The organism is Phyllobacterium sp. YR531 (genome assembly GCF_000282595.1).
Lineage (GTDB): Bacteria > Pseudomonadota > Alphaproteobacteria > Rhizobiales > Rhizobiaceae > Phyllobacterium.
Window position 1 is genome coordinate 1 of record NZ_AKIZ01000035.1, and the last position, 56,107, is coordinate 56,107.

At 53.7% G+C, this 56,107-nt stretch carries 58 protein-coding genes (1 of these 58 cut by a window edge); 28 read left to right on the forward strand and 30 right to left on the reverse strand.

The annotated features are described in order from the left end of the window. The 4 genes from PMI41_RS17815 to queF all read left to right on the forward strand — a co-directional run. Positions 1-364: 7-cyano-7-deazaguanine synthase (locus tag PMI41_RS17815; protein WP_008127175.1), on the forward strand; the 364-nt coding region annotated here is incomplete at its 5' end. Further along, on the forward strand, positions 361-1,014 hold the full coding sequence (queE, locus tag PMI41_RS17820; protein ID WP_008127176.1) for a 7-carboxy-7-deazaguanine synthase: 654 nt from the start codon (positions 361-363) through the stop codon (positions 1,012-1,014). The genes PMI41_RS17815 and queE, both read left to right, overlap by 4 nt. A gap of 69 nt (positions 1,015-1,083) precedes the next feature. Further along, positions 1,084-1,470: a 6-carboxytetrahydropterin synthase gene (locus tag PMI41_RS17825; protein WP_008127177.1), complete on the forward strand. Its 387-nt coding sequence runs from the start codon at positions 1,084-1,086 to the stop codon at positions 1,468-1,470. After that, the gene (gene queF, locus PMI41_RS17830) at positions 1,467-1,925 is read left to right on the forward strand and encodes a preQ(1) synthase (protein ID WP_008127178.1); all 459 of its coding nucleotides are present in this window, start codon (positions 1,467-1,469) and stop codon (positions 1,923-1,925) included. The genes PMI41_RS17825 and queF overlap by 4 nt, the downstream gene beginning before the upstream one ends. Before the next feature lie 217 nt (positions 1,926-2,142). Here the strand turns inward: queF and leuC are convergent, their stop codons facing one another. From leuC to rimM, 6 genes are all read right to left on the reverse strand, one after another. Beyond that, positions 2,143-3,552, reverse strand: coding sequence for a 3-isopropylmalate dehydratase large subunit (gene leuC, locus PMI41_RS17835; RefSeq protein WP_008127181.1), 1,410 nt, complete (start codon positions 3,550-3,552; stop codon positions 2,143-2,145). Between the two features lie 143 nt (positions 3,553-3,695). Continuing rightward, complete coding sequence (locus PMI41_RS17840; RefSeq protein WP_008127184.1) at positions 3,696-4,517, reverse strand: amino acid ABC transporter permease; 822 nt, start codon at positions 4,515-4,517, stop codon at positions 3,696-3,698. A gap of 14 nt (positions 4,518-4,531) precedes the next feature. Continuing rightward, positions 4,532-5,326 carry a transporter substrate-binding domain-containing protein gene (locus PMI41_RS17845; RefSeq protein WP_008127186.1) on the reverse strand — a complete coding sequence of 265 codons (795 nt, stop codon included), beginning with the start codon at positions 5,324-5,326 and terminating at the stop codon, positions 4,532-4,534. A gap of 171 nt (positions 5,327-5,497) precedes the next feature. Beyond that, the gene (gene rplS, locus PMI41_RS17850) at positions 5,498-5,950 is read right to left on the reverse strand and encodes a 50S ribosomal protein L19 (RefSeq protein WP_008127187.1); all 453 of its coding nucleotides are present in this window, start codon (positions 5,948-5,950) and stop codon (positions 5,498-5,500) included. A gap of 177 nt (positions 5,951-6,127) precedes the next feature. After that, positions 6,128-6,811, reverse strand: coding sequence for a tRNA (guanosine(37)-N1)-methyltransferase TrmD (gene trmD / locus PMI41_RS17855; RefSeq protein WP_008127188.1), 684 nt, complete (start codon positions 6,809-6,811; stop codon positions 6,128-6,130). After that, positions 6,811-7,386, reverse strand: a complete 576-nt coding sequence (gene rimM, locus PMI41_RS17860) for a ribosome maturation factor RimM (protein WP_008127189.1) — start codon at positions 7,384-7,386, stop codon at positions 6,811-6,813. Before rimM ends, trmD begins: the two co-directional genes overlap by 1 nt. Positions 7,387-7,509: 123 nt before the next feature. On the opposite strand from rimM, the gene PMI41_RS17865 reads away from it, so the two are divergent. The 3 genes from PMI41_RS17865 to PMI41_RS25290 all read left to right on the forward strand — a co-directional run bounded on the left by PMI41_RS17865 (position 7,510) and on the right by PMI41_RS25290 (position 9,986). Continuing rightward, positions 7,510-8,466 (forward strand): tyrosine recombinase XerC, encoded by a 957-nt coding sequence (locus PMI41_RS17865; protein WP_008127191.1) that lies wholly within the window; start codon positions 7,510-7,512, stop codon positions 8,464-8,466. A 21-nt stretch (positions 8,467-8,487) separates the two neighbouring features. Then, positions 8,488-9,546 (forward strand): TraB/GumN family protein, encoded by a 1,059-nt coding sequence (locus tag PMI41_RS17870; protein ID WP_008127194.1) that lies wholly within the window; start codon positions 8,488-8,490, stop codon positions 9,544-9,546. A gap of 92 nt (positions 9,547-9,638) precedes the next feature. Next, positions 9,639-9,986 carry a hypothetical protein gene (locus tag PMI41_RS25290; protein ID WP_008127195.1) on the forward strand — a complete coding sequence of 116 codons (348 nt, stop codon included), beginning with the start codon at positions 9,639-9,641 and terminating at the stop codon, positions 9,984-9,986. A gap of 68 nt (positions 9,987-10,054) precedes the next feature. On the opposite strand, the gene lpdA is transcribed toward PMI41_RS25290, so the two are convergent. From lpdA to mdh, 8 genes are all read right to left on the reverse strand, one after another. Next, the gene (lpdA, locus tag PMI41_RS17880) at positions 10,055-11,461 is read right to left on the reverse strand and encodes a dihydrolipoyl dehydrogenase (protein ID WP_008127197.1); all 1,407 of its coding nucleotides are present in this window, start codon (positions 11,459-11,461) and stop codon (positions 10,055-10,057) included. 30 nt (positions 11,462-11,491) lie between these two features. Next, complete coding sequence (locus tag PMI41_RS17885; protein ID WP_008127198.1) at positions 11,492-12,016, reverse strand: hypothetical protein; 525 nt, start codon at positions 12,014-12,016, stop codon at positions 11,492-11,494. 7 nt (positions 12,017-12,023) lie between these two features. Beyond that, on the reverse strand, positions 12,024-12,662 hold the full coding sequence (locus PMI41_RS17890) for a LysE family transporter (RefSeq protein WP_008127199.1): 639 nt from the start codon (positions 12,660-12,662) through the stop codon (positions 12,024-12,026). Between the two features lie 72 nt (positions 12,663-12,734). Next, positions 12,735-14,045: a 2-oxoglutarate dehydrogenase complex dihydrolipoyllysine-residue succinyltransferase gene (odhB, locus tag PMI41_RS17895; RefSeq protein ID WP_008127201.1), complete on the reverse strand. Its 1,311-nt coding sequence runs from the start codon at positions 14,043-14,045 to the stop codon at positions 12,735-12,737. Between the two features lie 112 nt (positions 14,046-14,157). Further along, a complete protein-coding gene (locus PMI41_RS17900) occupies positions 14,158-17,172 on the reverse strand; it encodes a 2-oxoglutarate dehydrogenase E1 component (RefSeq protein ID WP_008127202.1) in 3,015 nt (1,004 codons plus the stop codon). Positions 17,173-17,335: 163 nt separating this feature from the next. Beyond that, the gene (gene sucD / locus PMI41_RS17905; protein ID WP_008127203.1) at positions 17,336-18,250 is read right to left on the reverse strand and encodes a succinate--CoA ligase subunit alpha; all 915 of its coding nucleotides are present in this window, start codon (positions 18,248-18,250) and stop codon (positions 17,336-17,338) included. Between the two features lie 3 nt (positions 18,251-18,253). Continuing rightward, positions 18,254-19,450, reverse strand: coding sequence for an ADP-forming succinate--CoA ligase subunit beta (gene sucC, locus PMI41_RS17910; protein WP_008127204.1), 1,197 nt, complete (start codon positions 19,448-19,450; stop codon positions 18,254-18,256). A gap of 70 nt (positions 19,451-19,520) precedes the next feature. Then, on the reverse strand, positions 19,521-20,483 hold the full coding sequence (gene mdh, locus PMI41_RS17915; RefSeq protein WP_008127205.1) for a malate dehydrogenase: 963 nt from the start codon (positions 20,481-20,483) through the stop codon (positions 19,521-19,523). Between the two features lie 420 nt (positions 20,484-20,903). On the opposite strand from mdh, the gene PMI41_RS17920 reads away from it, so the two are divergent. Continuing rightward, positions 20,904-21,512, forward strand: coding sequence for a hypothetical protein (locus PMI41_RS17920; protein WP_008127206.1), 609 nt, complete (start codon positions 20,904-20,906; stop codon positions 21,510-21,512). A 225-nt stretch (positions 21,513-21,737) separates the two neighbouring features. Next, positions 21,738-23,015, forward strand: a complete 1,278-nt coding sequence (locus tag PMI41_RS17925) for a DUF3422 family protein (RefSeq protein ID WP_008127207.1) — start codon at positions 21,738-21,740, stop codon at positions 23,013-23,015. 1 nt (position 23,016) lies between these two features. On the opposite strand, the gene zapE is transcribed toward PMI41_RS17925, so the two are convergent. After that, positions 23,017-24,189: a cell division protein ZapE gene (gene zapE, locus PMI41_RS17930; protein ID WP_008127208.1), complete on the reverse strand. Its 1,173-nt coding sequence runs from the start codon at positions 24,187-24,189 to the stop codon at positions 23,017-23,019. A 38-nt stretch (positions 24,190-24,227) separates the two neighbouring features. Continuing rightward, complete coding sequence (locus tag PMI41_RS17935; protein ID WP_008127209.1) at positions 24,228-24,767, reverse strand: protease inhibitor Inh/omp19 family protein; 540 nt, start codon at positions 24,765-24,767, stop codon at positions 24,228-24,230. Positions 24,768-25,104: 337 nt separating this feature from the next. Between PMI41_RS17935 and PMI41_RS17940 the strand changes: the two genes are divergently transcribed. From PMI41_RS17940 to PMI41_RS17970, 7 genes are all read left to right on the forward strand, one after another. Then, complete coding sequence (locus PMI41_RS17940) at positions 25,105-25,911, forward strand: siderophore-interacting protein (protein WP_008127211.1); 807 nt, start codon at positions 25,105-25,107, stop codon at positions 25,909-25,911. 331 nt (positions 25,912-26,242) lie between these two features. Next, positions 26,243-27,259 (forward strand): NADP-dependent oxidoreductase, encoded by a 1,017-nt coding sequence (locus PMI41_RS17945; protein ID WP_008127213.1) that lies wholly within the window; start codon positions 26,243-26,245, stop codon positions 27,257-27,259. Between the two features lie 105 nt (positions 27,260-27,364). Then, on the forward strand, positions 27,365-28,252 hold the full coding sequence (gene dapF / locus PMI41_RS17950) for a diaminopimelate epimerase (RefSeq protein WP_008127214.1): 888 nt from the start codon (positions 27,365-27,367) through the stop codon (positions 28,250-28,252). Continuing rightward, entirely contained in the window at positions 28,252-29,547 is a 1,296-nt protein-coding gene (gene mtaB / locus PMI41_RS17955; RefSeq protein WP_008127215.1) for a tRNA (N(6)-L-threonylcarbamoyladenosine(37)-C(2))-methylthiotransferase MtaB, read from the forward strand. The genes dapF and mtaB overlap by 1 nt, the downstream gene beginning before the upstream one ends. Before the next feature lie 17 nt (positions 29,548-29,564). Then, on the forward strand, positions 29,565-31,043 hold the full coding sequence (gene ftsY, locus PMI41_RS17960) for a signal recognition particle-docking protein FtsY (protein WP_008127216.1): 1,479 nt from the start codon (positions 29,565-29,567) through the stop codon (positions 31,041-31,043). Then, a complete protein-coding gene (locus tag PMI41_RS17965) occupies positions 31,043-31,711 on the forward strand; it encodes a septation protein A (RefSeq protein WP_008127217.1) in 669 nt (222 codons plus the stop codon). Before ftsY ends, PMI41_RS17965 begins: the two co-directional genes overlap by 1 nt. Before the next feature lie 102 nt (positions 31,712-31,813). Then, the gene (locus tag PMI41_RS17970; protein WP_008127218.1) at positions 31,814-32,230 is read left to right on the forward strand and encodes a hypothetical protein; all 417 of its coding nucleotides are present in this window, start codon (positions 31,814-31,816) and stop codon (positions 32,228-32,230) included. Here PMI41_RS17970 and PMI41_RS17975 read toward each other — a convergent pair. Genes PMI41_RS17975 through ccmA form a run of 5 tightly spaced genes read right to left on the reverse strand, consistent with a single transcriptional unit; the run spans position 32,227 to position 35,073 of the window. After that, on the reverse strand, positions 32,227-32,826 hold the full coding sequence (locus PMI41_RS17975; protein WP_008127220.1) for a DsbE family thiol:disulfide interchange protein: 600 nt from the start codon (positions 32,824-32,826) through the stop codon (positions 32,227-32,229). The genes PMI41_RS17970 and PMI41_RS17975 overlap by 4 nt on opposite strands. Then, positions 32,823-32,990: a heme exporter protein CcmD gene (gene ccmD / locus PMI41_RS17980; RefSeq protein ID WP_008127222.1), complete on the reverse strand. Its 168-nt coding sequence runs from the start codon at positions 32,988-32,990 to the stop codon at positions 32,823-32,825. The genes PMI41_RS17975 and ccmD overlap by 4 nt, the downstream gene beginning before the upstream one ends. Beyond that, entirely contained in the window at positions 32,987-33,754 is a 768-nt protein-coding gene (locus PMI41_RS17985) for a heme ABC transporter permease (RefSeq protein ID WP_008127224.1), read from the reverse strand. The genes ccmD and PMI41_RS17985 overlap by 4 nt, the downstream gene beginning before the upstream one ends. 45 nt (positions 33,755-33,799) lie before the next feature. Beyond that, positions 33,800-34,465 carry a heme exporter protein CcmB gene (ccmB, locus tag PMI41_RS17990; RefSeq protein WP_008127226.1) on the reverse strand — a complete coding sequence of 222 codons (666 nt, stop codon included), beginning with the start codon at positions 34,463-34,465 and terminating at the stop codon, positions 33,800-33,802. Next, entirely contained in the window at positions 34,465-35,073 is a 609-nt protein-coding gene (ccmA, locus tag PMI41_RS17995) for a heme ABC exporter ATP-binding protein CcmA (protein ID WP_008127228.1), read from the reverse strand. Before ccmA ends, ccmB begins: the two co-directional genes overlap by 1 nt. Positions 35,074-35,361: 288 nt before the next feature. On the opposite strand from ccmA, the gene acnA reads away from it, so the two are divergent. The 3 genes from acnA (at position 35,362) to PMI41_RS18010 (ending at position 39,764) form a co-directional block, all read left to right on the forward strand. Continuing rightward, positions 35,362-38,049 carry an aconitate hydratase AcnA gene (acnA, locus tag PMI41_RS18000; RefSeq protein WP_008127230.1) on the forward strand — a complete coding sequence of 896 codons (2,688 nt, stop codon included), beginning with the start codon at positions 35,362-35,364 and terminating at the stop codon, positions 38,047-38,049. A 104-nt stretch (positions 38,050-38,153) separates the two neighbouring features. Next, the gene (locus PMI41_RS18005; protein ID WP_008127234.1) at positions 38,154-39,008 is read left to right on the forward strand and encodes a DUF1223 domain-containing protein; all 855 of its coding nucleotides are present in this window, start codon (positions 38,154-38,156) and stop codon (positions 39,006-39,008) included. Between the two features lie 384 nt (positions 39,009-39,392). Further along, on the forward strand, positions 39,393-39,764 hold the full coding sequence (locus PMI41_RS18010; protein ID WP_008127236.1) for a DUF2794 domain-containing protein: 372 nt from the start codon (positions 39,393-39,395) through the stop codon (positions 39,762-39,764). On the opposite strand, the gene PMI41_RS18015 is transcribed toward PMI41_RS18010, so the two are convergent. From PMI41_RS18015 to PMI41_RS18030, 4 genes are all read right to left on the reverse strand, one after another. Further along, on the reverse strand, positions 39,765-40,310 hold the full coding sequence (locus PMI41_RS18015; RefSeq protein WP_008127238.1) for a GNAT family N-acetyltransferase: 546 nt from the start codon (positions 40,308-40,310) through the stop codon (positions 39,765-39,767). It lies immediately after the preceding gene. 157 nt (positions 40,311-40,467) lie between these two features. Then, positions 40,468-41,244 (reverse strand): Bax inhibitor-1/YccA family protein, encoded by a 777-nt coding sequence (locus PMI41_RS18020; RefSeq protein WP_008127239.1) that lies wholly within the window; start codon positions 41,242-41,244, stop codon positions 40,468-40,470. Between the two features lie 191 nt (positions 41,245-41,435). Further along, positions 41,436-44,000, reverse strand: a complete 2,565-nt coding sequence (locus PMI41_RS18025) for an ABC transporter permease (RefSeq protein WP_008127240.1) — start codon at positions 43,998-44,000, stop codon at positions 41,436-41,438. Further along, on the reverse strand, positions 43,997-44,701 hold the full coding sequence (locus tag PMI41_RS18030) for an ABC transporter ATP-binding protein (protein WP_008127241.1): 705 nt from the start codon (positions 44,699-44,701) through the stop codon (positions 43,997-43,999). Before PMI41_RS18030 ends, PMI41_RS18025 begins: the two co-directional genes overlap by 4 nt. Before the next feature lie 69 nt (positions 44,702-44,770). Here PMI41_RS18030 and PMI41_RS18035 point away from each other — a divergent pair, with 69 nt between their 5' ends. Both PMI41_RS18035 and thpR read left to right on the forward strand, forming a co-directional pair. Then, a complete protein-coding gene (locus PMI41_RS18035; protein WP_008127242.1) occupies positions 44,771-45,448 on the forward strand; it encodes an arylesterase in 678 nt (225 codons plus the stop codon). A 135-nt stretch (positions 45,449-45,583) separates the two neighbouring features. After that, complete coding sequence (gene thpR, locus PMI41_RS18040; RefSeq protein WP_008127243.1) at positions 45,584-46,180, forward strand: RNA 2',3'-cyclic phosphodiesterase; 597 nt, start codon at positions 45,584-45,586, stop codon at positions 46,178-46,180. Here thpR and PMI41_RS18045 read toward each other — a convergent pair. Then, a complete protein-coding gene (locus PMI41_RS18045) occupies positions 46,132-46,602 on the reverse strand; it encodes a low molecular weight protein-tyrosine-phosphatase (protein ID WP_040855776.1) in 471 nt (156 codons plus the stop codon). The two genes, thpR and PMI41_RS18045, sit on opposite strands and share 49 nt — an antisense overlap. A gap of 132 nt (positions 46,603-46,734) precedes the next feature. On the opposite strand from PMI41_RS18045, the gene PMI41_RS18050 reads away from it, so the two are divergent. The 4 genes from PMI41_RS18050 (at position 46,735) to PMI41_RS18065 (ending at position 49,669) form a co-directional block, all read left to right on the forward strand. Further along, positions 46,735-47,121, forward strand: a complete 387-nt coding sequence (locus PMI41_RS18050) for a YkvA family protein (protein WP_008127245.1) — start codon at positions 46,735-46,737, stop codon at positions 47,119-47,121. A gap of 258 nt (positions 47,122-47,379) precedes the next feature. Then, entirely contained in the window at positions 47,380-47,883 is a 504-nt protein-coding gene (locus tag PMI41_RS18055) for an invasion associated locus B family protein (protein WP_008127246.1), read from the forward strand. Between the two features lie 122 nt (positions 47,884-48,005). Next, entirely contained in the window at positions 48,006-49,244 is a 1,239-nt protein-coding gene (gene rlmN, locus PMI41_RS18060) for a 23S rRNA (adenine(2503)-C(2))-methyltransferase RlmN (RefSeq protein ID WP_008127247.1), read from the forward strand. 5 nt (positions 49,245-49,249) lie between these two features. Then, positions 49,250-49,669: a hypothetical protein gene (locus PMI41_RS18065; RefSeq protein WP_008127248.1), complete on the forward strand. Its 420-nt coding sequence runs from the start codon at positions 49,250-49,252 to the stop codon at positions 49,667-49,669. A gap of 2 nt (positions 49,670-49,671) precedes the next feature. Here PMI41_RS18065 and PMI41_RS18070 read toward each other — a convergent pair whose 3' ends face one another. After that, the gene (locus PMI41_RS18070; RefSeq protein ID WP_008127249.1) at positions 49,672-50,313 is read right to left on the reverse strand and encodes a LysE family translocator; all 642 of its coding nucleotides are present in this window, start codon (positions 50,311-50,313) and stop codon (positions 49,672-49,674) included. Between the two features lie 170 nt (positions 50,314-50,483). On the opposite strand from PMI41_RS18070, the gene PMI41_RS18075 reads away from it, so the two are divergent. Both PMI41_RS18075 and PMI41_RS18080 read left to right on the forward strand, forming a co-directional pair. Then, positions 50,484-51,707, forward strand: coding sequence for an argininosuccinate synthase (locus tag PMI41_RS18075; protein ID WP_008127251.1), 1,224 nt, complete (start codon positions 50,484-50,486; stop codon positions 51,705-51,707). A 104-nt stretch (positions 51,708-51,811) separates the two neighbouring features. Continuing rightward, positions 51,812-53,860 (forward strand): M3 family metallopeptidase, encoded by a 2,049-nt coding sequence (locus PMI41_RS18080; RefSeq protein WP_008127253.1) that lies wholly within the window; start codon positions 51,812-51,814, stop codon positions 53,858-53,860. Positions 53,861-53,871: 11 nt separating this feature from the next. On the opposite strand, the gene PMI41_RS18085 is transcribed toward PMI41_RS18080, so the two are convergent. Together PMI41_RS18085 and PMI41_RS18090 are read right to left on the reverse strand one after the other, a co-directional pair. Beyond that, positions 53,872-54,693, reverse strand: coding sequence for an alpha/beta hydrolase (locus PMI41_RS18085; protein WP_040855866.1), 822 nt, complete (start codon positions 54,691-54,693; stop codon positions 53,872-53,874). 200 nt (positions 54,694-54,893) lie between these two features. After that, the gene (locus PMI41_RS18090) at positions 54,894-55,316 is read right to left on the reverse strand and encodes an organic hydroperoxide resistance protein (protein WP_008127257.1); all 423 of its coding nucleotides are present in this window, start codon (positions 55,314-55,316) and stop codon (positions 54,894-54,896) included. A gap of 164 nt (positions 55,317-55,480) precedes the next feature. Between PMI41_RS18090 and PMI41_RS18095 the strand changes: the two genes are divergently transcribed. Further along, the gene (locus PMI41_RS18095) at positions 55,481-55,942 is read left to right on the forward strand and encodes a MarR family transcriptional regulator (RefSeq protein ID WP_040855869.1); all 462 of its coding nucleotides are present in this window, start codon (positions 55,481-55,483) and stop codon (positions 55,940-55,942) included. Between the two features lie 45 nt (positions 55,943-55,987). Here the strand turns inward: PMI41_RS18095 and PMI41_RS18100 are convergent, their stop codons facing one another. After that, on the reverse strand, positions 55,988-56,107 hold the 3' end of the coding sequence (locus PMI41_RS18100; protein ID WP_008127261.1) for an aspartate-semialdehyde dehydrogenase. 915 nt of this gene lie beyond the right edge of the window; only the last 120 of its 1,035 coding nucleotides appear in the window; its start codon lies off the right edge, out of view; it ends in the stop codon at positions 55,988-55,990.

Here is a 56,107-nt window from a genome sequence, read left to right on the forward strand (position 1 = left end):
GGCCCCCCTTGCCTATCGTCGCGGCTTGCGTGTCATCATCGGCGGCATGTGCGAAACAGATTATTCCGGTTACCCGGATTGCCGGGATGATACATTGAAAGCCCAGCAAGTGGCACTGTCGCTGGGGCTGGACCGTCGCATCACCATAGAAACGCCGCTCATGTGGCTGGACAAGGCAGAAACCTTTGCACTCGCAAAAGAGCTTGGTGGCAAGCCCTTGCTCGAGCTAATCGTCGAAAACAGCCATACCTGCTATCTCGGCGACCGTAGCAAACGCCATGATTGGGGCTATGGTTGCGGTAAATGCCCTGCTTGCGACCTGCGGTCAGCTGGCTGGCAGAAGTTCAAGGCGGAGGCAGCGTGACCTACGCCGTCAAGGAAATCTATCTGACGCTGCAAGGCGAAGGCAACCACACCGGACGCGCCGCTGTGTTCATGCGTTTTGCCGGCTGCAACTTGTGGACCGGACGGGAACAGGACCGGGCAACAGCCACATGCCAATTCTGCGATACGGATTTTGTTGGTGTTGACGGTCCTGGCGGTGGCAAGTTCAAAACGGCCGACGCGCTGGCCGATGCGGTTGCCGCCGCATGGCCGCAGGGCGGCGGCGGGACACCCTATGTCATTTGCACGGGCGGCGAACCTTTGTTGCAACTCGATGAACCGCTCATAGAAGCCTTCCATGCGCGCGGCTTCGAGGTGGGAATAGAGACCAATGGTACGATTGAGGCTCCAGCGGGTATTGACTGGATATGCGTATCGCCAAAGGCAGCAGCCCCACTCGTGCAAACCAGTGGCAATGAGCTGAAACTGGTCTTTCCGCAAAAGGAAGAAGAGACGCATCCTTCGCGTTTCGAACAGCTTTCATTCCAGCATTTCTATCTGCAACCTCTTGACGTCATCGGTGATCCGGCGCAAACCGCCGCGCATGTTGCATCTGCAGCGGCCTATTGCCTCGCACACCCGCTTTGGCGGCTGAGCACGCAGACACATAAGATGAACGGCTTACCATAGGGCAAACCCTTTCGGTGCCGTGTTTGATATTGCGGGCGCCTGTATTGCGCCAATGCGAATGGAGCACTTATGAGAATCTTCAACGAATTCACGTTTGAGGCGGCACATCATTTGCCGCATGTCTTTCCTGATGGCCACGTCAATACGAGACTGCACGGACATAGTTTCCGTGTGCGCGTGACACTTGAAGGAAAGCCCGATGCAAGAACCGGCCTTATCGCCGATCTTGGGCTGGTAGAGACTGCATTCGGCAGCGCCCGCGACAAGCTCGACCATCGTTATCTCAATGAAATTGAAGGGCTCGAAACCCCGACGCTGGAAAACATCGCCATGTGGTTGTGGCGGCATTTCCAGCATGATTTGCCAAGCCTCGCGCAGATCGGTGTTTATCGTGATACTTGCGGCGAAGGCTGCGAATATCAGGGAGAATATGAAACGCGGAGGGCAGCAGCATGAGCCATTATGCAGAAAGCTCAACCATGCTGGGCAAGGAGGTCAAACTCCCGCAGCATCCCGATGAAGCGATACTTGAGGCTGTTCCCAACCCTCAGGCCGGAACCTTGTTCCTCACGCGCTTTGCATGCCCCGAGTTCACTTCGCTATGCCCCGTAACCGGACAGCCGGATTTCGGCCATCTGGTTATCGACTATGCACCGGGTGAGACTTTGCTCGAATCCAAATCGCTGAAACTGTTTCTCGGCAGCTTCCGCAATCATGGCGCGTTTCACGAGGATTGCACTGTAAGTATCGGCAAGCGCATCGTCGAGACAGTCAAACCCTTGTGGTTACGTATTGGCGGCTACTGGTATCCGCGTGGCGGCATTCCAATTGATGTGTTCTGGCAGACAGGCCCAATACCTGAGGGATTATGGTTGCCGGATCAGGGCGTGCCAAGCTACCGGGGACGGTAGGTTTGCTCTGATTGCATTCGTATTGTGCGTGGTTCGCCCCTCGACAAGCTCGGGAGGGCTCACCATGAGGAAGGTAGGTTGATTGCGGGACGCCTTTGCAAGCAACGCAGCAGCACCGATATCAGTGTGCAGCCCATCCACCCTCCTCATGGTGAGCCCTCCCGAGCTTGTCGAGGGGCGAACCACGCAAAACAAATCTGCAGCAACAACAGCTAACTTACTTCCATTCGCGAATGTCGACAAAGTGTCCGGCAATTGCCGCAGCCGCTGCCATGGCTGGCGATACCAGATGCGTGCGGCCCTTAAAGCCTTGACGGCCTTCAAAGTTGCGGTTTGACGTTGATGCGCAACGTTCACCCGGCTTCAGGCGATCATCGTTCATAGCAAGGCACATGGAGCAGCCCGGCTCACGCCAGTCAAAACCTGCTTCCTTGAAAATCTTGTCGAGCCCTTCGGCTTCGGCCATTTCCTTGACCAGACCCGAACCTGGCACGATCATCGCATCAACGGTTTCGCTGACCTTGCGGCCTTCAACAACCTTGGCAACAGCGCGAAGATCCTCAATGCGGCCATTGGTGCACGAACCAATGAAGACACGATCAAGCTTGATATCGGTGATCGGAGTTCCCGGCTTCAGGCCCATATAGTCGAGAGCGCGCCACTTGGATGAACGCTTGGTCTCGTCAGCGATATCGTCGGGATTAGGCACGGCGCCCATGACGGAAATGACGTCTTCCGGCGAAGAACCCCAGGAAACGATTGGTGGCAGGTCTGCAGCATTCAGCACGACAACCTTGTCGAAATGCGCACCCTCATCGCTTTGCAAAGTCTTCCAATATTCGACAGCCTGATCGAACTGCTCACCTTTCGGCGCACGCGGCTTGTCTTTCACATAGGCGAATGTGATTTCGTCTGGAGCGATCAGGCCGGCACGCGCGCCGCCTTCAATCGACATGTTGCAGATGGTCATGCGGCCTTCCATCGAAAGCGCACGAATAGCTTCGCCCGCATATTCAATGACGTATCCCGTACCGCCAGCAGTTCCGATTTCGCCGATAATGGCGAGAATGATGTCCTTGGCGGTCACGCCTTCCGGGAGAACGCCGTCCACACGCACCAGCATGTTCTTGGCCTTGGACTGGATCAGCGTCTGGGTTGCGAGCACATGCTCGACTTCCGACGTGCCAATGCCATGCGCCAAAGCACCAAAAGCGCCATGGGTGGAAGTGTGGCTGTCACCGCAGACAATAGTCATGCCCGGCAGGGTAAAACCCTGTTCCGGCCCGATAATGTGCACGATGCCCTGACGTATGTCTTTTTCCGAATAGTACTCGACGCCGAAGTCCAAAGCATTCTTGGCAAGAGCTTCAACCTGAATGCGGCTTTCGTCGTTCTTGATGCCATTGACGCGATCCGGCGAAGTTGGAACATTATGATCCACAACCGCAAGCGTCTTTTCCGGGTGGCGAACCTTGCGGCCGGTCAGGCGCAGACCTTCAAAAGCCTGCGGGCTGGTAACCTCATGCACAAGGTGGCGATCAATATAGAGCAGGCACGTGCCGTCATCCTGCTGATCGACCAAATGGTCATCCCAAATCTTGTCATAAAGTGTGCGTGGCGCAATCATCGCGATATCCTGGCAGTAGGGTCTTTTCGATTATTTCGTGGGACATATGCACTCGAGGCCGGTCAACGTCAAGAAACAAGCTTTAAAAGTGACAATGCGCCGCTGTTTGCTGGCAGAAAACCAGACAAAATTACGTGAGGCGGCTAATACCGGGTTCGTTGATCAAGACGGCGTTCAACCCATCGCAACAGCAGCGAGAGGCCAATGGTCAAAATGAGATAGATATAGGCCACCACAGAATAGGTCTCAAAGAAGCGGAACGATCCGGAAGCATAGACCTTCCCCATCTGCGTGATATCGACAACGCCAAGCACTGATACGAGTGACGAATCCTTGACCATGGCTATGAAGTCATTTCCATAGGGCGGAAGGATCGTGCGGGTAGCCTGCGGCATGACGATAAGTCGAAAACGCGGAAAACGGCGCAGCCCGAGCGACTTTGCCGCTTCTATCTGACCGGCATCGACAGACTGGATACCTGCACGGAAAATCTCGGCGAGAAAAGCTGAATAGGCAAGCACGAGCGCAATGATTGCGCGCCACAGCAAGGAGAAATCACGCACCAGCAGCGGTTCCAGAATGCCGGCGTTCTGCAGCGGCTGCGTAACGAAGTTCCATAGGTAAATAGCGGCAGGTGCGCCAACGAACGCGATATAAAACAGCAGCACCAGCAACGGCACGCCGCGCATGATTTCCACATAGAAGCGCGCGATCTGTCTTACGGCGATATATTCCGAACGGCTCATGATAGCCAAAGCGAGACCCAGCGCTGATGCCAGGAAAAACGCCACCACAGACACCCAGATTGTTATCCAGATACCTTGAGCAACTGTGGAGAATACCTGCCCGTAAAGAGGATTGACGATGATCGCCATGCCGAGCGCAATGGCAATTGCCGCGGCGACCACGAGCCACCACGGAAAATCAGCCTTTTCCGCCGAACGCGATGGGGCTTCAGGTTTCAAGAACCCAAACTCACCTACTGGCCAAGCTTGTAATCGAGGAACCACTTCTTGTTCAGCGCATCGAATGTGCCGTCTGCCTTTAGTGCGGCGATAGCAGCATTGACCGGAGCGACAAGATCAGAGCCTTTAGGAAAGATGAAGCCGAAATCTTCCGCACCAAGCGGTCCACCAATCAGCTTCAACGCACCGCCGGATGCATCAACATAACCTTTGCCCGCCGTGCTGTCGGTCAGGACGAGATCAACATCGCCCGTCTTCAGCGCCTGAATGGTTGCACCGAATGTTTCGAACAGTTTGATGCGCGTATTCTGCTCGTTGCCATCGAGCACATTGTAGACAGCAACATAGAAATTGCTGGTTCCGGGTTGTGCACCGACCAGCGTATCTTTGGATTCCGAAAAGCTTTTCGCATCGGTGAAACGCTTCTCGTCGCTGCGAACCAGCATGAACTGCTCGGAACGCATATAGGGTTCAGAGAAATCCACCTTCTGCTTGCGCTCATCATTGATGGTGATGCCTGTCATACCAACCTGATACTGGTTGTCAGACACGGCCTGAATCATCGCATCCCAACTGGTGTTGAGATATTCGATCTTGAAATTCAGGCGCTTGGCGATTTCGTTCATCGCATCATATTCCCAGCCAACCGGTTTGCCGGTCTTGGGATCGACAAATTGCAGCGGCGGATAGGCGTTTTCCGTCACGACGGAAACCTGCTTGCCGCCCAGATTCGGTAGATCGGCGGAGAAGGCGGAGATAGGAAACATGGCCAGCGCAATCGCTGCCAGAAAAACGGATCGCAAGCTCATCGGAGTCCCCTGTCGTACAATAAACTTTGGCAAACTGATTTCACCTTGTAACCAGCGCGTCAATCCCCGCAAGCATCTCAGTTTCTAGTAATGGTTGCGATATTGGAAAAATTGCCCAAAACAGAAAAGGCGGCCCGAAGACCGCCTTTTCCTAAAACTCATGCACAGCGCTTATTCAGCAGCTGGTGCCTTTGCAACGGTTGCTTCTGTTACTGTCTCGGCAGTGCCGGTTGCAGGAACGGAAGTCTTGTTCTTGCGGTTGTCTTTCTTCTCAACGATACGAGCAGCCTTACCAGTAAGACCACGCAGATAGTAAAGCTTCGCACGACGTACCTTACCGCGGCGAACAATCTCAACACCTTCAACCAGCGGTGAAATGATCGGGAATACGCGCTCTACACCTTCACCGTAGGAAATCTTGCGAACTGTAAAGTTCTCGTTGATGCCGGCGCCATTACGGGCAATGCAAACGCCTTCATAGGCCTGCACGCGAGTACGTGTACCTTCAGTAACACGTACGTTTACACGAACTGTGTCGCCTGGCTTGAAATCTGGAAGCACGCGCTTGGCTTCGATTTTAGCTCTCTGTTCGAGATCGAGCTGGCGAATGATATCGACGGCCATTGTCTTATCCTTTTATTGTTCAAACAGTCAGAGCGTCCACACTGGAAAGCAGCATCATTGGCCGCATTTCTATGCCTCGAGAGAGGCAGGGGCGAATTCACCATTCATTGATTAACAGACTTCGGATTTTCCGAGTTGGCGGGCAGATACACCATAAAACCCGCTTTGTCACCTGTTTTACCGATTCTTTTTATCCCAAAGATCCGGCCGCCGCTCACGCGTCAGCCTTTCCGCCTCGGCACGCCGCCATTTATCGATAGCGCCATGGTTGCCGGAAAGGAGCACGTCCGGAATCCGGCGCCCCTCCCATTCTTGCGGCTTGGTATAATGTGGATGCTCAAGCAACCCGGTTTCAAAGCTCTCGGTTTCGCCGGAAAGACTATTGCCCATGACACCGGGCAGCAGCCGCACAATCGCGTCCAGCACCACGATGGCAGCCGTCTCACCACCTGAAAGTATATAATCGCCGATGGAGACTTCCTCGAAATCACGGCCCTCGATGAGGCGCTCATCCACGCCTTCAAAGCGGCCGCAAAGCAGGATCGCACCCGGTCCTGCTGCCAATTCACGCACCCGCTCCTGTGTCAGCGGTTTGCCGCGAGGGCTCATGAAAAGCTTCGGCCGCTCATCCGCCACATGATCCACGGCACGCCCGAGCACATCAGGTTTCATCACCATGCCTGCACCACCACCGGCAGGCGTATCATCGACCATCCGGTGCCGGTCAGTGGCAAAATCGCGTATCTGCACGGTCTCCAGCGACCAGGCACCTTCCGACAATGCCTTGCCAGCCAGCGAAATGCCAAGCGGTCCGGGAAACATTTCCGGGTAGAGCGTCAAAACGGTGGCGCGGAAACCCATCAGGACTTGTCTTTCCCTTCGCCGCCAAGCTGCCTGCGACGCTCTTCATCTTCGTTCTCATCGGGAAGAAGGCCAGCGGCGGCAGGGTCAACCACTATATGACCTGCTTTGACATCGACTTGCGGAACTGCAGCCAACGTGAATGGAATAAGCATTGGCCGTTTGCCGGGAATGGTCAATTCGAGCAGATCACCGCCGCCGAAATCGAACATGGCAGACACCTTTCCGTGCCTTTTGCCTTCCGCATCAACGGCCTCAAGTCCAATCAGGTCAGAGTGATAATACTCATCTTCATCCAAGTCCTGCGGCAACTGTGCCCGCTCGATAAACAAGGTGGTTCCGTTCAGGGCTTCGGCCATGTTGCGATCATTGACACCGCGAAAACGTACAACAACCACGGTCTTTGCCGGGCGGATGTCCAGCACTTCAAATGCCCTGCCGGTCACATCGTAAAGAGGCCCGTAATCGCCAAGCGCCATGGGATCTCCGGTGAAGGTTTTCACCCTGAGTTCACCTCGCGTTCCATGCGCCGCGCCGATCACTGCCAACTGAACCGGATCATTCAATTTCGCCATTGTTCTATCCACTTAAATTCTCTTAAGCCCGAATTAGAGCAAATGCCTGATAAAACCAAGGCGAAACGTTCTCGTAAGGGTTCCTATGCCATTGTTGTTGCATCAAAGCCAAGGAGCGATGCCATGGGCGTCCGACTGCCAACCGAAGAGTTTCTCGTCTCTGCACGCGCCGACCTGATCGATGCGCGTGAGGACTGGCTGAAATCGCTCAAAAATACCCGCCGTCTGGCAACGAACACGCTTGAGGCCTATGAGCGCGACACAAGACAATTCTTCCAGTTTCTAACCGGGCATCTGGGTGAACCTCCAGCATTGAAAGATGTTGCGACACTGCGTATTGCCGATCTGCGTTCATTCCTGGCACGGCGGCGCAATGACGGTGCAGGTGCACGCACGCTTGGACGCGGACTGGCTGGTATTCGCTCTTTCCTGCGCTACCTTGAAAAGCAGGGCATGGCCAATGCTGCGGCATCCATTGCCATGCGGGCACCGAAACAACCGAAATCGCTCCCCAAACCGCTGACAACGATTGATGCAAGGCGTGTTGTGGAGATCGGCGAACAGCTCAACGAAGAACCATGGATAGCCGCCCGCAATGCTGCCGTGTTGACGCTGCTTTATGGCTGCGGCTTGCGCATATCCGAAGCGTTGGGCCTTGATGGTGGCAAATTGACCGACCCCGGCGCTCGTTCGATCCCGATTACCGGCAAAGGAGGCAAGACACGCATGGTTCCCCTGCTTCCGATTGTGCATAGGGCGATTGCAGAATATCGCAGGCTTTGTCCCTATGACCTTGAAGATGGCAAGCCGCTGTTTCGCGGTGCGCGGGGGGGTGAACTGCACCCGGCTATTATCCAGCGTGATATGCAGAAAATGCGCGGGGCGCTTGGCCTGCCCGATACCGCAACACCACATGCATTGCGCCATTCCTTTGCAACGCATCTGCTGGGTCGCGGGGGTGACCTGCGTACCATTCAGGAACTGCTGGGTCATGCCAGCCTTTCAACGACACAGGTCTATACTGGTGTCGATACAGACCGCTTGATGGAAATTTACGACAGGGCGCATCCGCGTGCCTGATTGAAGCAATTGAGATCCGCCATGGACAATGATACCCTATCTCCGATCGATCGTTATGCTGATGCTTTGTTACGACTTTGCGCCTTTCTTGGCTGGCTTGTGCTGGCATCATTTTTTGCTGTCGCTTTCAGCGCCACTTATGCCCGTGCGCAGGAAGTATCCTGCGGCGGCAATAATCTTATCGAAGAAATGGCCAAGTCAGACCCGGCAAAACTCGAAACTTTGCGCAAGGAGGCTGATGCTACATCCAATGGCCATGGTCTGTTGTGGAAGATCGAAAAGCCCGGCGCGAAACCCTCATGGCTCTATGGCACGATGCACCTGACCGACCCGCGCGTTCTCAAACTTTCTGATGCTGCGGAGCAGGCATATAGTTCTGCTGATACAGTCGTTATCGAGACCGATGAAATCCTCGACCCGAAGGGGCTTTTCAAAGTCATGGCCGAATCGCCGGAACTGATGATGTTTTCTGACGGTACAACGTTGGAAAAGATTATCCCCGCCGACAAACTCGACGCTGTAAAAGCCGCATTGTCAGAACGCGGAATCTCGTTGGGCTCCATAAACAAGATGCAGCCCTGGATGCTGACAAGTATGCTCGCCCTGCCGGCATGTGAACTGGCCCGCAAGAATCAGGGTATCGCATTTCTTGATATCAAGCTGGCGCAGGATGCAAAGGATAAAGGCAAACAGATCGCGGGGCTGGAAACCATCCGCGATCAGCTCGGAGCAATGGCAGCATTGCCGGTAAAATTTCACATAGATGGTGTCATCGAGATGCTGGCGCTCGGACCGAAAATGCCGGACATATTCGAAACGATGACCGTGCTCTATACGCAAGGGGATGTCGGCATGATTTTTCCGCTGATGAAGTCGATCTCGCCCGACGCAACTGGTCAAAACTATGCAGAATTTGAAGAAAGAATGGTCAATGCACGTAATCGCACAATGGCCAAGAATGCAGAACCAATAATAGCCAAAGGAAATGCATTTATAGCTGTTGGTGCATTACACCTTCCCGGTGACCAGGGCTTGGTATCTCTTCTGAAGAAGCAGAACTATACAGTCACCGCGCAGTAAAAGCGCTTCGTGGATGCGGGCGCTTGGAACTTTACACAGCAACACCCGTTATTCCTTCATCGGCATCGTTTGAGTGCCATGGAGGATAAAACATGACCTACGATCCAAACCTGCAACGTCCAGTCGACGATCCGTTGAATCCGGCCAATCCGGCAAAACCCCATACAACGGTTGTCAACAATAAGAGCGGTGGCGGCGGAACCTATCTGATCGCCGGCATCATTATCGCTGCGATTGTTATCGGTGGTTATTATTTCATGAGCGGCAGCACTGAAATGAACGCTCCTGCACCAACAGCGCCAGCAACAGATACGACCACACCGCCAGCGGCAGCACCAGCGCCCGCAGCTGAGCCACCTGCTTCAACTGCACCGGCACCTGCGCCAGCTGATCCCGCTCCTGCGCCAGCTCCGGCCCCTGCACCGGCTCCAGCAAACTAATAGGCTTGGTTGAAAATACAAAAAGGCCCGAATTTTCGGGCCTTTTTCATGTGCATTAGCGGAAATGGTTACATGTGGATCGGCTTGGCGAAGGTAGCCAAAGCAGCTTCGCGTACGGCTTCCGACATTGTCGGGTGAGCATGGGTCGTGCGCGCGAGATCTTCCGAAGACCCGCCAAACTCCATGAGGACAGTCGCCTCGTGGATCATCTCGCCTGCTCCATAACCAAGGATATGGACGCCGAGAACACGATCTGTCTTCTTGTCCGCAAGGATCTTGACGAAGCCATCCGTGTGCAGCATGGCGCGCGCGCGACCATTGGCTGTGAATGGGAACTTGCCGGACTTGTACTCGACACCGGCAGCCTTCAGTTCTTCCTCAGTCTTGCCAACTGAAGCCACTTCCGGCTGCGTGTAGACGACGCTTGGGATCGCGTCGTAATTGACGTGTCCGGCCTGACCAGCGAGGATTTCGGCAACAGCAATGCCTTCGTCTTCAGCTTTGTGCGCCAGCATCGCGCCCTTGACCACATCGCCAATGGCGTAAATACCCGAAACATTGGTCTGCCAGTGATCATTGATCGCAACGCGGCCCCGATCATCCACCTCAACGCCAGCCTCTTTCAGTCCGAGGCCGTCCGTATAAGGCTTGCGACCTGTCGAAACGAGAACCACATCGGCTTCAATTGTCTGGGCATCGCCGCCTTTGACCGGCTCGAACGTGACCTTTGCGCCCTTGTCGGACTTGTCTACCGCAGTAACCTTGGCAGAGAGCTTGAACTCGATGCCCTGCTTTTCCAGCATGCGCTGGAACTGCTTTGAAACTTCGCCGTCCATTGGTCCGAGAATCTTGTCGAGAAACTCGACCACGGTAACCTTGGCACCAAGGCGCGCCCATACGGAGCCGAGTTCAAGACCTATGACACCGCCGCCAACAACAACAAGGTGTTCCGGGACAGCTTGAAGCTCGAGTGCGCCTGTCGAGGAAATGATGATTTTTTCGTCGAATTTGACATCAATTCCTGGAATGCCTGCTACATCGGAGCCGGTGGCAATCACGATGTTCTTGGCTTCAACTTCCTGAACCTTGCCATCCTCGCTCGTCACCGAGACTTTGCCCTCAGCGACAACCTTGCCGGTACCAATAAATGTGTCGATCTTGTTCTTCTTGAACAGGAAGGCGACGCCATTCACATTGGCATCAACAGTCGCCTGCTTATGGGCAAGCATTGCCGGAAGATTCAACTTCAACGAGCCTACTTCAACACCAAGCGTCGCATGCGAATGGCCGGCTTCGTGGAAAACTTCTGAAGCATGAAGCAGTGCCTTTGACGGGATGCAGCCAATGTTCAGGCAGGTTCCGCCAAAAGTTGCGCGCTTTTCGATGACTGCGGTTTTCAGACCGAGCTGTGCTGCCTTGATGGCGCACACATAGCCGCCGGGGCCTGATCCGATAACGACGACATCATATGCCATGATTGATTCCTTTGTTGTAACCCGTATCAATTATTGTTCGGGAACGCATTCCTTGAAGCGAAATACTTCCCACGGAAATGTTTCGATTGGTTTTTCTAGTTTGAAATTAAAATTGCTCATTGCGCCGGAGAGGTTGGGCAGCAAAAGGGCCTGAGCGGCAGGCTCCTTGGCTTTTGGCAGATATTCCGCATCCACACCGTCTTTCAAAGCGTAGGGAACGCCTTCCCAGACCGTACAAGCTGCCAACTCGTCGCCGGTCGCATCGCCGCTAGGGCAATTGAACATGATGAGCCCATTTGGCCGTGCAGCTTGATCGCGCATGACAACGCCGTCCAGCTTCAAGTCCGTCTCGTTACGTTGCAGCACGAATTCATTCGATGTCGCGACAGGCTGATCTTCCGGAAAGTGCTTGAAGGTCAGCGTATAGTCATCATCCCGATCCGTATAGACAGCGCGGTCCTGTGTGCATGCCGCATAGGCAGGGGACGCAAATGCGATTCCCAGCGCAGATATCACTGCAAGGCTTCGTCTGGTGGAGCGGAAGAAGACCGTCATGTGAGCCCTAGCTTGCCTGACTGGTCGCTAGCTTGATGCCAAGCCCGATAAAAACCATACCTGTTACACGGTTGAACCACTTGCCCCAGGAAACAAAGCGATCACGTACCGACTGGATGGTGAAGAATGTCGAAACTGCAACAAACCACGCGATCAGAGCTATCGCCATGAACACGCCGTAGCTGGCCTGCACGAGCGCAGGTGTTTCGTGACTTACAAGCGCCGAGAACAAGGACAGGAAGAACAGAACAGGCTTTGGATTGAGTGCATTCGTCACGAATCCCATCAGAAAAGATCGCCCATCGGAGATTTGCTTGTGATCAGCATCCCTGACGATTTCTGCCGGAGCTTCCATCGCTGGAGCACGCAGGGCCTTGATACCCAGATAGACAAGATATGCCGCGCCAGCCCATTTCAGCATGCTGAAAAGCAGCAAAGACTTGGACACCAGAAGCCCGAGTCCGAGGATCGTATAGCTGATATGGAAAAGCAGGGAGGAGCCAATGCCGAGGCTGGTCATAATCGCACTGCGACGGCCATGCACAATGCTCTGCCGCACGACAATCGCAAAGTCGGCACCCGGCGAGACGATCATGATCGAAAAGACCGCCATAAGGCCGAGAAATTCGTACATGTAGTGCGACATGCTTATTCTCCAGAGACAACATATCGGGACCGGCCTGCTTAACTGGAGCAGACCGGTACCAGCTTTTATTGCTTAGAGATCGAGAACGAGACGCTCCGGATCTTCGAGGCTTTCCTTGACGCGAACAAGGAAAGTAACCGCCTCCTTGCCGTCAACGATGCGGTGATCATAGCTGAGCGCGAGATACATCATCGGACGAATGACAATCTGCCCGCCAACAACAACCGGACGCTCCTGAATCTTGTGCATGCCAAGAATGCCGGACTGCGGTGCGTTGAGGATTGGTGATGACATGAGCGAACCGTAAACGCCACCATTGGAGATGGTGAACGTACCGCCCTGCATGTCGGCCATCGACAATGCGCCATCGCGGGCCGCTTTGCCCAGACGACCGATATCCTTTTCAATCTCGGCAATTGACATCTGATCGGCATTGCGCACAACCGGAACGACAAGACCCTTGTCCGTGCCAACGGCAACGCCAACATGGGCAAAGTTCTTGTATATGATGTCAGTGCCGTCAATCTCGGCATTGACTGCGGGGATTTCTTTCAAGGCATGGGTAACAGCCTTGGTGAAGAAGCCCATGAAGCCAAGCTTGACGCCGTGCTTCTTCTCGAAGATTTCCTTGTAGCGATTGCGCAGATCCATGACCGCCGACATATCCACCTCATTATAGGTGGTAAGCATGGCTGCAGTGCTCTGCGCATCCTTGAGGCGGCGCGCAATTGTCTGCCGCAACCGGGTCATCTTCACGCGCTCCTCGCGGGATGCATCATCAGGCGTGGAAGCCGGACGTGCACTTGCCTTCGGTGCTTCGGCAGCAGCGGCGGGCTGTGAAGTGAAGCCCTTGGCAACGGCGTCCAGCACATCACCCTTGAGAACCTGACCGCGCTTGCCCGAGCCTTCAACCTGTGAGGCGGAAACGCCCTTCTCGCTCAAAAGCTTGGAAGCAGCTGGCGAAGCCGGCATCTCGCTTGGCTTGCGCTCGGAGATTGGCGTATTGCCGGCAACTTGGCCTGCCTTGTCTTCTGCCTCTGCAGTCGATGCGGCAGCACCGGCACCTGATGCCTGAGCAACGGAGTCTGGCTTGGCTTCTTCTTTCTTCGGCTCTTCCTTCTTGGCGGGCGCGGCGGCAGCGCCATCACCCGAACCAATCATACCGAGCAATGCACCGACCTCAACCGTATCGCCTTCTTTGGCGGTAATCTCAGCGAGCGAGCCAGCAGCGGCGGCAGGCACTTCAATTGTGACTTTATCGGTCTCAAGCTCGACCAGCGGTTCGTCGACAGCAATAGCTTCGCCGACCTTCTTGAACCATTTGCCGATCGTTGCTTCGGAAACGGATTCGCCCAGTGTTGGGACGCGGATTTCGGTTGCCATGTTCTCAGCTCTCGTTGATCTAAATAATTGTTCAGAGCGACGTCACGCCGCCCTATTTTCTACTACGCAATTCCGGACGAAAAACCGGTTCCCACTTTTTCTGGAATTGCTCTTAAGAACCCAAAGCATCTTCAAGGAATGCTTCAAGTTGTGCAAGGTGCTTGGACATCAGGCCGGTTGCGGTCGAGGCAGCGGCAGGACGTCCGGTGTAGCGAACGCGCTGATGTTTGGCATCGATATGCGCCAGTACCCATTCCAGATACGGATCGATAAAGGCCCAGGCACCCATGTTCTTCGGCTCTTCCTGACACCAGACCATCTCTGCATTGCGGAAACGCGACAGTTCGGTGATCAGCGCTTTTGCCGGGAACGGATAAAGCTGTTCGACACGCAGCAGATAGACATCATCGATACCGCGCTTTTCACGTTCCTCGTAAAGGTCGTAATAAACCTTGCCCGAACAGAGAACGACACGGCGGATCTTCGAATCCTTCTGCAGCTTGATCGGCTGATCCTTCAGCAATTGTGCATCATCCCACAACAAGCGGTGGAACGAGGAATCGCCAGTAAAATCACTGATGGAAGAAACGGCACGCTTGTGGCGAAGCAGAGACTTCGGTGTCATCAGGATCAGCGGCTTGCGGAAATCACGCTTCATCTGACGGCGCAGAATGTGGAAGTAATTGGCAGGAGTCGTGCAGTTTGCAACCTGCATATTGTCTTCCGCGCAAAGCTGCAAATAGCGCTCCAGACGGGCCGACGAATGCTCCGGTCCCTGACCTTCGTAGCCATGCGGCAACAGGCAAACGAGACCCGACATACGCAGCCATTTACGCTCGCCTGACGAGATAAACTGGTCGAAAATGACCTGTGCACCATTGGCGAAATCGCCGAACTGAGCTTCCCAAAGAGTCAAGGCGCGCGGATCGGACAGCGAATAGCCATACTCAAACCCAAGCACAGCCTCTTCCGAAAGCATCGAGTTGATGACTTCGTAGATGGCCTGTCCCTTTTGCAAATTGTTCAGAGGGATATAGCGCTGCTCGGTATCCTGATCGTAAAGTACGGAATGCCGCTGGCTGAATGTGCCGCGCTCGACATCCTGACCTGACAGGCGAACCGGATGGCCTTCGATAGCGAGCGAACCAAATGCCAATGCTTCCGCCGTCGCCCAGTCAAAACCTTCGCCGGTCTCAACCATCTTGGCGCGATTATCCTGAAAACGCTGGATCGTGCGATGAACATTGAAGCCTGCTGGAACTTCCGCAAGCTTCTTGCCGATTTCCTTGATCGTCTTCAGAGGAAGACCGGTCTTGCCGCGACGCTGCTCATCAGCATTGTCAGCCGTGCGCAAGCCACTCCACGCGCCATCCAGCCAATCGGCCTTGTTGGGCTTGTAGTGCTGACCAGCTTCGAATTCCTGTTCAAGGTTCTCGCGCCATGTGGCACGCAACTTCTCAAGATCAGCCTCTGTGATGAGGCCTTCTTCGATCAGCTTGGAGGAGTAAAGCTGTACAGTGGTTTTCTGGCCACGGATGGTCTTGTACATCAGCGGCTGCGTGAATGCAGGCTCATCGCCCTCATTGTGACCGAAGCGGCGATAGCAGAACATATCGATGACCACCGGCTTGTGGAAGGTCATCCGATATTCCGTTGCGATCTTGGCCACGTACACAACGGCTTCCGGATCATCGCCGTTAACATGGAAAATCGGTGCTTCGATCATCTTGGCCACATCGGACGGATAAGGCGAAGAGCGCGAGAAACGCGGATTGGTGGTGAAACCAATCTGGTTGTTGATGATGAAATGCACTGTACCGCCAACGCGGTGACCGCGCAGACCGGAGAGGCCAAGACACTCGGCAACAACACCCTGACCGGCAAATGCAGCATCGCCATGCAGCAGCAGCGGCATGATCTTGGCACGCTCGGACAATGGCACAACTTCATCGCGGTCGCGGCCAACTAAAAGGTCCTGCTTTGCGCGCGCCTTGCCCATGACGACCGGGTTGACGATTTCCAGATGCGATGGATTGGCTGTCAGCGATAGATGCACCTTGTTGCCATCGAATTCGCGATCCGATGAGGCACCAAGATGATACTTGACGTCGCCCGAACCTTCCACATCATCCGGTGCGTAGGAACCACCCTTGAACTCATGGAAAATGGCGCGATGCGGCTTGCGCATGAATTGGCTGAGTACATTGAGACGGCCGCGGTGAGCCATGCCAAGGACGATCTCCTTGAGGCCCATCGAACCACCGCGCTTGACGATCTGTTCAAGCGCTGGAATGAGCGATTCCGCACCATCAAGGCCGAAACGCTTGGTACCCTTGTATTTGACGTCAATGAACTGCTCGAAGCCTTCAGCTTCGACCAGCTTGGAAAGAATGGCCTTCTTGCCCTCAGCGGTAAAGGCAACACCCTTATCCGGTCCCTCGATACGTTCCTGAATCCAGGACTTTTCCACCGGATCGGAGATGTGCATGAATTCGACGCCTATCGTCGAGCAATAAGTGCGCTGGAGAATATCGAGCATCTGCGGGATGGTCGCATATTCGAGACCAAGCACATTATCGATGAAAATCTTGCGGTCATAATCGGCCGGTGAGAAGCCATAGCTCTCGGGCGACAGCTCGTTATAATCTTCCTTGACTTCGGCAAGGCCCAGCGGATCAAGCTTGGCATGCAGATGGCCACGCATGCGGTAAGCGCGGATCATCATGATGGCGCGAACGGAATCGCGTGCCGCATGGATGATGTCGGAATCGGATACAGCCGCCTTTGCAGCGGCTCCATTTGCAGGAGCAGCGCCGTTAGCACCCTTCGACTTCAGCTTGTCGGTAATGTGCTTTTCGACTTCACCCCAATTGCCATCAAGAGCCGAAACAAGTTCACCATTGCCGGCGATTGGCCAGTTTGGCTTTTCCCAGGATGCGCCCTTGGCGTTCTTCTGGATATCGTCTTTGTTATCACCGAGATTGGCAAAAAACTCTTGCCACTCCGCATCCACTGATGACGGGTCTTTCTCGTACTGTGCGTGGAGTTCCTCGATATAGTGGGCATTGCCGCCATAGAGAAATGAAGTGAGGGCAAAAAGATCGTTGGCCTGTTCTTGACGTGCCATGTTCGTTGACCGGAGCTGCGCCCCGTCTCCCTTGATAAGAGCGCATCAGCCTTCTGATGCCGCCCTGGGTGAGGCCACTTTGGCCCCGCGGATTGATCAGGGCGGAAGCCGCCCTAATCCTTCTTAGCTCTGATAAAGGCGAAAGTTCGCCTCTTTCAAGGTCTTATCCCTTGAGGACTTCGACCAATGTCTTGCCAAGCTGCGCAGGCGATGGCGAAACGCGGATGCCCGCTGCTTCCATGGCTGCAATCTTGTCTTCAGCGCCGCCCTTGCCGCCGGAAATGACCGCACCGGCATGACCCATCGTGCGTCCGGGAGGAGCTGTGCGTCCGGCAATGAAACCGGCCATTGGCTTCTTGCGGCCGCGCTTTGCTTCATCAGCGATGAATTGCGCCGCATCTTCCTCTGCCGAACCGCCAATTTCACCGATCATGATGATCGACTTGGTTTCTTCGTCCGCAAGGAACATTTCCAAAACGTCGATGAACTCGGTACCCTTCACAGGGTCACCGCCGATGCCGACAGCTGTCGTCTGGCCAAGGCCTTCATTCGTTGTCTGGAACACTGCTTCATAAGTAAGCGTGCCGGAGCGCGATACAACACCCACGGAACCCTTCTTGAAGATATTGCCCGGCATGATGCCGATCTTGCATTCTTCAGGTGTCAGGACGCCCGGGCAGTTTGGTCCAATCAGGCGCGATGCGGAGCGGTCAAGGCGGGCCTTGACGCGAACCATATCCATGACCGGAATGCCTTCCGTGATGCAGATGATCAAAGGAATTTCGGCCTCAATGGCTTCCAGAATTGCTTCTGCAGCGCCTGCTGGCGGAACATAGATCACGGAAGCGTTTGCCCCGGTACGATCCTTGCCTTCAGCTACGGAAGCAAAAATCGGCAATTGTGCACTTGAACCGGTCGGCAGATTGCCTTCCCAGGTCTCGCCACCCTTCTTCGGGTGAATACCACCAACCATCTGCGTACCGTAATAGGCCAAAGCCTGTTCGGTGTGGAATGTGCCGGTCTTGCCGGTCAGGCCCTGAACGAGAACCTTGGTGTCTTTGTTAACAAGAATAGACATGCCTTAGTTTCCCTTCACAGCCTTGACGATTTTCTGCGCCGCATCATCCAGATCGTCGGCGGAGACGACATTCAGACCACTTTCATTGATGATCTTCTTGCCGAGTTCAGCATTGGTACCTTCAAGACGTACGACCAGCGGAACCTTGAGACCAACTTCCTTGACCGCAGCGATCACGCCTTCAGCGATGATGTCGCATTTCATGATGCCGCCGAAGATATTGATCAGGATGCCCTTAACCGCCGGATCGGCAGTGATGATCTTGAATGCTGCTGTTACCTTCTCCTTGCTGGCGCCACCGCCAACGTCGAGGAAGTTTGCTGGCTCCGCACCATAGAGCTTGATGATGTCCATGGTTGCCATGGCAAGACCGGCACCATTGACCATGCAGCCAATATTGCCATCGAGAGCAACATAAGCGAGGTCGTACTTGGATGCCTCGATTTCCTTCTCGTCTTCTTCAGTGGTGTCGCGCAGCTCGACCACATCCGCATGACGGAACAGAGCATTGCCATCGAACGAAACCTTGGCATCGAGAACGCGCAGACGGCCATCTTTCATTACGATCAGCGGGTTCACTTCGAGTAGGCTCATGTCCTTCTCGGTGAAGGCCTTGTAAAGGATCGGGAAAAGCTTCTCGCCATCAGCGCGCGCTTCGCCGGTCAGGCCATAGGCATCGCTGATCTTGGCGATATCATCTGCCGTCACGCCCTTTTCAGGATCGATGGCAACAGTAATGATCTTTTCTGGCGTATCATGGGCAACGGCTTCAATGTCCATGCCGCCTTCAGTGGAAACCACGAATGCAGGACGGCCAACAGCGCGATCAACCAGAATCGACAGATAAAGTTCGCGGTCAATATCAGCGCCATCTTCGATGTAGAGGCGGTTGACCTGCTTGCCTGCCGGGCCGGTCTGCTTGGTGACGAGGGTGTTGCCGAGCATTTCCTTGGCATTGGCAACAACTTCCTCGACGGACCTTGAAAGGCGTACACCGCCTTTGGCATCCGGACCGAGTTCCTTGAACTTGCCCTTGCCGCGCCCGCCAGCATGAATCTGGCTCTTCACCACATAAAGCGGACCGGGCAGCGTCTTCGCCCATTCTTCCGCCTGTTCGACGGAGTAAACGGCAACGCCGTTGGCGATCGGTGCACCGAAAGTGTGCAGCAGACGCTTGGCCTGATATTCATGAATGTTCATATGGTATTTCCTCTACGAATAATCCTGAGCCGTAGCCCAGGATCGTTTCAGAATTGTTTCGTGAGCCGAATTACTTGAGGTTCGGCGCGATATTGATGCAAGCTTCGCAAAGTCCGGCAACCGAAGCCACCGAAGCTTCAAATTGCTTCTCTTCTGTCTTGTTCAGATCGATCTCGATGATGCGTTCAACACCACCGGCGCCGATAATGACCGGCACGCCCACATACATGTCCTTAACGCCGTACTGGCCCGAAAGATGCGCAGCAACCGGAAGAACGCGCTTCTTGTCCTTCAGGAAGGCTTCAGCCATCTGCACGGCTGACGAAGCAGGCGCGTAGAATGCGGAACCGGTCTTGAGCAGGCCGACGATTTCCGCACCGCCATCACGGGTACGCTGAATGATCTGGTCAAGTTTTTCCTGGCTGGTCCAGCCCATCTTCACCAGATCCGGCAGCGGGATACCGGCAACTGTCGAGTAACGCGCCAATGGCACCATCGAGTCGCCATGCCCGCCAAGAACGAATGCAGTGACGTCCTCAACGGAAACCTTGAACTCATCTGCAAGGAAATAACGGAAGCGGGCGCTGTCGAGAATGCCAGCCATGCCGACAACCATGTTCTTCGGCAGGCCTGAGAACTTCTGCAGTGCCCATACCATCGCATCGAGCGGATTGGTGATGCAGATCACGAAAGCGCCGGGGGCATATTTCTTGATGCCCGCGCCGACCTGTTCCATGACCTTGAGGTTGATACCGAGCAGATCGTCGCGGCTCATGCCCGGCTTGCGGGGAACACCGGCGGTAACGATAACAACATCTGCGCCTTCGATGGCTGCATAGTCATTCGCACCTGTGAGCTTGGCGTCGAAATCATCGACCGGGGAAGACTGAGCGATGTCGAGACCTTTGCCCTGAGGCGTCCCTTCCGCGATGTCGAACAGAACGATGTCGCCGAGCTCTTTGAGCCCGATCAGATGTGCAAGCGTTCCACCGATCATACCTGAGCCGATGAGGGCGATTTTGTTACGTGCCATGCTGGATACTTCCCTGATCTGAAGTTTTGCCTGAACTTAAAAGTCTTGACCTACGCCAAAGACAAAAATAACGATTATCAGGAATGCCATCGGCAACCTGTCGCCATATGCCTCTGCGTTGGGTGGTTCGAATATTCCTCTTTGAAAAATAACTCAACCAAAAATTTTCACCTCAATAAATTCAATCGTTTAGATTTGATGGGATTTACGTAAACGTCAATCAGATTTAGCATTTCCTATTTTTTGACGCACTTCTTTATCATTTAAATTGTGTCAGCCCTATGAAGACTGAGGCCGACTATACTTCATCGCAACGAGCCCATTCATTTTTGTTGCACATGAACCTCAAACGACTTTAAATTCCGTCGCGATTAAATTTTTTAATAATCAATTTTCAGATTCATTTTTGGTGCGAACGACATGGACACTCTTTTAGGTTTTGTATCAGCGCTTGCCGCTGTGGTCGGAATTCCCCTCAGTGTTTATTTTTACAGAAAAGAAACAGCGAAAGCTGCCTTACGTGACGTAGAGCTTGTGGCGCGTGAACGCGACGCTGCCGCTCGCGCATTGCTTGTTGCGCTCAATGATCAAAAAATTGCATCGCAGGCACAGAAGATAGCAATTGAATTCGTGGGACGTGGAATAAAAGAAAATTCGGTATGGCATGCACACGAAGATGCTCACATTGCTCTCAAAAATTTGAGCTTCACGCTGCAGAAAACGATCCTGTCGAAGAAACCAAACTTCAAAGAAAGCTTGTGGAAAGAGCTGGATAAAGACCCAAGGAGTTTTCGCGTCTTTCATGCATACGCAGAAATGATCAATGAACTGATCAAGCAACCATTTGATAATATCGATACATTGGCGAAATACGATCTGGCAAACCATAGATCAATAGTACTCTATCAATCTGCATATGCGTTACTAACCAATCGTACGCACAAATTATCATCCGAGAATGCCAAGTTGAAATACAAGGACTTGGGTGGACGAGAATGGGAAACGAGCATCAATGCCCCGACAAAATAGGAATCATCTCCGTCCGTGAGTCATTGGCTGGAAGCGATATTTCATTGAAGGTAATTTGTTGGCGCTGGCGACCAATATTTGTCGCGTAAGGCCACACCACAATACATAACACCTTGATAGAATGGCAGTGCAAGAGGCTGGATCAAGTGAAGCTGCGTCAAAGCGCTGTTTTCCTTTTACCGTATGCCTTGCTATCGATGAAAAACAGCATTCGAGGGGATATCGATGCCGCAGGGGACATTTGCATTTCCAACTGCCGTCAACCGGACGCAAGCGCTCGGCGAAATCCATGCACGCCCCTATGTTTTGGTGCCCTCACCCCGTGTAATCTTTCAGCTGGCCTTCATGACGGATGGTGGCTCCGGCGTTGACCATGCCGTACTTTCAGAAATTTCGCGTGCAAGGGGAATGGCTCCACCCGCCCGCGATGCCAACCATCACGCCATTCCTTGGGGTCAAGGAACCTTGCGCTGGGAGCGGCATACCGAGTTCTCAACCTATTTCTGGGATGGACCTTTGCCGAAACAATTTGGCGGTGAGGTTCCTGTACATCCCTTTGGTGACGGCTTTTCTCCGCCCGGAACGTTGATTTCCGGTATTCGGCTGGAGATACGGTCGGAATCGACCGAAACGCAGGCTGCCATCGCCGTGTTCGACCCTACCAGCCTTTGTCATAGTGAAGTGAAGAACGGGCAAGCGGCTATTCTTACCGACTTTCGCCAGAATGGTGACGGGTTGACCCAAATTCTCGTGATTGATCGCGGAATGACAAATGCCGGCACCGGCGCGTTGGTGCAGCGGTTACTCGACATCGAAACCTATCGCACGCTCGCCATGCTCGGCCTGCCACTGGCCCAATCGCTGTCTCCCGAGATGCGCCGTATTGAAGATGGCCTGACTGCGGTCACCTTGAAAATGAAATCCAATGCGCGTGAACATGCGGATGCGATGTTGGAAGAGATAACCCGCCTTGCGGCCGGACTGGAAGCAAATGCAGCCTCAACACTTTATCGGTTTGGTGCAAGCAGAGCCTATTACGGCATTGTGCAGGAACGCATTCGCACCCTCGCGGAAACTGCTGTGCCCGGGTATGAGACGCTTGGCTTCTTTCTGGAACGCCGCCTTGCACCTGCCATGCGCACCTGCCAATCAATAGAAGAACGACAGGCCAACCTTTCCCGAAAATTGGCAAGAGCAACGGCGCTTTTAAGAAGTTGGATCGACGTTGCACTGGAGCGCCAGAACAGTGCGCTGCTTCTATCGATGGATCGACGTGCCAAGTTGCAGCTGCGCCTTCAGCAAACGGTTGAAGGCCTTTCGGTTGCAGCAATTTCCTATTATGTCGTTGGTCTTTTCGGCTATCTGGCGAAGGCGCTCGAAAAACTGGGGTTCCCGGTCGAGTCAAACATGCTGACAGGCCTGTTCGTTCCCGTGGCCGTGCTTTCAATCTGGTTCGTGGTACGTTCGATCCGTAAGCGGCACGAAGAAGAAGATCGCGCCTGAGCTAGGCAACTCCGGGTGCGCGGCTTGCATCTGCCGTTTCCAGATACTCTTCACTCTGCATCTCGAACAGACGCGATGCGGTGCGGTCAAATTCGAAGGCTTCCGTTCCCCGGGTAGCGACATAAAGCTTATCGGGTGGAGCCGCGGCTGAGATCACCACATGCACATGGTGATGGTAAAGAATGTCAATCAGAATGATAAAGCGCTTTGCTTCGTTGCGCCGCGGGTGATCGAGAACAGGCACCTCGTCAATGAAAATTGTCTTGTAGCGTTGAATGATTGCTGTGTAATCGGCAGCACCAAGCGGCTTTGAACAAAGATCAGTGAAGGTAAAGCGCGCCACGTGGCGAGCAGCTTTGGGGATGACCACGGTACGGCCTTTGACGGTCACGCTGTCCTGCACGACAGAGGCTCCATCCGTCGCGGCATGCCACGCCTGCTCCATCAGACGCGCATTCTCGTCATTTAATGGCGAGAGGTAGACCGGCATACGATTGAGCTTTTCAAGCCGGTAATCTGTCCTTGCATCCAGATTGACCACATCAACATGGGTTTTGAGAAGATCGATAAATGGCAGAAAAAGCTGACGATTAAGACCATCTCTATAGAGGTTGTCTGGCAAAACATTGGAGGTGGCAACAAGCACGACACCACGCTCAAACAGAGCGCGGAACAACCGCGACAAGATCATTGCATCGGCGATATCGGTAACAGTGAACTCGTCAAAGCACAGAACCCAGGATTGCTCCGCAAGGGCGTCAGCGACAGGCGGTATGGGATCGTCCTGCTTTGTTTCGCCATTCTTGAGCGCCTGACGATGCGCATTGATACGCTCGTGAACATCCGCCATGAAATCCAGAAAATGCGCCCGGCGCTTGCGTTTGACCGGTACAAGCTCATGGAACATGTCCATCAGCATGGTTTTGCCACGCCCGACTTCGCCATACACATAGAGACCCTTCACGATCTCGTTGCGTGGTGATTTCCGGCTGAAGAGCCAGCCCAGAGCACTCGATTTTGTCGCAAGGCGTTTCGTCGCGACATCCCGGATAAGCCGGTCAAATCGTAACGCAAGCTGCTGCTGTGCGGGATCCGCATCAAGATCCCCGGCTTGAACGAGCGCCTGGTAGCGCTCGCTCACCGAAGGGAACACTTTCAGATTATCATGCGACATGCGAAAAGCAGTCTCTTAAGGCAGCGCCTTGTTAATTATCAGCGCGAGAGAGTGAGGTTCTGTCCACCGGAAGTCTGACCATCAAACTTCGATGCACCCGATGAATAAAGCCGCGCTACTGTGCCACCAGCTGCATCATACAGGGTAAGCTGCTTGCCGCTGACCGCCCAAGAGGAAAGCGTTGCAAGTTCACCCGGGCAACGGAGCGGGCCAGCACGATAACCTTGGCCGAACTTGGTCTGCGGTGTCGCAATCTTGCAGCTCTGGCCGCCCATATTGGCATTCCAGACACCGGCAACACTGCCAGCCGTAAGATCGGGCGCATTTTCCGGAGGCAATGAAGCGACTTGCGTATTGCCTTGCGTGCCCGGAGCAGCCGTGTTGGTCGTTGGCGCTGTAGGAAACTGGTTGCCACCGGGGGGCGGCAGCTGACTCTGGCTGACTGAGCCGGAAGGTGCCGCTTGCAACGGTGCTGGTGCCGAAGGACTGTCCATCGGATCCATCCGCGAACTCTGGCATCCAGCCAACACCATGCCAACAGCGGCAACGGTCAGCAAATTGACCTTCAAAGTTCCCATAACGTCAGTTCTCCATCTGCATAATCTGATTCGGGGAATGCAAATCCATCCCGCATGATTAACCATGATACAATGGCATCTGGCCGAAATTCTCAACCCGGACTCCGAAAAAACCGCCGTTTCAATGGCGTTTCCCTTGGTAAACGGCCCCAAAAACTGACCAGACTTGCAATATCGCCACACCTTTGCGGACCAACCCTTTCGTCATGATCAACCCGCATTAACCAATTTAAGCATTTCAAGGTGAATAAAGTCTTATTATGTTCTGCCCACTCATGACGAAAATTTAACGCCGAGACCCATTGAACTTGGCGAAGCGGCGGCGTATTTCCTGACTATGTCAGTCATAAATAAAACTCCTCAAAGAATCCGCCACGAAATCCGTATCCGCGTTGTGGAAGTACAGGCCGTAAGACATTTGACGCCGCTCATGCTGCGCGTCACGCTTGCAGGCGACGACCTCGAAGGCTTCGTCAGTCCCGGCTATGGTGACCATATCAAGATATTGTTCTCCCCTTTGGGCGAAGATCTGATCGTCCCCACCTTGGGCCCGAACGGCGTTATCTTTCCCGAAGACAGGCCCAAGCCGGAAATGCGCGATTACACGCCTCGCAATTATCACGCGGCAACCAATACCCTCGATGTTGATTTTGTCCTGCACGGAGACGGCCCTGCATCCAGCTGGGCAGCGCAGGCAGCAGTTGGGCAAAAACTTGTCATTGGTGGCCCGCGCGGCTCGATGATCATTCCTGATGCTTTTGACTGGTATCTGCTGGCGGGCGATGAAACGGCGCTGCCTGCAATCGGCCGCCGATTGGAAGAATTGCCCGCTTCATCAAAGGTCGTTGCGGTGATCGAAGTAGCCGGCAAGGAAGAAGAGCAGACATTCGACGTGAAGGCGAATGCTGAAATCATCTGGGTCCATCGCAACGGTCTGGAGCCGGGCAACAACGATCTTCTGCTCCGCAAGCTCGAAACGCTCACACTGCCAGAAGGCGATTGTTACGCATTTGTCGCTGGGGAAAGCACTATTTCCAAAGCAATCCGCGGACATCTTGTTGAAAGACGCGGCCTCAATGATGAATGGATCAAGGCTTCCGGCTACTGGTTGCGCGGTGTTGCGGATGCTCACGAGCCTCACTAGGGTCAGGACCCATTAATCTGATCGAAATGGCGTCTGAAACGGCAAGAAGATGCGAGGAGAAGCGCGGAGGGCGGGGTCTTCCCCCCGGCCAAGCGGTTCGACACTGCAGCTTGCAGCCGTTTCGGCGTCCAAAGGATAAGGTCTTTTCGCCCGTCCAGTTTGTCGCAAAGTCTCGACAATGAACCACATTGCCTTCGCCTTTGCTCCTCCTGGACAAACGAAAAGCCTCATACCATTGCGACCAGATTAATGAGTCCTGACCCTAAGCCTTCAAGCGTTGCCGGGGTTGAATGGCTAGGTTAGGCTGAATGTCGATCTTGAAGGAGCATCCATGTCCCAGCTAGTAAATACCCGCATCGTTTTGGCCTCACGCCCGGAAGGTCGGGTGAAAGCGGATAATTTCCGGGTGGAACAGGCAGAAATCCCGATTGCCGGTGACGGCGAAATACTGCTCAGAATTCTTTACCTATCGCTCGACCCCTATATGCGCGGCCGAATGGATGATGCGAAGTCCTATGCGGCGCCGGTTGCCATCAATGCTGTGATGGAAGGCGGCACTGTTGCAGAAGTCATCGAGAGCAGAAACCCTGCCTATCGCGTGGGCGACATAGTGCTCTCGCATTCCGGCTGGCAAAGTTATGCACTGTCCGATGGCAACGGTCTGCGCAAGCTCGATCCCGAAATCGCGCCACTTTCAACAGCTGTCGGTGTTCTCGGCATGCCGGGTTTCACCGCTTATACGGGGCTTCTCACAATCGGTCAGCCCAAGCCCGGCGAAACTGTTGTCGTAGCAGCAGCCAGCGGCCCTGTTGGCTCCGCAGTTGGTCAGATCGCCAGGATAAAAGGAGCCAGGGCCGTAGGAATCGCTGGCGGGCAGGACAAATGCGCTTTCATCAAGAATGAACTCGGATTCGATGCAGCCATCGACCACCGCGCACCGGATTTTGCTGAACTGTTGAAACAGGCTTGTCCTGACGGCATTGACGTCTATTTCGAGAATGTCGGCGGCGCTGTCTGGGACGCCGTCTTTCCGCTGCTCAATACATATGCGCGGGTACCCGTCTGCGGGCTGATCGCGCAATATGATGGCCTCGACACATCCGGCAAGGACCGTTTGCCCTATGTCATGCGGGATGTCCTGAAAAAGAGCCTGCTGATACGTGGCTTTATTCAACGTGAATTCGTGGATCAGCGCCCTGCCTTTGCACAGGCCATGGCAGGATGGCTCCGAAGCGGCGAAGTCAAGTATCGCGAAGACATTGTTGATGGCCTTGCCAATGCACCGCAAGCCTTTATGGGGCTGCTTCAGGGACATAATTTCGGAAAACTGGTCGTCCGTGTAGCATGATCGCCAAATGATACGCGTTGCGAATGCTTGCCGGGACTGGCAATTCTTCACCTTTTCCGCCATATAGGCGCGATAGACAACAATCCGATGCAGGAACTTGACGGCATGACAACGCGCGCACCCTTCGCGAAGATGAACGGGCTCGGTAACGAAATCATCGTTGCCGACATGCGCGGTCGTGCGGACAGAATTACCCCGGAAGCAGCAATTGCACTTGATCGCGATCCGGCAACCAAGTTCGATCAGATCATGGCCATCCATTCACCCCGCAATGATGGCACTGACGCCTATGTTGAGATCATCAATTCGGATGGCAGTCAGGCTCAGACCTGCGGCAATGGTATGCGCTGTGTCGTGCAGGCTCTTAGCGCCCAATCCGGCAAGCGCGAATTTACCTTCGAGACAATTGCCGGAATCCTGACAGCCAAAGAGCATCCCGATGGCCAGATATCCGTCGATATGGGTAGGCCCCATTTCGGCTGGCAGGAAATACCGCTTTCCGAACCTTTCCACGACACGCGAAAGATCGAACTGCAAATCGGACCGATAGACGCGCCGGTTCTGCATTCTCCTTCTGTCGTCAGCATGGGCAATCCCCACGCGATTTTCTGGGTCGATCAGGATGTCTGGACCTATGATCTGGAGCGTTTCGGGCCAATGCTCGAAAACCATCCCATGTTTCCGGAACGGGCTAATATCTCGATCGCACATGTGACGAGCCGCAATGCGATCACGCTTCGGACCTGGGAACGTGGTGCAGGACTTACCCGCGCATGCGGTTCTGCTGCGTGCGCTGCAGGTGTGTCTGCTGCACGCACCGGCAGGACGGAGCGAGCTGTCACGGTTACGGTTCCCGGTGGTCCGCTGATCATTGAGTGGCTGGAAGACGATCATGTATTGATGACCGGACCGGCCGAGTGGGAGTTTTCAGGTAATCTCGATCCTGAAAATGGCAGCTGGGCACGCGATGAAGACGCACAGGGAGCAGCCTGATGGCTGTGGATGTCGTCACCTTTGGCTGCCGCCTCAATACCTATGAATCCGAGGTGATGAAGCGCGAGGCTGACGCTGCCGGTCTTGGCACGCTGGAAAATGGTGCGATTATTTTCAACACCTGCGCTGTAACCAGTGAAGCGGTGAGGCAGGCGCGGCAGGCAATCCGCAAGGCGCGGCGCGATAATCCCGAAGCCCGTATTATTGTGACCGGTTGCGCTGCCCAGACAGGTGCAGATGATTTTGCTGCCATGGACGAGGTCGACCTTGTTTTGGGCAATGAGGAAAAACTCAAGTCCAATTCCTATCGCATGCTGCCGGATTTCGGCGTCAACCAGTTTGAAAAAGTACGCGTCAACGACATCATGGAAGTGCGCGAGACCGCTTCGCATATGGTTGATGCCATTGAAGGGCGTGCGCGGGCTTTCGTGCAGGTGCAAAATGGTTGCGACCATCGCTGCACTTTCTGCATCATCCCCTACGGCCGCGGCAATTCCCGCTCGGTGCCGATGGGCGGCGTTGTGGAGCAGGTCAAGCGGCTTGTCGGCAATGGGTATCACGAGGTGGTGCTAACAGGGGTCGACATGACCAGCTACGGACCGGATCTTCCCGGGAATCTGCGGCTCGGCAAATTGGTCAAGACAGTGCTCCGGGAAGTGCCGGACCTGCAGCGCCTGCGCCTGTCATCCATTGATTCCATTGAAGCCGATGAGGATTTGATGGAGGCGCTGGCGACAGAAAGCCGCTTGATGCCGCATCTGCATCTCTCGCTTCAATCCGGCGACAACATGATCCTTAAACGCATGAAGCGTCGTCATTCACGCGAAAACTCAATCGAGTTCTGTGCGACTGTGCGGAGCATCCGCCCCGATATCGTATTCGGTGCCGATATTATTGCCGGATTTCCGACAGAAACCGATGAAATGTTCGAGAATTCGATACGGATTGTCGACGAATGCGGCCTGACAAACCTTCATGTTTTTCCATTCAGTCCGCGTGAGGGAACACCCGCCGCGCGCATGCCACAAATGAACCGCAGGATTATCAAGGATCGCGCTGCCCGGCTAAGGTCTGCGGGTGATGTGGCTTATGAAAACCACTTGCGCAGTCTTGTTGGCACACGGCAGAAAATTCTCATCGAGCACGACGGTATTGGCCGCACAGAAGGCTTCACGCTTGTGGGCGTTGATGCCGGTGCGGCAGGAACGATCATTGAGCGCAACATAACAGGGCATGACGGTGATAAACTGTTGGCCAACGCCAGTGACAATGGCAGCAATCGCCACGCGGCATAAAAAGTAAAGCAGCATTCATGGCTCTGGGTTTTATCAAGAAGATATTCTCGTTCGGCAAGAAGGAGGTTCAGGAGACCCCTGTCGATGTGCCTCTGATCGAGGTGGAAAAGCCTGAAACGGTTGAACACGCCTATGAGGATACGACCGCACAGGAAGTATTGCCCGTTGCGGAAGAAGCTTTCACTGTCGAGGTAGAGCCTGTTCCACAGGACGAGCCGGATGTGATTGCTGATGAACCAGCGCCCGAACCTGAAATACTTCCCGAGCCAGCGCCTGAAATCATTCCGCAGGTAAATATCGAACCGACAGAACCTCTTGAGCAAGCGATAATTGAGGCGCTCCCACCTGTTGAAGTTGACGTTCCTGAAGAAAAGTTCGAGCCCATTGCTGAACCAGAACCAGAACCTGCTCCGGAACCCGAAAACAGTCCTGAGCCGGAGCCAGTTGCAGAAACGCCGCTCATCGTCGCTCCGGTAGAGCCCGTTCAAGCGCCCAAGCCCGTCGCGAAAAAAGTTACCGTTTCGAAGACTGTTGAGGAAAAGCAGGACGCGGAGCCGCAACCGCTAGAGCCGGAAAAGCGTATCAGCTGGTTTGAACGGCTTCGCAAAGGTCTGTCACGTTCCTCGCAGCAGCTTGGCGATTCAATTGGTGGCATATTTACACGCCGCAAACTCGATGAAGACACGCTCCAGGATCTTGAAGATGTTCTGATCCAGGCGGATCTTGGCATGGAAACGGCTATCCGCATCACTGGTGCTTTGAGCGCCACACGCTATGGCAAGGATATCAGCACTGACGAGGTGCGCACTATCATGGCAACGGAAATCGAGAAGGTGCTGGGACCGGTTGCCAAACCGCTGGAACTTGACCTTTCACACAAGCCGCATGTCATTCTGGTTGTGGGCGTCAATGGTACCGGCAAGACGACAACAATCGGCAAGCTGGCCGCCAAGCTCACAGCCGGTGGATTGAGTGTCATGCTGGCAGCAGGTGATACATTCCGTGCCGCCGCTATCGAACAGCTTCACATCTGGGGCAAGCGCACAGGTGCACCTGTCGTTTCCAGCAAGCTTGGCGCTGATGCTGCCGGGCTAGCATACGACGCCTGGAAACAGGCCAAGGAGGCTGGCAGCGACGTGCTGATCATCGACACTGCGGGACGCCTGCAAAACAGGGCAGAACTGATGGAAGAGCTGGCAAAGATCGTTCGCGTTCTCGGCAAGCACGACCCGGAAGCGCCTCACACTGTTTTGCAGACACTCGATGCCACCACCGGCCAGAATGCGCTTAATCAGGTTGAGATTTTCAGAAACATTGCTGGAGTTAATGGCTTGGTTATGACCAAGCTTGACGGTACGGCGCGCGGCGGCATTCTTGTTGCCATCTCGGCAAAACACAAATTACCGGTCTACTTTATTGGTGTAGGCGAACAGGTTGATGACCTTGAGCCATTCGCTGCGAGCGATTTTGCCAAAGCCATTGCTGGAGTTGCATGATGAACGAACCTATTTTTGAACGAGATCCTTCGGATCCTGCACACAAGCAGATCAACCCATTGTTGAAGCTGCTACTGGAAATGGGTCCGTTGATGGTCTTTTTCTTTGCCAATGCAAAGGGTGATTGGCTGTTGGAGCGGTTCCCGGTACTTGCCAACATTGGCGAGCCAATCTTTATCGCGACCGCGCTGTTCATGGCCGCAACATTGATTGCGCTAGGTGTTTCATGGGTACTCACGCGAACGCTACCGATCATGCCGCTTATATCCGGCATCGTTGTACTGATATTCGGGGCGCTGACGCTCTGGCTGCATAATGAAACCTTCATCAAAATGAAGCCGACAATCGTCAATACCCTGTTCGGCGTGATCCTGCTTGGCGGGCTTTATTTCGGCAAAGCGCTTCTGGGTTATGTCTTCGACAGTGCTTTCAAGCTCAATGCTGAAGGCTGGCGCAAACTGACTTTGCGCTGGGGTATCTTCTTCCTGTTCCTTGCTGTGCTGAACGAAGTGGTCTGGCGGAGTTTTTCAACTGACTTCTGGGTTGCGTTCAAGGTTTGGGGCACAATGCCGATTACCCTGCTCTTCACTTTTGCACAGATGCCGCTGATCATGAAATACTCGACTGAACCGCTGAATGGCGAAAAGGCTGCCAGCAAGAAAACTTAAGGCCAAAAACGACCACAATTTTTACGTGATCGCGACGAAATCCCGCCGCGATCCAAGCTCAAGAGTCGGTGATTATCAACGATTCTTGAGAAAGCACCCTCCATGAAAACCGCCCTCATCGTAATGACCCTGATGGGTTGCGACTGCGATGCCAAAGTCTGTGAATACATCAAGACAGCGGACACGGGATGGACAACCATGGAGACATGCCGCGCCGATCTGGAAGCGCAGATACAAAAAACTGGAAAAGTTGACTACCCGCTGATCACAGCATCATGCTCCACAAGCTCCCAGCCCGGAATCGCCGTCGCCAGCCGCTCGTTCAAAATCCCTGCGCCAGCAATAGATCGTCCAATTGAAACCATCGCCATGGGAACATCCATTGAGCCGCAGAGACAAGTTGAAAAGCGCTCTTTGAGCTACAGATTAATCACCATGCCGTTCAATCAGGCCGTTGATGGCACGGCAAGCGTCGTGGGTCGCACCGCCGGATGGGTAAGGCATTACGCCTCGCTTTAGTTTGGCTTTAGCGCGGCTTCAATTGCTGGCATCAAATCTGTACGGATGGTCTCTTCGGAAAAGGGACCAACATGCTTGTAGGCTATGATGCCATCGCGCCCTATGAGGAATGTTTCCGGTACACCATAAACGCCCCACTCAATCGCTGCACGGCCATTAAGATCAGCACCAACGGCGGAATATGGATTGCCAAGATCACCCAGAAAACTGACAGCATTTTCCGGCTTGTCCTTGTAGTTAAGACCAGCCAGGACAAATCGCTTATCCTGCGCAAGTTTCATCAGTAGCGGGTGTTCAACACGGCACGGCACGCACCAGGAGCCAAATATATTGACCAAGGTTACCTGCCCCTTGAATTTCGCCGGATCAAGGCCGGGTACAGCCTGGCCGTCCTTCATGAGACCCATAACCGCGGGAAGCGCAACAGCCGGAGCCTGTTTGCCAATCAGTGCTGACGGAATGACTGATTCATCCCTTCCGGATGCCAATTGAAGTGCGAAGATCGCCGCCAGCACCCCAAATAAAATCAAAGGCAGGAAAACAAAAAACGGACTGCGCTTGCGGCGCGTTACCTCCGCTTGCATTTCTCCACTCATGACGCGCTATCCGTGCCGGAACGGCGGCGGACACCCCGCGCCTCAAGTTCCCGCAACGCATTTCGCTGGCTGCGCTGATCAATGAAAATCCATGCAATCAAGCCCGTCAAGGCAATGGCTGCAGAAAGGTATGAGGCAAGGACGAATGCTGTATGGCTGCTCATTGGCCCGCCTTTCGTTCTGCACTACGCGCTGCAATGCGGCGCATGGCAGTAACACGCCGACGCCAGATTTCATTGCGCATGGCCATGACGTGCAATGTGAAGAAGAGCAGTGTGAATCCTATTGCCATTACCAGCAGCGGCCGCAGATAGGATGGGTCCAACGTAGAACCGCCCACGCGGATAACCGATGCCGGCTGGTGCAAAGTATTCCACCAATCGACAGAAAACTTGATGATCGGGATATTGACGAATCCGACAAGCGTGAGGATGGCTGTCACTTTTGCAGACTTGGCCGGATCACCCATGGCACGCGTCAGCGCGATAACACCCAGATACATGAGAAAAAGCACAAACACCGAAGTCAGGCGCGCATCCCAAACCCACCATGTCCCCCACATGGGCTTGCCCCAGAGAGAACCGGTGATCAGGGCCAGAGCCGTAAACACAGCGCCGATAGGTGCAGCGGCCTTTGCAGCAACTTCAGCAAGCGGGTGACGCCAAACCAGCGTTCCAAGCGCAGCAATCGACATCACTGTGTAGCACATCATGGAGAGCCAAGCGAAAGGCACATGAATGAACATGATCTTGACTGTGGAGCCTTGCTGATAGTCATCCGGCGCTGTCATTGACATCCAGAAGCCGATGGCAAGTGTGATCAATGTAATTCCGCCGAGCCATGGCAGCACGATACCCGCAAGATTCAAAAATCTTGTCGGGTTGGCCAAGTCAATCCACCGCCCGGGCTTGGATGCCACTTTACTCATCAAAATCTCTCAGCTTTTCCAAATTCACCAAACATTCAATACTCTTCAGTCTGCCGATGATTTCAGCGCGGCAGCAGCAGCCCAAGGCCCCAGAACGGCGAAAAACAAGGTAATCGCACTGAGGATAAGGAAGGGTGCCAGAAAGGGTGCCGGGTCTTCAATTGCGCCATAGGACGCAGATACGCCAAAAATCAGGACTGGTATCGTCAAAGGCAGGACAATGACCGAAACGAGCAGCCCGCCCCGCGGCAGCGAGACTGCAACCGCTGCTCCCACGGCGCCTATGAGGGTGATTGCCGGAGTGCCAACGAGCAGTGTCAGAGTTGTTGCGACGATCGCGGCTGGTTCCATATTCATGAACAGCCCAAGCAGTGGCGCTGCAACTACCAGCGGCAAAACACTCACCGTCCAATGAGCAATGCATTTGACGAGTATAGTGAGCGCCAGCATATGCCGCTCGGACGCCATTATGAGAAGATCGAGAGAGCCGTCTTCGCGGTCGGCTTGAAACAGCCGGTCGAGACCAAGCAAAGTGGCAAGGAGTGCACCAATCCACAGCATGGCGGAGCCAATGCGTGCCAGCAATTTAAGATCCGGGCCGACACCAAAAGGCACGACGGCAATGACTGCCAGAAAGAAAAGTATTCCAACAAGCGCACCACCCCCGGCACGCAAACCCAATCTTGCATCACGGATGAACAACGCGCCCATCAGTTAATCACTCTGATCATCAGTTCACGGGAACTGAGCAATCCAAGCGGCAGATGGGTTGCCGCCAGGATAATGCCTCCTGCATCGAGATGTGATTGCATAAGACCCGAGAATTGCGATTCCGATGCCTTGTCCAACCCCGCCGTAGGCTCATCGAGTAGCCATACGGGCCGTTCGCTGGCCAAAAGTCGCGCAATGCCGGCACGGCGCTTTTGCCCGGTGGACAGATAGCCGAATGGCAAATGGCCAATATCGGCCAGTCCAACCATTTCTAATGCCTGCAAAACCGTTATTTGCCCGATTCCATAGAAGGATTGCCAGAAACGAAGATTCTCTTCCAAAGTAAGTGCGGACTTCATCGCATTCATGTGGCCGAGAAAGTGACAAGCACCGCCAAGACTTTCAAACTCGCCTACTGAACCACGAAGATGAACGGAACCTTCTGTCGGATGCAAAAGCCCGGCGGCGATTCGAAGCAGTGTCGATTTTCCGACGCCATTGGGTCCAGTGACAAGGAGCGCCTGACCAGCATCGACGGTAAAGTTGAGCCCGGAAAACAAGATTTCCCCGCCCCGCTCTCCGCTCAACCCTTCGGCGACTAACTGCATGAAAATCCCGCCTTTTCTGGTTCCAATGCGGCCAAATGACCATTTCGCCGCAGTACGCATTTTTGCACTTAGCCGGTCTGGCACAAATCGCGGAAAAACTCTATATACCAGTCAACCATGCCAGCGGTCGGCGTGGAAACAATTTTGGCCGATCTCTAGCGAATACTTTCCCGGTATTTGCTGCGGGACGGACAGCGGAAATGACTGCACCCGCACCTTAGCGCGTCCTTGAAACGCGGCAAAGGCGTTCGTCCCGGGTTTAGGCCTCAGCATAAGGACGAACGCAAAATGTCTCAGATTGACAGTTTTAAATGCCGTAAAACCCTCACCGTAGGGGACAAGGAATATGTTTATTTCAGTTTGACCGAAGCCGAAAAGAATGGATTGGAAGGGATTTCCGCACTTCCGTTCTCCATGAAAGTTCTCCTCGAAAACCTGCTTCGCTTTGAAGATAACCGCTCGGTTTTCAAGAAGGACATTGAAAGTGTAGCCAAATGGCTCGTTGATCGTGGCTCTGCCGGCGCTGAAATTGCCTACCGCCCTGCCCGCGTTCTCATGCAGGACTTTACCGGCGTTCCAGCAGTCGTTGATCTTGCAGCCATGCGCGATGCCATGGTCAATCTCGGTGGCGACCCTGAAAAGATCAATCCGCTCGTCCCGGTAGATCTGGTCATCGATCACTCGGTTATTGTCGACGAGTTCGGCAATCCTCAAGCCTTCAAGCGCAATGTCGATCTCGAATATGAGCGCAATGGCGAGCGCTACCGCTTCCTGAAATGGGGCCAGCAGGCATTCAAGAATTTCCGCGTAGTACCACCCGGCACGGGCATCTGCCATCAGGTTAATCTGGAATACCTCGCGCAAGGCGTGTGGACCAAGGAAGAAGACGGCGTGACCATCGCCTATCCTGACACTTGCGTCGGCACCGATTCGCACACCACCATGGTCAACGGTCTTGGTGTTCTCGGTTGGGGCGTGGGCGGTATTGAAGCCGAAGCTTCCATGCTTGGTCAGCCTGTTTCCATGCTTCTGCCGGAAGTTATCGGTTTCCGCCTGACCGGCAAGGTCAAGGAAGGCGTAACAGCAACCGATCTCGTTCTCACTGTCGTGCAGATGCTGCGCAAGAAGGGCGTCGTCGGCAAGTTCGTCGAGTTCTTCGGCCCCGGCCTTGATTCGATGACGCTGGCTGATCGCGCCACCATCGGCAATATGGGCCCGGAATATGGCGCAACATGCGGCTTCTTCCCGATTGACGGCGAAACCATCAACTACATGCACATGTCAGGCCGCGATGAAGACCGCCTGGCCTTGGTCGAGGCCTATTCCAAGGCGCAGGGCATGTGGCGTGAAGCAGGTGCTGCCGATCCGGTCTTCACTGATACGCTTGAACTGGACCTCGGCACAGTCGTTCCATCCATGGCTGGTCCAAAGCGCCCTGAAGGCCGCATCGCACTGGAAGGTATCGCATCAGGTTTCCGTGAATCCCTGCAGAAAGAATACAAGAAGACCGAGCAGCTCGATGCACGCTATCAGGTCGAAGGTGAAGATTTTGACCTTGGACACGGCGACGTTGCCATTGCCGCCATCACATCCTGCACCAATACGTCAAACCCGAGCGTTCTGATTGCCGCTGGACTTCTGGCCCGCAACGCAGCTGCAAAGGGTTTGAAATCCAAGCCTTGGGTAAAGACTTCGCTTGCTCCCGGCTCGCAGGTTGTTGCGGCCTATCTGGAAAGCGCAGGATTGCAGGTTGAACTCGACAAACTGGGCTTCAATCTGGTGGGCTTCGGTTGCACCACATGCATCGGCAATTCCGGTCCGCTGCCTGCACCGATCTCCAAGACAATTAATGATAAGGGGCTGATTGCTGCTGCCGTTCTTTCCGGCAACCGTAACTTCGAAGGCCGTGTGTCGCCGGACGTTCAGGCGAACTATCTTGCATCGCCGCCTTTGGTTGTCGCCTACGCTTTGGCTGGCACGGTTACCAAAGACCTGACCACCGAACCTCTTGGTGAAGATCAGAACGGCAATCCTGTTTTCCTCAAGGACATCTGGCCTTCCAGCCACGAAATTCAGGAGTTCATCACCAAGAACGTCACCCGCAAGCTGTTTTCAGCGAAATATGCGGATGTGTTCAAGGGCGATGAGAACTGGCAGAACGTCAAGGTACCAGCAGGCCAGACATATGCATGGGACGATAACTCGACCTATGTGCAGAACCCGCCATACTTTGTCGGCATGGGCAAAACTCCAGGCATAGTCAACGACATCAAGGGCGCACGCATCCTTGGCCTGTTTGGCGACAAGATCACAACCGATCATATTTCGCCGGCCGGTTCGATCAAGGCTGCTTCACCTGCTGGCCAGTATCTGACAGATCACGGCGTCGCTCCGCTGGACTTCAACCAGTACGGCACACGTCGTGGCAATCACGAAGTCATGATGCGCGGTACGTTTGCCAATATCCGTATCCGCAATCACATGCTTGGTGAAAACGGGCGCGAAGGCGGTTACACCATCCATTATCCGACCAAGGAAGAAATGCCGATCTATGATGCGGCAATGGAATATCGCCGTGAGAATGTGCCGCTGGTAATTTTCGCCGGTGTGGAATACGGCAACGGCTCATCACGCGACTGGGCGGCGAAGGGCACCAACCTGCTCGGCGTTCGTGCTGTCATCTCACAATCGTTCGAGCGTATTCACCGTTCCAACCTCGTCGGCATGGGCATTGTTCCATTCGTTCTCGAGGAAGGCACCAGCTGGCAGTCGCTTGGCCTGAAGGGTGATGAAATCGTCTCCATCGAAGGTCTTGCCACCATCCAGCCACGCCAGAAAACACTAGCCACGGTCACGTTTGCCGACGGACAGGTGAAGCAGGTTCCGTTGATCTGCCGGATCGATACCATCGATGAACTCGAATACCTCAAGAATGGCGGCATTCTGCAGTACGTTCTGCGCGATCTCGCTGCTTGATCTGACAATAGTTTGTACGTTTGAGGGTCGCCGGGCAACTGGCGGCCCTTTAATTTAAGAGGATGTAATATTCGTGATCGAATTCACCTCAAAGTGACTTCCTCTTGACCAAAGGGGCTCTTATCAATCGTCTGGCAATCAATACACCCTATAATTTTCAGATATTCCGGGAAAGAAAGCTCGCCACCTTGCTATCGCGTACCACAACAAAACTCTTGGCTGTCGGCCTGCCTCTTATGGCAGTGGTAGCTTATGTGATGCCGGTCTGCGCGGAAGATGCGGGAGCGAAGCCCGAGGGTGTGATTGAGCTTTATACATCGCAGGGATGCGGTTCATGTCCGCCTGCCGATGCCGTGCTTAAAGAACTTGCGACCGAGGGAAAGGTCGTGGCACTGGCTTTCCACGTTGATTATTGGGATTACCGCGGCTGGACCGACAATCTTGCTTTGCCCGAAAACACCGAACGCCAGAACGAATATCGCAAGGCCTTAAGTCTCAATGGCGTTTATACGCCTCAAGCCATTATCAATGGCCGTGAGCATGTAAACGGGCAGGACGAGACAAAAATCCGCCGCCGCATTGCGGATATGCGCGATACGCCCTCAGGCCTGACTGTGCCGGTTTCCATAGAAAAAGCCTCCAAGAATAGATTGCTGATTGATATCGGCTCCGGCCCGGTAACGACAAATCCAGTGCGCGTTGTGCTCGCCTATTTCAACCGTGAGAGTATTGTTTCAATTCCGGGCGGCGAAAATGTCGGGCGCATGGTAAGTTATGCCAATAGCGTGCGGGCGATGGAAACTGTCGGTATGTGGGATGGCAATGCTCAGAAGATCGAAATTCCGATGAGCGAACTTGCGAGCAAGAAAGCCTCCGGCTGTGCTGTGCTGTTGCAGGAAATGCTGGGTGATGGCAAACCCGGGCCAATTATCGGCGCGTCAATTATGGCGGCGAAATAATAGCTCTACCGAAACAAAAACAGGCCGGATAAATCCGGCCTGAGCTATTGGGGCATGTTGCCAATAAATGAGAACTATTGGCCTTCTCTGAACAATCCGCTTGGGCGGGGGGCTTGGGTAATCGAACTGCTCCGGTAAAGCCGCCTCTGGCAACACAATGCGATGTTCGGTTTGAAATCCGGCGGCAATGCGTGCAGAAGATGGCGACAATGTGATGAGTCATCACCATTAACTTCACATCGTATTGGTTCGTGAGACGCAAGAATATGCACGTTAATTTCATAAAATCTGTGCTGGCGAAAACTGCAAGCTTGTAAAATTGTCTGGATAGGGTCACCTTACTGTCATCCAGGTGTCACACGACAAATCAAAGGCGGTTGATTGATGGAAAGCAATGCAGGTGGCGACGATTCGCAACGTCAGGCGAAACTCATCCCCCTCGTTCGAAACAATGACCTGCCTGTTACCTTTGACCGGCGCGAGCTCAACCAGATTTTGCGGGTCTATGGTTTTATGGTTTCTGCCGGTGAATGGCGTGACTATGCGATCGACCATCTCTCTGACAGGGCGATCTTTTCTGTTTTCCGTCGCACCAGCGAGGTGCCGATGTTCCGCATCGAGAAGAATCCCAAGCTGTCGCGCAAACAGGGCATTTACAGCGTGATCGCCGCAAGCGGACTCATACTTAAGCGCGGGCACGAGCTTGACCGCGTCCTGCGCGTATTCGACAAGACACTGAGTATCGTTCGAAGCTGATTACTTAAGCGGCGCCCTGTCGGGTAGCGTTGCCGCCCCGCCGTTCATATCAAGCTGCATCAGAACCGTATCCAGCCAGCGGCCATGCTTGAAGCCGGAGGCTTCGATCTTGCCGCAATGGCGGAAGCCCGCCTTGGTATGAAGACGAACGGACGCAGATCCCTCATGACCATCGCCGATAACGGCTATGAACTGACGAAAACCCAGTGCAGTGCAATCGTCGATAAGCCGCTGGATGAGGATTTTACCCAACCCCTTCCCCTTGGCTTCCGGAGCAATGTAGATCGAGTCTTCAACCATCCACCAATAGGCCGGACGTGCGCGGAAATAACTGGCATAGGCATAGCCAATAACTTCGCCGTTTTGCTCAGCCACGACATAGGGGAAGCCATCCGACTTAAGCGAATGAAACCGGTTGGTCATTTCCGTAAGATCAGGCGGATCAATCTCATAGGTGGCGGTGCCATGCAAAACAGCATCGCGATAGATTTCGGTTATAGCGGGCAGATCGGCAGGCTGTGCGGAGCGGATATGAATATCGGACATGGATTTCGCTTGAAGGTGGGTTTCTGACTACTTTTCATGCACCCGTTCGACATAGAATTAAAGGGCGCACCGAGAGATTGTCGATCAATAATCCTTATACAGTGCATAAAAAAGGGCAGCTGAAAGCTGCCCTTTTCATCATTTTTTCAGTGTAAAGCTATTCGCGGTTGCCCAGGAACTGCAACAGGAACATGAACATGTTAATGAAGTCGAGGTATAGACGCAGAGCACCCATGATTGCCTTGCGGCCATAGGAGTCTGTATCGTCGCCTTCATAATACATTTCCTTGATCTGCTGCGTGTCGTAGGCTGTCAGGCCTGCAAATACCAGCACACCAATTGCCGAGATGGCAAACTGCAATGCGCTCGATTGAAGGAATATATTGACCACCGAAGCGAGCAGAATGCCGATCACGCCCATGAACAGGAACGAACCGAAACCGGAGAGGTCGCGCTTGGTCGTGTAGCCATAGAGCGAAAGTGCGCCAAACGATGCGGCAGTGATGAAGAACGTCTGGACGATGCTTCCCGAGGTATAGACCAGGAAGATCGACGACAGCGATGCACCGACAAGAGCGGCATAGACCCAGAACGTGGTCTGGGCGGCAGCGACACTCATCGAGTTGATGCGGAAGCTCAGGAAGAACACTGCAGCCAGCGGCGCGAGCATTACGACCCACTTTAACGGCGAAACGTAGAACGTAACACCGAAGCTGGTCAGCATTTTACCGTTAGGCAATGTTGCAGCCGCAAGCGACGCGTCATTGGTTGTTGTCAGATATACGATTGCGAGGGCGGCAAGACCGGTCACTGCAAGACCGATCGCCATAAGATTGTAGACCTTCAGCATGTAGCTGCGCAGACCTTGATCGATCCCCGCGTCCACACGCACTCCGGCCGAATTCTGGGCCTGGATGTTGCGATAGTCAGCCATGGTTTTCCTCATTGCTTCGTCCCGTCGGGTGTCGGGGACTATCCCCAGGCTCCGCTGGCGGGACCCCAGCATGCCTTGACAAGAATTATGGTGATTATCCCGCCCTATAACAAGTCCTGTTTTGCTCAAGATTATGTGCGAAATCGCAAATTGCCGCTCAGATTGCCGATAATTACATGCTTTTAATCATTTCAAAGAGCTCTGAGCACTGGCGCTGCCTTCTGTCCCAGAATCCGCCAGGTTCCTGCAAGGCCAAATCCCACAGTCAAAATCAGCGCTACGGCAACCGTCATCACTGCAACCTCCGGCTGGAAAGAGGCAGGCAGTGTCATGACCCGGACGATCACATACCAGGCCGCCAGACCGCCAGCCAGCAATGCAAATATTGCAGTTGAAAGCCCTAGCAGCACATATTCGAGCGTGAAGGCCTTGATAAGCGTTCGCCGCGTTGCCCCCAGCGTTTTCAATACCACCGCATCATGAATGCGCGCTCTGTTCCCGGCGGCCAAAGCGCCACCCAAGACCAGAATTGAGGCGATTAATGCAACGGAAGCAGCTGCGCGGATCGCCACAGCCAACTGATCTACAAGTTCGTTCGCAATGGTGATCGCGTCTTTCACACGCACCGAAGTGACTGCCGGATATGCCGTGGTTACTGCCCGCATGACGCCAGCTTCCTCAGCCGTCGTGGCAGTTGGGTCGGTCAAGGTTGCCAGCCACGCATGGGGCGCTCCGGCAAATGTATTGGGCGAAAAGACCATGACAAAATTGATGGCGAGCGATTCCCATTGCACTTCACGGAAATTGGCGATCCGCGTCGTCATGTTCCGTCCAAGTACATTGACTGTCACAGTGTCGCCGATCTTGAGACCGAGATTACGACCCTCTTCGGCCGAGAATGATACCAGCGGCTCGCCAGTATAGTCGGCTGGCCACCAGCTCCCTTCCGTCAATGTTGAGTTCTCCGGAACATTTTTCGCATAGGTTATGCCCCTATCACCACGAAGCACCCAGGCACCCTCCGGCGGAATGGTCATCTTGGTAATATCCGTCCCATTGAACGCAACGATACGGCCGCGCAGCATGGGAGCACTGACGATCTTTCCGTTGGGAGCGGATTTTTGCAGCAAATCCTTGAACTGATCGATCTGCCTGCTTTGAATATCGACAAAGAAAAAGTTGGGAGCTTTCTCGGGCAAATTGCCAGCCAGTTGCTGTCGGAGGCTACCGTCAATCAGAGCCAGTGAAACGAGCAAAGTCAGACCGAGCCCCAGCGACAGGACAACCGAAGGTGTAAGGGCACCGGGACGATGAATATTGCCGATTGCAAGTCGAAGTGCTGTCGATGACACGCGCGGAGCACGTCGGGCCAGCCATTGAACGAGGCTTGAAACTGCCCGCAAAATCACGAATGAAAACGCAACAGCACCAACAAACACAATCGCGATACGTCGGTCATAGGCAAAATAGACGGCTAGCAGGCACAGCGCCCCCATCAGCATGATTGCTATTCCGATATAGACCGGTTTCGGCCAGCCTCGCTGGTCAAACCCTTGTTCCCGGAACAAGGCAGTGGCAGGCACGTCGCGAGCACGCCCCAAGGGAAGTATGGCGAAGGCCAATGTGGTCAGAAGGCCAAACAGGGCAGACCAAAGCAGCGCGCCAGGATAGAAGCCGCCTGCTCCAGCAATCGGAAGTATATTTTGCAGAGCATATGCCGCCAGATAGGGTATCGCTGCAGCTGCAACAAGACCGATGACGATGCCAACGACGGCAAGGATAATGATCTGGAAAAGATAGACCGCAATAACGAACCAGCCGGGTGCTCCGAGTGATTTGAAAGTGGCAATAACACCGCGCTTGCCATCGAGGTAGGAGCGAACGGCATTGGCAACACCCACGCCACCAACCACGAGTGCCGTCAGTCCGACCAGAGTCAGAAACTGCGAGAAACGTTCAATATTGGAACTGAGCGAGGGCGCCGCATTTGTGCGGCTGCGTATTGTCCAGCCAGCTTGCGGAAACTTTTCCTGCGCCTCGTCGCGGATGGCCGTAATGGCCAGCTCGCTTGCGCCGGCTGGCAGCGAAATTTTGTAATTGTGATCGACCAGACTGCCAGGCTGCACGAGACCGGCAGCATCAAGACCCGCCGTCGAAACCATGAAGCGCGGTGCAAAGCCAAAACCGTCAGACAAGGCATCGGGCTCATTGACTATAACAGATCGCACCTCGAAACTGGCAGAGCCAAGGAGAATGCGATCTCCAAGTTTCAAATGCAGTCGCTCAAGAAATATTTCCGCAACGGCAGCTCCATAAGCGCCATCTTTCTCCGCAAAAAGCGCCTGATGGTCCAATGATGGCGCGGTCTCAAGCGTTCCGTTCAAAGGATAAGCATCATCGACGGCCTTCACTTCGACCAGCGACTGATCAGATCCATCCGGAAGACGGGCCATGGAGCGCATGTTTGCGCTTACCGCCACCTTTCCCTTGCTGTCGAGAAAGGTGCGCTCATCAGCTGTAACTTCACGCTGGTTAAGCTGGAAACGGACATCACCACCCAGAATGCTCTGGCCTTGCGTCGAGATACCGGACGTTACGGAGTTGGCGACCGAATTGACACCGCCGATAGCAGTAACGCCGAGCGCGATACAGGCGAGAAAGATGTAAAAGCCGGATAGACCGCCACGCATTTCACGTAAAGCGAAACGCAAAGCCAGTTTCAAGGTTGGACCGGATCCCAGTGACAGACTGCTCATGCGGTTTTCGCCAGTACAGATGCGCCTTCATCAGCTTCTATCAGGCCGGATCGGACACGGATTTCCCGATCGCAACGTGCAGCAAGGCTTGTGTCGTGGGTTACGAGAACAAGCGTAAGCCCCAATTCCCGTTGTTTCTCGAAGAGAAGATCCGCAATTTGCCGCCCTGTAGCTGTATCAAGATTGCCGGTTGGTTCATCAGCAATGAGGATTTTGGGAGATGGAGCAAGCGCTCTGGCAATCGCCACGCGCTGTTGCTCACCGCCAGAAAGTTCGCCTGGATAGTGAGTAACACGCTCTGCCAATCCAACGGCTGCAAGCATGCGTTCTGCAATGGCGAAAGCGTTGGGGTTTCCGGCCAATTCCAGCGGAACGGCAACATTTTCGAGCGCCGTCATGTTTGGGATAAGATGGAATGATTGAAAAACAATACCGATGTTCTGACCGCGAAACGCAGCTGTTGCATCTTCGCTCAGTGTTTCAAGTTTTGTGCCGGAGATTTGCACCGAACCTGAATCAACATGCTCGAGTCCGGCCAGAACCATCAAAAGGGTAGATTTTCCTGAACCTGAAGGCCCGACAATGCCAACGGATTGACCCGTATCAATATCCAGGGAAATACCCTTGAGGACATGCACGGCAGAAGCGCCTGTGCCCAGTGTCAACTCAATGTGATCGAGCTTGATAACGGATTTCGTCACGAAAAGGCTTCCTTTGCGATATGGTCGACACAACATGCAGTGCAACTGGTCTGATATGGGTGCCCCGAAATGATATTCAAACCGTTGATAAGAATTGTTGTTTTTCTAGGACTTGTTGCCTTGCCTGTTTCGGCTTTGGCCAATCAAAATACCGTGTCCGGACAGCCCCTGGCGGTCGTGGGCTTTGGCGATAGTCTTATGTCAGGCTTCGAACTGCCTGTTCAGGATTCCTTTCCGGCCCAGCTGGAGAAAGCTCTCAAAGACAAGGGCATCAACGTCACGATTGCCAATGCAGGCGTGGCCGGCGAGACAACAACCGATGCTGTGAGCAGGCTTGACTGGTCCGTGCCGGAAGGTACCGGGTTAGTCATTCTTGAATTTGGCGCAAATGATGCGTTGCGCGGGATATCGCCGGAAATAAGCGAGAAGAACCTCGCCGAAATCATAGAGAAACTGCAACAGCGTAAGGTTCAGGTCATACTTGCCGGAATGCTTGCACCCCCGAATATGGGCGGTGATTACGAGGACAAATTCAACGCAATCTTCCCGCGACTGGCGCAGAAATACAATGTCCCGCTCTATCCGTTTTTCATGGAAGGTGTCGCGGCGCAGAAGTCATTGCAACTGGAAGATGGCATGCATCCCAACACACAGGGAGTTGCCAAAATGGTGGAAGGCTTTCTTCCAGTCATTGAAAAAACCATCGCAAGCAAAAGCTCATCTGATAGCCCAAACGCTTCACAATAAACGGGATTTCAAGTTGGCTGTTGGAGTTCACCGTGTCCAATTTGTCGCGCGGCAGAAGAATATAAACTTATGGCTTGCCCGCAGACAGGTTCGATGATTCTCTAGGTGTGCAACTCGATTCGGGGAGGATGCCTTATGCCGCGTCTCTTTACTGCCCTCGAAATTCCGCGCGACGCCGCACTCTCGCTGTCGTTGTTGCGCGGCGGACTCCCCGGAGCCCGATGGATTGATGTCGAGAATTATCACATCACATTGCGATTTATCGGGGATGTAGAAGGCCATGTCGCTGACGAGGTGGCCAATGCGCTGGACCGGATAAGACGTCCGGAATTCACGCTCTGGTTGTCGGGTGTCAACGCTTTCGGATCAAAGAAGCCGCATAGTGTTGTGGCTTCGGTTGCACCCTCGCCTGATATCCAAGCGTTGCAAGCCGAAATCGAACGCATCTGCCAAAGATTGGCGCTTGCACCTGATCCCCGTAAATTTACACCACACGTTTCTCTTGCCAGACTGCGTAATGTCCGAAACGAAGAGATCGCGCACTACCTTTCCTCAAGGGGTAATTTTTCCACAGCGCCCTTCTCTGTCGGGCGTTTCGTACTGATGTCATCGCGCGATTCTGTTGGCGGTGGTCCCTATATCGTTGAAGAAGCGTGGCCTCTGGAATCACGCCGATCTTCTTATCAGAACCTTGCGGAGAGGCCTTTCGAGGCTGCAAGGATCATCCGGTAGATCGCTTCGAAATCTGCATCGGTACCGTAGTAGGGATCAGGAATTTGCTTGGCGTTGCCGAGCGCAATTTCATAAAACAGACCGGTTATCGCCGTAGCGTTGCCTGGGCGGCGTCTCTCAATTGCAGTGATATTCATCTGGTCCATACCGACAATCAGGTCGAAACGGGTAAAATCACCGGCAACAAGCTGCCTGCAATGTTGATCGGAAATATCGACACCATGCCGCCCAGCGACCTTGATCGATCTTGAATCGGGCTTTTCTCCGGTATGATATCCATTGGTTCCAGCAGAATCGACGAGAACCCCGTCGGCCTTGCCGTCGCCCTCCAGCACCGATCTGAATACTCCCTCCGCCATTGGTGAGCGGCAAATATTGCCGAGGCAAACAAACAGAACAGAGCTAAATGGCGAAGTTTTCATATTTTTGCACCATGGAAAGAAGATCAGGCTACGAAAAGCCTTTACCAAAGAATTCACATCATTGTGAGCAAAACTCTTGTACCTCCCGATATCCCTTCCCATGTTCTTGCTGAACAAACTGAAGGAAAAGGAATGGACGAGATCAAGATCGGTGAAATTCTGGAACCGGGTAGCGCGCATCAGCAGCGTTCCCGGGAGGAGCGCGTTCGTGCTTCATTCTGGAAAACCGTGCGTAAGGCAGCAGAGAACATCCCGTTTCTGGATGAACTGGTCGCTGGCTATTTTTGTGCGCTTGATCCTACCACGCCGACCAAAGTCCGCGGTATATTGCTGGCTTCGCTGGCTTACTTTGTTCTGCCGTTGGATTTCATTCCGGACTTCATCCTGGGGCTCGGCTTTACCGACGATGTTGCGGTAATGATGGCTGCGCTGAGCGCCATCCGCAACAACATTACGCCGGCACACAGGGCTGCTGCGCGGCAGGCGATCAAGGATCTCGATAAGGACGAGAAAGCCTGACCGAGATCACAAGACTGTGAAAATATGAAACGTCAAAGTCTCGCCGCTTTTATTTGGCTGGTGTTACCGCATCGGACTTGAATGAGGCTGTGACCTTTTTGGCTCTAAAAACTGCTTTTTTGACCTGTCTTCACCGTTTGGTAACCCAGATTAAGTCAAATTAAGACAAGCGAACTGGACAATACGGCATCTGGATTACCTTCCGGGCCATTGCCGGTTCATGAGTTATGAAGTGTACAAATAAAACTGGTAGGTATCATGTTTGGAAAATCAATCGTAGCGACCTCTGTGCTCATGCTTGGGCTGGCGGGAACAGCTCTTGCCCAGACCCCGAGTCAGATTAGCCAGTTCAACGCGTGGGGTGCTTATAGCTACCAGCAGGGTAAGGGCAAAGTCTGCTACGTCCTGTCTGTGCCGGTCGATAAGCAGCCAGCGAAGATCGACCATGGCGACAATTTCTTCATGGTAAGCCAGAAACCCGGCCAGAATGTCAGTTTCGAACCGCAATTCAAGGCTGGCTATGATCTGCAGGAAAATTCAAAAGTCCTCGTCAAGATTGATGACCGCACATTCTCCATGTTCACCAATGGCAGCCATGGCTGGATGGAAAACGCAGCAGAAGAGCCGCAGCTCGTTGCCGCCTTGCGGGCAGGACATAATATGTCGATCAACGCTGTTTCCAAGCGTGGAACCAAGACAAGCTATGCCTATTCGCTGAAAGGCGTTTCGGCAGCTCTAAAGGCGATTTCCACTTGCAAATAGTCTTAATAGCTCCATTTCTTGCGAAGGGCCCGGCACATGCCGGGCCTTTTTGCTTGTAGAGGTGACGTGGCCGCTGGAACGTGATATGAGCCGCGCTTCCGTTACAAACGTTAGAAAAACCCATGTCCGTTTCGCTTGACCTGACACATCCTGTTGCCCGGGATAAATCCCGTGATGCCGTTCGCGCTCCGATGGCTGAAAAGCCTTCGCTGATCGGTCTGACGCGTCCGGAACTGGCAGAGGCCCTCATTGCCGTTGGTGTGCCTGAACGGCAAGCCAAAATGCGTGTGGCACAGGTCTGGCACTGGCTTTATGTACGTGGTGTTTCGAACTTCGACGACATGCAGAATATTTCGCGCGATATGCGTGAATTGCTGGGCCGCAACTTCAACATCGCCCGCCCGGAAATCGTTGAAGAACAGATTTCAAATGATGGTACGCGGAAATGGCTTTTCCGTTTTCCGGCCCGTGGTGCAGGCCGCCCCGTAGAAATCGAAACAGTTTACATTCCTGAAGAGGGACGTGGCACACTTTGCATTTCCAGTCAGGTCGGTTGCACCCTCACCTGCTCATTCTGCCACACGGGTACACAGAAGCTCGTGCGCAATCTGACAGCCGAAGAAATTCTATCGCAGCTTCTGGTTGCACGCGATCGTCTGGGTGACTTTCCCGATCGCAATACGCCGGATGGCACCATCGTCCCGGCAGAGGGCCGTAAAGTGTCCAACATCGTCATGATGGGCATGGGCGAGCCGCTCTACAATTTCGAGAACGTCAAAAAGGCACTGCTCATTGCTGCTGACGATGCAGGGCTTTCACTATCGCGGCGCCGCATTACTCTATCGACATCGGGCGTCGTGCCGGAGATTTATCGTGCGGGCGAAGAGATCGGCGTCATGCTGGCTATCTCCCTGCATGCGGTAACAGATGACCTGCGCGACATGCTGGTGCCGATCAACAAGAAGTATCCGTTGCAGGAGTTGCTTGCAGCTTGCCGTGCCTATCCAAGCTTGTCCAACTCCAAGCGCATTACTTTTGAGTACGTCATGCTCAAAGGCGTCAACGACTCGTTGGACGATGCCAAGGAACTGGTCAGGATGCTTAAAGGCATCCCAGCCAAGATCAATCTGATCCCTTTCAATCCGTGGCCAGGTGTAAATTATCAATGCTCTGACTGGGAGCAGATTGAAAAATTCGCCGATTATGTCAACGCAGCAGGCTATGCATCGCCCATCCGTACACCGCGCGGTCGCGATATTCTGGCTGCTTGCGGCCAGCTCAAATCAGAGTCGGAACGTATGAAAAAGACTGAGCGTCTGGCATTTGAAGCAGCCATGATCGCCGGTCACGGCGAAGACTGACGCGTATGGTGTACCTCGTACGTTTCGCGCTGATCGTTTTCGGATTTGTCTGCGCGATCTTTGCCGCATCGATATTTCTCAATATGCTTCTGATCGGCAGCACGGAATGGATTGGTGGTGAAGGTCCGTTTCTTTATTTGACCATACCAGCCTTTGCCTCGGCGATTGGCTATAGCGTATTCGTCCCAGCGGCCCTTATCATCATCTATGCCGAATTGACGGCATGGCGCGACTGGCTTTTCTATGCGCTTGGTGGTGCCGCTACGGCTGTGGTCGTCATCGTTTGGAAGTGGCGTCCTCAGACCGAAGATATCAGCACATTCGCCGCCATCCTTGCCACAGGTGTTGTAGGCGGTTTCGTTTACTGGATGATCTCCGGGCGCAGTGCTGGCATTTTCCCGCCCCGCCCTACCACTACATTATAAAACTATTTCGCCTGGGCCAGCAGAATCTTGGCAGCAAAGGCTGAGAAAACACCGGCAAATAACCAGTCTGTAATGCGTGTTACAGTCGGGTTCTTTCTTAGCAGCATTGAAAACCTGTCGGCCGCTATGATCATCGGTGCAACCACCGGCAATGAAAGCGGTATGAAAAGAACGCCAAGAAAAAACAGTTTGCCTGGCGCATGCGGATCGCTGGCGGAAACGAACTGTGGCAGGAACGTCATGAAGAAGAGAATGATCTTCGGGTTGAGCAGATTGATACCCAATCCGGTCAGCCAATTCTGAAATAATGTATGGGCCTGCCCGGTCTTCTTCTCAGGTGAGAACGCGGAACCGTAACGGATCGCCTGATAGGCCAGCCAAACCAGATAGCCGGCACCCACTACCTTCAGTGCAAGAAAAGCAGCGGGTGAGGCCACGATAAGCGCCGACAAGCCAATGGCCACCATTGTCGTATGAATAACGATGCCGGTGCAGGCACCCGCCATGCAGGCAAAACCCGCAGCCTTGCCTTCAGATAGCGCACGCCCGACAAAAAGCGTCATATCCGGCCCCGGCGTAATCGAGAGAACAAAAGTAGCAACTGCGAACTGCAATATAATTGGCCAGTCGGGAATGAAGTTCATCATGGGCTCCGAGAAAAACTGGCGGAAGCTAACGCGAAAGATGGCGTTTTGCCATACGTATTTGCTCTTCTTTGCGTTTTAGCTACGCTTGCCAATAGCGGCGCAAATGCTACAAGACCCCAATTGAAATTTCGGGATCGCGACGGCGGTCTACAGACAGGATATTTGCAATGAATAAATGGAAAGACGTCAAGAAAGTCGTGTTGGCCTATTCGGGTGGACTGGATACTTCGATCATCCTGAAATGGCTGCAGACAGAACTTGGCGCAGAGGTCGTTACCTTCACTGCGGATCTTGGTCAGGGCGAGGAGCTTGAGCCTGCGCGCAAGAAGGCCGAGATGCTTGGTATCAAGGAAATCTACATTGAAGACGTTCGCGAAGAATTCGTTCGCGACTTTGTTTTTCCGATGTTCCGCGCCAATGCCGTTTATGAAGGTGTGTACCTGCTTGGCACGTCAATTGCGCGCCCGCTTATCTCGAAACATCTTGTAGAAATTGCTGCCCGCACCGGAGCCGACGCGATAGCGCATGGCGCGACTGGAAAAGGCAACGATCAGGTTCGTTTCGAGCTGTCAGCATATGCGCTCAATCCTGATATCAAGGTTATCGCACCTTGGCGCGACTGGACTTTCAAGTCCCGTACAGATCTCCTCGAGTTCGCACGCGAACATCAGATTCCGATTGCCAAAGACAAGCTCGGAGAAGCTCCCTTCTCTGTTGATGCCAATCTTCTTCATTCTTCCTCGGAAGGCAAAGTGCTGGAAGACCCATGGCAGGAAGCCCCGGAATATGTTCACCAGCGCACAATCTCACCTATGGACGCACCAGACAAAGTCACTGAAATCGAGATTGCCTTTGAAAAGGGTGATGCAGTCGCTATCGATGGCAAGCCGCTTTCGCCGGCAACCTTGTTGAAGACATTGAACGATCTTGGTCACGACAACGGAATTGGTCGCCTCGATCTGGTCGAGAACCGTTTCGTTGGCATGAAATCACGCGGCGTTTATGAAACGCCCGGCGGCACGATCCTGCTTGCAGCACATCGCGCAATGGAATCAATCACGCTTGATCGCGGGGCGGCGCATCTCAAGGATGAGTTCATGCCACGCTATGCGGAATTGATCTATAATGGTTTCTGGTACTCACCTGAGCGTGAAATGCTGCAGGCCATGATCGACAAAAGCCAGGAAGACGTAGAAGGCACTGTCCGCCTGAAACTCTATAAAGGCAACGTCATGGTTTCCGGACGCAAGTCGAACAAGTCCCTCTACTCTGATGCTCTTGTCACATTCGAAGATGACCGCGGTGCCTATGATCAGAAAGATGCTGCAGGCTTCATCCGCCTGAATGCTCTTCGGTTGCGTACGCTCGCAGCGCGCAAGCGCAACAGCTAAGAATACAAAACGGCGGGCTGGTCCCGCCGTTTTACTTTTGTCGCTTGTTGTCGCCAATTTGGCACCCTAGATGATAGCCATAAGTTCATACGACGGAGTTCCCCATGCCTTCAGACAAGCCAGCCATCAATGCCGCGTTGACAAACTGGACAGGGCCTCTGGGTCTGCCGGACTTTACAGCCTTCAATGATCACGACTTTGCCGCGGCTTTCGATGCGGCCTTGGCGGACGATCTTGCCGACATTGATGCAATTATCAGCCATCATGAAGCGCCTACAATCGAAAACACGTTGAAAGCTCTGCAGCTTTCCGGCCAATCGCTAGATCGGGTATCATCAATCTTCTGGATGCTGACCGGTGCGAACACCAACGATACGATTCAGGCACTCGAGCGAGCAATAGCTCCCAAACTGTCCCGTCATTCATCCTCCATCATGATGAATCCGCATTTGTTCGCCCGTATCGATTCCCTCTACGAACAGCGTGATCTGCTCGGGCTGGATTCTGAAACGGATCGCGTGCTGGAAAAAGTCTGGAAAGGTTTTGTACGCAGCGGCGCGCGGCTGGATGATCAGGGCAAGGCACGTCTTGCGGACATAAATGAGAAACTGGCAAGCCTCGGCGCGCAGTTTGACCAGAATGTGCTGAAGGACGAGTCTGACTGGGCGTTATTCATTACGGACGATTCTGAGCTTGCCGGTTTGCCTGATTTCGTTCGCGATGCCATGCGTGGAGCTGCTGAAGAGCGCAACCGTGCAGATGCATGGGCCGTTACGTTGTCACGCGAAATTATTGAGCCTTTCCTATCGTTCTCGGAAAATCGTGATCTGCGCGAAAAAGCATTCCGCGCCTGGGCGGCACGGGGTGAGAATGGCGGAGCTACCGACAATGTCGCCATCGTCGCGCAGACTGTGGCTCTTCGATCAGAGAAGGCGCAGCTTCTCGGATATAAGAGCTTTGCTGCCTACAAGCTTGACGACAGCATGGCGAAGACGCCCAAAGCAGTGATGGACCTGTTGGAACCGGTTTGGCAAAAGGCCAAGGCACGTGCCGAAGAAGAAGAGAACGATCTGCAGCAATTGATCACCAAAGACGGGCGCAATCACAAGGTCGCGCCTTGGGACTGGCGCTTCTACGCTGAAAAGCTCCGCAGCGAGCGCTTCGCCTTCGATGCGGCTGAATTGAAACCATATTTGCAGCTCGAAAAAATCATTGAAGCTTGCTTCGAAGTTGCGACACGCCTGTTCGGTATCACATTCAAGGAAAAGTCTGGGATCACAACCTGGCACCCGGATGTGCGCGTCTGGAAAGTCTTCAATCCGGACGGAACGGAATGCGGCGTGTTCATTGGCGACTATTTCAGTCGCCAGTCGAAACACTCCGGCGCATGGATGAGCGCATTGCAGTCGCAACACAAACTGGGCTCAGTACAAAAGCCGATCATCTACAATGTGATGAATTCTGCCAAACCAATAAAGGGCGAACCAGCACTGCTGTCGCTGGATGGCGCACGTACACTTTTCCATGAATTCGGCCACGCCCTGCACGGCCTCCTTTCCAATGTCACATGGCCAGCCGTTTCCGGCACATCCGTTTCACGCGACTTTGTTGAGCTTCCATCCCAACTCTATGAGCATTGGCTGACTGTACCTGCAATACTCCAGAAATACGCGATCCACTATCGCACCGGAGAAGCAATGCCAAAGGCATTGCTGGATAAAGTGCTTGCAGCCGACACATTCAACGCCGGTTTCAACACGGTGGAGTTCACCTCATCGGCATTGGTCGATATGGCATTCCATGCAGATGGTACCCCGCCGGAAAATCCGATCAAGTTTGAGGCAGCTACATTGCAGCAGCTCGACATGCCAGACGCCATTATCATGCGCCACCGTACCCCGCATTTCAAACATGTGTTCTCCGGTGAAGGATATTCCGCCGGGTATTATTCCTATTTGTGGTCAGAAGTGCTTGATGCTGATGCGTTCAAGGCTTTTGAGGAGACCGGGGATTCGTTCAACTCCGAACTCGCTTCGAAGTTGAAGAAGTATATTTATTCGGCGGGCGGCAGCAAAGACCCCGAAGAGCTTTACAAGGCTTTCCGGGGTAAAATGCCCACGCCCGATGCCATGATCGAAAAGCGTGGGCTTTGAGATTGTAGCAATCAGGATTTGGCGAAAGCCAGAAGATCAGCGTTAAGCTTGTCCTTGTGCGTCGTGGCTAGGCCATGCGGCGCACCGGCATAGACGTTCAGGGTGGCATTCTTTACCAGCTTCACGGCTTTACGGGCAGCATCGTCGATCGGAACGATCTGGTCATCGTCACCATGGATAAACAATGTGGGCACGTCGATCTTTTTCAGATCTTCCGTAAAGTCGGTTTCAGAGAACGCCTTGATGCAGAAATACGAGGCAGGCATTCCAGCCATCATCCCCTGTAGCCAGAAGGCGTTCCTGATACCTTCAGACTCTTTCGCACCAGTTCGATTATAGCCATAGAACGGGAGAGAGAGATCCTTGAAAAATTGCGAGCGGTCGGCAATGACGCCATCACGAATGCCATTGAAAACATCGATAGGAAGGCCTTCGGGATTTGCATCTGTCTTCAGCATAAGCGGAGGCACTGCACCGACGAGAACAGCTTTGGCTACACGTTTGGTACCGTGACGACCTATATAACGGGCAACTTCACCACCTCCGGTTGAGTGGCCGACCATAATTGCGTCTTTGAGATCGAGTTCCTCAAACAGCTCGGCAAGATCATCGGCATAGGTATCCATATCATTGCCGTTCCAAGGTTGGCTGGAACGTCCATGACCACGCCGATCATGGGCAATAACGCGGTAGCCATTGGAGGCGAGGAAAAACATCTGGTCTTCCCATGCGTCTGAAGAAAGTGGCCAGCCATGGCTGAAAACGACTGGCTGCCCCTTGCCCCAATCCTTGTAGTAAATCTCTGTTCCATCCTTTGTAGTGATCGTGGTCATTGTTTTATGTCCTTTCACGGGTTGGTCGGATTTTTTCTGCCTGGCTTTATCAGCCGCCACCGCAGGAAGAGATGGAAGGCTGAGAACTGCTGCCACTCCAATGCCTGCGGTCAGTACCGAACGGCGTGAGGTCAAATTCTTTAAGCTGTTGCTCATGATGCTAGCTCTCCTTCATAACTCTACGGTGACGGTTTCAAGCATCAATTAATCGAAATACGTACGTCGAGATTGCTGCGGGTTGCTTCCGAGTAAGGGCAGACGATGTGGGCTGCATCGACGAGTTCGCGGGCCTGTCCAGCTTCAATGCCTGGCAATGTCACAGCAAGTGCTACGTCCAGGCCAAAGCCTTTACCGTCTTCACGCGGGCCAATTCCAACGGTGGCGGTGACGGCGGTTTCCTCGGAAAGCTTGATCTTCTTCTGCGAAGCTACAAACTTCAATGCACCGAGAAAGCAGGCGGAGTATCCCGCGCCGAATAGCTGTTCAGGATTGGTGCCCTGCGCACCGTTACCACCAAGTTCCTTTGGTGTCGAAAGCGTAACTTCCAGACGACCATCTTCACTTTTGGCACTACCGTCACGTCCGCCGGTTGCTGTCGCTTTGGTTGTATAGAGAATGCTCATTTTCATTTCCTTTCGGGGTTGTGATTGTTCGATGCATATTAAATTGCACGCAATTAAATTGTATGCAATAGTTATTTTCATAAATGATGAAAAATTAAATGATGTGCAATTCAAAACACTTGGCTATTCTGTGCCAAGCTATTGAGAAGGAACAGGAAATGAATATGAAAGAGAAGGGCCAGGAGTCACAGTTGAAGCTGGAGAATTTTCTTTGCTTCGCCATCTATTCCACGGCGAACGCTGTTACGCGTGCCTATCAGCCCCGCCTGACAGCGTTGAAGCTGACCTATCCGCAATATCTGGTGATGGTGGTTTTGTGGGAAGAAGAGAACCAGACCGTTACTGCAATCGGTGACAAGCTTAGCCTGGATTCAGGTACTTTGACACCACTGTTAAAGAGGCTTGAGGCAGCTGGGTTAATATCACGGCGGCGCGACAAGGCCGACGAGCGTCAGGTTCTGATCAACTTGACAGATGAAGGCAGGGCGATGAAAGAACGGGCTGAATCCGTGCCGATCGCAATGGGGCAGGCATTCGGTTGCACAATGGATGAGGCACGGGGCATGCGTGCCGAGCTGATCGGCTTGCGGGACAATCTTGTGGCAAGCCTCGACGAAGCAAAATAAAAGGCGCTGTCTCCAGCGCCTTTTACAAACAAGTGATATCGGCTGTTACGCAGCAATTTTCTTTGGCTGGATTAGTCCGCGTGCAACCAGAAGTTCAGCAATCTGCACAGTGTTCAGCGCAGCGCCCTTGCGAAGGTTATCCGAAACAATCCAGAGCGACAGGCC

Bases quoted from the DNA above. Each gene is read 5' to 3' on its own strand.
- PMI41_RS18025 (WP_008127240.1), bottom strand. From the start codon at position 44,000: ATGAGCAGTCTGTCACTGGGATCCGGTCCAACCTTGAAACTGGCTTTG.
- PMI41_RS17985 (WP_008127224.1), bottom strand. From the start codon at position 33,754: ATGAGTAAAGTGGCATCCAAGCCCGGGCGGTGGATTGACTTGGCCAAC.
- PMI41_RS18080 (WP_008127253.1), top strand. From the start codon at position 51,812: ATGCCTTCAGACAAGCCAGCCATCAATGCCGCGTTGACAAACTGGACA.
- PMI41_RS17935 (WP_008127209.1), bottom strand. From the start codon at position 24,767: ATGGGAACTTTGAAGGTCAATTTGCTGACCGTTGCCGCTGTTGGCATG.
- odhB (WP_008127201.1), bottom strand. From the start codon at position 14,045: ATGGCAACCGAAATCCGCGTCCCAACACTGGGCGAATCCGTTTCCGAA.
- PMI41_RS18015 (WP_008127238.1), bottom strand. From the start codon at position 40,310: ATGTCCGATATTCATATCCGCTCCGCACAGCCTGCCGATCTGCCCGCT.
- PMI41_RS17940 (WP_008127211.1), top strand. From the start codon at position 25,105: ATGTCAGTCATAAATAAAACTCCTCAAAGAATCCGCCACGAAATCCGT.
- PMI41_RS17900 (WP_008127202.1), bottom strand. From the start codon at position 17,172: ATGGCACGTCAAGAACAGGCCAACGATCTTTTTGCCCTCACTTCATTT.
- PMI41_RS17845 (WP_008127186.1), bottom strand. From the start codon at position 5,326: ATGAGCTTGCGATCCGTTTTTCTGGCAGCGATTGCGCTGGCCATGTTT.
- PMI41_RS17945 (WP_008127213.1), top strand. From the start codon at position 26,243: ATGTCCCAGCTAGTAAATACCCGCATCGTTTTGGCCTCACGCCCGGAA.
- ccmA (WP_008127228.1), bottom strand. From the start codon at position 35,073: ATGCAGTTAGTCGCCGAAGGGTTGAGCGGAGAGCGGGGCGGGGAAATC.
- PMI41_RS17865 (WP_008127191.1), top strand. From the start codon at position 7,510: ATGGGCGTCCGACTGCCAACCGAAGAGTTTCTCGTCTCTGCACGCGCC.
- mdh (WP_008127205.1), bottom strand. From the start codon at position 20,483: ATGGCACGTAACAAAATCGCCCTCATCGGCTCAGGTATGATCGGTGGA.
- PMI41_RS18055 (WP_008127246.1), top strand. From the start codon at position 47,380: ATGTTTGGAAAATCAATCGTAGCGACCTCTGTGCTCATGCTTGGGCTG.
- lpdA (WP_008127197.1), bottom strand. From the start codon at position 11,461: ATGGCATATGATGTCGTCGTTATCGGATCAGGCCCCGGCGGCTATGTG.
- sucC (WP_008127204.1), bottom strand. From the start codon at position 19,450: ATGAACATTCATGAATATCAGGCCAAGCGTCTGCTGCACACTTTCGGT.
- PMI41_RS18065 (WP_008127248.1), top strand. From the start codon at position 49,250: ATGGTGTACCTCGTACGTTTCGCGCTGATCGTTTTCGGATTTGTCTGC.
- rimM (WP_008127189.1), bottom strand. From the start codon at position 7,386: ATGGCGAAATTGAATGATCCGGTTCAGTTGGCAGTGATCGGCGCGGCG.
- PMI41_RS17970 (WP_008127218.1), top strand. From the start codon at position 31,814: ATGAAAACCGCCCTCATCGTAATGACCCTGATGGGTTGCGACTGCGAT.
- PMI41_RS18070 (WP_008127249.1), bottom strand. From the start codon at position 50,313: ATGAACTTCATTCCCGACTGGCCAATTATATTGCAGTTCGCAGTTGCT.
- PMI41_RS18035 (WP_008127242.1), top strand. From the start codon at position 44,771: ATGATATTCAAACCGTTGATAAGAATTGTTGTTTTTCTAGGACTTGTT.
- PMI41_RS18085 (WP_040855866.1), bottom strand. From the start codon at position 54,693: ATGACCACGATCACTACAAAGGATGGAACAGAGATTTACTACAAGGAT.
- ccmB (WP_008127226.1), bottom strand. From the start codon at position 34,465: ATGGGCGCGTTGTTCATCCGTGATGCAAGATTGGGTTTGCGTGCCGGG.
- PMI41_RS17925 (WP_008127207.1), top strand. From the start codon at position 21,738: ATGCCGCAGGGGACATTTGCATTTCCAACTGCCGTCAACCGGACGCAA.
- dapF (WP_008127214.1), top strand. From the start codon at position 27,365: ATGACAACGCGCGCACCCTTCGCGAAGATGAACGGGCTCGGTAACGAA.
- PMI41_RS18075 (WP_008127251.1), top strand. From the start codon at position 50,484: ATGAATAAATGGAAAGACGTCAAGAAAGTCGTGTTGGCCTATTCGGGT.
- PMI41_RS18095 (WP_040855869.1), top strand. From the start codon at position 55,481: ATGAAAGAGAAGGGCCAGGAGTCACAGTTGAAGCTGGAGAATTTTCTT.
- PMI41_RS25290 (WP_008127195.1), top strand. From the start codon at position 9,639: ATGACCTACGATCCAAACCTGCAACGTCCAGTCGACGATCCGTTGAAT.
- PMI41_RS18090 (WP_008127257.1), bottom strand. From the start codon at position 55,316: ATGAGCATTCTCTATACAACCAAAGCGACAGCAACCGGCGGACGTGAC.
- queF (WP_008127178.1), top strand. From the start codon at position 1,467: ATGAGCCATTATGCAGAAAGCTCAACCATGCTGGGCAAGGAGGTCAAA.
- PMI41_RS17965 (WP_008127217.1), top strand. From the start codon at position 31,043: ATGAACGAACCTATTTTTGAACGAGATCCTTCGGATCCTGCACACAAG.
- trmD (WP_008127188.1), bottom strand. From the start codon at position 6,811: ATGGGTTTCCGCGCCACCGTTTTGACGCTCTACCCGGAAATGTTTCCC.
- ftsY (WP_008127216.1), top strand. From the start codon at position 29,565: ATGGCTCTGGGTTTTATCAAGAAGATATTCTCGTTCGGCAAGAAGGAG.
- thpR (WP_008127243.1), top strand. From the start codon at position 45,584: ATGCCGCGTCTCTTTACTGCCCTCGAAATTCCGCGCGACGCCGCACTC.
- PMI41_RS17825 (WP_008127177.1), top strand. From the start codon at position 1,084: ATGAGAATCTTCAACGAATTCACGTTTGAGGCGGCACATCATTTGCCG.
- sucD (WP_008127203.1), bottom strand. From the start codon at position 18,250: ATGTCTATTCTTGTTAACAAAGACACCAAGGTTCTCGTTCAGGGCCTG.
- PMI41_RS17920 (WP_008127206.1), top strand. From the start codon at position 20,904: ATGGACACTCTTTTAGGTTTTGTATCAGCGCTTGCCGCTGTGGTCGGA.
- PMI41_RS17975 (WP_008127220.1), bottom strand. From the start codon at position 32,826: ATGAGTGGAGAAATGCAAGCGGAGGTAACGCGCCGCAAGCGCAGTCCG.
- PMI41_RS18045 (WP_040855776.1), bottom strand. From the start codon at position 46,602: ATGAAAACTTCGCCATTTAGCTCTGTTCTGTTTGTTTGCCTCGGCAAT.
- leuC (WP_008127181.1), bottom strand. From the start codon at position 3,552: ATGATTGCGCCACGCACACTTTATGACAAGATTTGGGATGACCATTTG.
- PMI41_RS18010 (WP_008127236.1), top strand. From the start codon at position 39,393: ATGGAAAGCAATGCAGGTGGCGACGATTCGCAACGTCAGGCGAAACTC.
- PMI41_RS17870 (WP_008127194.1), top strand. From the start codon at position 8,488: ATGGACAATGATACCCTATCTCCGATCGATCGTTATGCTGATGCTTTG.
- PMI41_RS17890 (WP_008127199.1), bottom strand. From the start codon at position 12,662: ATGTCGCACTACATGTACGAATTTCTCGGCCTTATGGCGGTCTTTTCG.
- ccmD (WP_008127222.1), bottom strand. From the start codon at position 32,990: ATGAGCAGCCATACAGCATTCGTCCTTGCCTCATACCTTTCTGCAGCC.
- acnA (WP_008127230.1), top strand. From the start codon at position 35,362: ATGTCTCAGATTGACAGTTTTAAATGCCGTAAAACCCTCACCGTAGGG.
- rplS (WP_008127187.1), bottom strand. From the start codon at position 5,950: ATGGCCGTCGATATCATTCGCCAGCTCGATCTCGAACAGAGAGCTAAA.
- rlmN (WP_008127247.1), top strand. From the start codon at position 48,006: ATGTCCGTTTCGCTTGACCTGACACATCCTGTTGCCCGGGATAAATCC.
- zapE (WP_008127208.1), bottom strand. From the start codon at position 24,189: ATGTCGCATGATAATCTGAAAGTGTTCCCTTCGGTGAGCGAGCGCTAC.
- PMI41_RS17885 (WP_008127198.1), bottom strand. From the start codon at position 12,016: ATGACGGTCTTCTTCCGCTCCACCAGACGAAGCCTTGCAGTGATATCT.
- PMI41_RS18020 (WP_008127239.1), bottom strand. From the start codon at position 41,244: ATGGCTGACTATCGCAACATCCAGGCCCAGAATTCGGCCGGAGTGCGT.
- mtaB (WP_008127215.1), top strand. From the start codon at position 28,252: ATGGCTGTGGATGTCGTCACCTTTGGCTGCCGCCTCAATACCTATGAA.
- PMI41_RS18050 (WP_008127245.1), top strand. From the start codon at position 46,735: ATGGACGAGATCAAGATCGGTGAAATTCTGGAACCGGGTAGCGCGCAT.